This window comes from Streptomyces luteoverticillatus, from assembly GCF_003970715.1.
In the GTDB taxonomy this organism is placed as follows: Bacteria; Actinomycetota; Actinomycetes; order Streptomycetales; family Streptomycetaceae; genus Streptomyces; species Streptomyces abikoensis.
Map to the genome: position 1 here is coordinate 1 of NZ_CP034587.1, position 57671 is coordinate 57671.

Sequence of the window (57671 nt, forward strand, 5' to 3'; positions counted from 1 at the left end):
GCGGCGCTGGCGGCGGAGAGCTCGTCAATGTAGGCGAAGGTCAGCTCGGCGAACTTGGCGACTTCGGCGGCGGGCAGACCTGCGGGTACGGCACCCGCTGCCAGGCATCGCCAGGCCACGCGGGCGCCGACGCGGTAGGCGCTGAGCAGGGCGTCCATCGAACGGCCGTCGCGCACCTCGCCGCGGCCCAGCTCGTAGGCCGCGTCACCGGCGTCGCCGCCTGTGGCGTTCCCGCTCGCGAGGTCCAGGTAGTGCCCCAGCGCGGTGCGGACGGCTCGGCGGATGGTGCCACCCATGCTGCCCGAAAGGGCATTGGCGTAGGGAGGGACCTCGTCGATGATCGCCTGGACGACCTCGTCGCGGTGGTCTTCAGCGCGGCCCGAAGTGCGGTGACCGTCGTCTCATCGAGGGCCAGTTCGCTGGCCCTCCGGATTGCATGGCTCACGTTTTTGTTCCCTGCGAACAATTCATCCGACCAGATTTACATCCTACGGTCAGGACTTTACGCCTTGAGGCGCAGCAAGCTGGGGTCATGACGAGTGCAGCCCTCCGTAGCAGGGCGTGGAAACTGCTGGAGATGGTCACGACGCCGCTGCTGCCGTCGGACTACCTCGACCTGGTCAGCCCGCTGCGGGCAGGCGCTGACCTGCGTGGACGCATCGAGGCCGTGCACCCCGAGACGGGTGACGCCGCGACCATCGTGATCAGGCCGGGACGGGGCTGGCGCGGCCACACAGCCGGTCAGTATGTGCGGATCGGGGTCGATGTCGACGGGAGGCGCCTGTGGCGTGCCTACTCCATCACCTCGCCGGCAAACCGCCAGGACGGCCGCGTCACGATCACCGTAAAGGCGATCCCGGACGGCAAGGTCAGCAACCACCTGGTCCGCAGGGTGACACCGGGCACGCTGATCCAGCTCGACCAGGCGTCCGGTGACTTCATGCTGCCGCAGGCCAAGCCCGCCAAGGTGCTCTATCTGACGGTCGGCAGCGGCATCACGCCCGTGATGGGCATGCTGCGCGACACGGAGTTCGACGACGTTGTCATGATCCACTGCGCGCCACAGCCGCAAGACGTGATCTTCCGCAACGAACTGCACGACCTGGTCGCGGACAAGAAGCTGCGCCTCACCGAGGTGCACACCGACACGGACGGCATGCTCGACATCGCCCGTCTCGGCGAACTCGTGCCCGACTGGGCCGAGCGCGAGACCTGGGCTTGCGGGCCCGCGGGCCTGCTCGACGCCGCCGAAGAGCACTGGACCGAGCACGGCGTACAGGAACGCCTGCACATCGAACGCTTCCGCCCCGGCATCGTCGTCGCAGGCGACGGCGGCGAGGTCACGTTCAGCGCCACCGGCAAGACCGTCGACGCGGACGGCGCCACGCCGCTGCTGGACATCGGCGAGGAGGCCGGCGTGCTCATGCCCTCCGGGTGCCGCATGGGCATCTGCTTCGGCTGCGTCACACCGCTCAAGGCGGGTGCCGTCCGCGATCTGCGCACCGGCGATATCACCGAGGCCGAGCCGGGCGTCCTCATCCAGACCTGCGTGTCCGCCGCGGCGGGCCCCTGCGACATCGAACGGTAGGAGCACCTTGACCGCCATCGACCCCACCGCCCACCTGAGCGCGGAGCAGATCGAGGAGCTTGGCCGCGAGCTGGACGCGATCCGCGACGAGGTGCTCGCCGACCGCGGCGAGAAGGACGCCGCCTACATCCGTAAGGTCATCTCGGCGCAGCGCAAGCTCGAGCTGTTCAGCAGGGGCGTGCTGTTGTTCTCGATCTTCCCGCCCGCGTGGCTGCTCGGTACCGCCGGTCTGTCCGTGGCGAAGATCATGGACAATATGGAGATCGGCCACAACGTCCTGCACGGTCAGTGGGACTGGATGCGGGACCCGAAGATCCACTCCACCACCTGGGAGTGGGATCACGTCTCGCCGTCCGACCAGTGGAAGCACTCGCACAACGAGCTGCACCACACGTACACCAATGTGATCGGCAAGGACAACGACCTCGGCTACGGCATCATGCGCGTCGACGAGGACCAGAGGTGGCACCCGTTCCACCTCGGCCAGCCGCTGTGGAACTTCATCAACGCCTGCTTCTTCGAGTACGGCATCGCAGCGTACGACCTGGAGCTCGGCAAGAACCTGCACAAGCGCCGCCGCAAGGACCCGGAGTTCCGCGCGCGGGCCAAGGCCGTGGGCCGCAAGATCCGCAAGCAGGTGCTCAAGGACTATGTGATCCACCCGCTGCTGTCGGGCCCGTCGTTTCTCACCACGCTCGCCGCCACGTTCACCGCGAACCTGGTCCGCAACATCTGGTCCCACTCGGTGATCATGTGCGGGCACTTCCCCGAGGGCGTACAGGTCTTCGAGCGCCGGTCGATCAAGGACGAGACGCGCGGCCAGTGGTACCTGCGCCAGATGATGGGCTCGGCGAACATCAGCGGCGGCAGGGCCATGCACTTCATGACCGGCAACCTCTCGCACCAGATCGAGCACCACCTGTTCCCGGACCTGCCGAGCAACCGGTACGCCGAGGTCGCGGTGAAGGTGCGCGCGCTGTTCGAAAAGTACGAGCTGGAGTACGTCACCGGGCCGCTGCCCAAGCAGGTGTTCTCCGCCTGGCACAAGGTCTTCCGGCTCTCGCTGCCGAACAAGAAGCCTAAGGTCAAGACGCCGGGCCGCGAGCAGGAGCTCGTCGCGGCCTGATCCCCGGTATTGGTCCAGATCCAGCCTCGGGCCATACCGGGCGTCCTCCCGTGACCTTCTCGAAGGAGCCCTCCAGCTCGGCGTGACCGCACTGGACACGGCATACGACTACGACCACTTCGCCTCCCACCGGACACTCAGAGGCGTAGTGGGCGACCTGCTGCCCCAGTTCTCTATCTCCACCAAGATCGGGTACTTCCCCGACGGCCATGACCTGGACCCCGTGCGGCTGCGCCGGGCGGCCGAGCGGGCAGCCGAAGATCTCGGCCGTGTCCCGAACACCCTGCTGCTGCACAACCCGGAGGCGTCAGGGACATACCCCCTGATACTGGGCAAGGTGGAGATATAGTCCGAGTGGGACGGAGAGGACTGGATCGGCCGCGACCACGACGGCGAGGTCACATGCCTGATCGCCGACATGCTGACGGTGGACAGCAGGCGCCCCCTGCCGCCCACGGAAAAGTCCACGGCTGTGGTCCTCACTTCGCCAGCACCGCCGGCCAAGGCTCCTCCGCTGGCCGCCGCGCCGCCTGCGGAAACAGCCCTGCTCTTCGCCGAATTGCTCGCCCAGACCGTGGCGATGGCGCGACGGACACCGCCCCGCCAAGACTAAGGAGTGCCCGGCAGCCGGATCGCGACAAGGGCGACCGCGCCCCAAAAGGCATACGCCCCGGCTCAGGCCGACACCGGCAGCTCGTCCCGTACGGGAACCGTTGCCGGGAAGAGGAGCGTCCGGATGAAGTGGATCAATCATCTCAAGATCGGAATCTTGTGACTTCTCGGGACCACCTCTCTGCTTCTCCCCCCGCTCGCCAGCAATGGCCCGGCTGGCCTCCCCCGCGGCCCCAGAACCGGTTGCGGCGGCTGGTTCCGTTCGTGGCCGCTGTGGGAGGCGTCGCCGCTGGTGCGGGCCTGGTCTGGCCCTTCATCTTCTCGATGTTCATTCCCCATGCGGCCTCGTGCGGCGAGGTGATGGAATTCGCCGGCGGCCACATGCCCCAGCAGGCCACCGACAAGAAGTGCGTCAACGAGGGCGCGTGGCTGGACCGCACCTACTCGGCCGAGTTCACGATGCCCCGCGAAGGCGTCGCTGCCCGCCTGAGGGAGGCTTTCCCCCGGGTCGACGACGGCGACTGCGCGGGGGACCTCTGCTTGTGGAGCCTCCGCCAGAGCGACAAGCCCGCCGGCCAGGCCGCGATCGTAGAACTCAGTGTCAACTACCAGAGCCAGAACACAGCCCGGGTCAAACTGAGCGCGTTCAACACGTAAGAAACCTCCATTTCGCCGACCAGCTCGACAGGCGGCTTCCACACCGGCGAGGGCCGGGGTGCCCGCACCACAGTCCCGCCCCGCCCGACTGCTCTCGCCCGAGGGGTATCCGTGGTGCGGGCGGGCTCGAGGTGGGCTACTCACACCGGTTTGAGTACGAACACCGATCCCCAGGTGTGGCGGGAGGGCGTTCGATGGTGCCCATGAGCCAAACCGCTACTTCCGAGGACTCCAGCCTCCTTCAGGACCGCGCCCGACAGCGGTGCGCGCGCATCGCCCTCGCCCTGCTGATCCCCACCGTCCTCGCCTGTGGGTTCCTCTATCTGGCTTCGGATTACGGCGGGCGCTGCATCACCTACGGCGAGCACTGCTCACAGGTGCCCGACGAATGGACGTACGCGGCCTTCGCCACCTCGGCCGTCTGCGGGTCCCTGGCCGCCGGCGTGCCGAGCCACCGGCGCTGGATACGAACAGCGCGGGCCGGGCTTCTGGCTGTACAGATCCTCGCCCACGTCGCCGTGGCCGCACTGGTCATCAGCTGAACAAGATCGCCGCGCCCCGCAAACGCACGGTAGCGGCTCGCGCAGGGCGGGCTGGGGCAGGTCCTCGCCCACGCCCGGAGCGGCGCTCTTAGAACCCCTAACAGAATGACGTCGGGCAATCTGGTTGTGCCTGAAGATCTGTGTCAGCACCATGAGCCCTGGCAGGGGTGGGCAAGCAAGGATGAGGGTGCACTGTGGAACTGATCAGCCTCTCGGATGGCGACAACAGCTTCCGGGTGCGCGTGTTGGGGCGCAGGTCGCCGGGCGTGCCGCACCTTCATGACCTGCTCGACGCGGAGGTCCTCATCACGAGCAGCTTCGTGAGCGGTCGGCTGGCCACGGCCCTGCGGCCATCCGACCTGGAGAGCTGGGCTCGCGCTCTGGACCGACTTTCCGCAGGTCAGGACATCTGCTGGAGGGACGACGACCACAGTCCCGAGATCAGGATCCAGCCCTACAACGAAGAACATGAGACGGTCGCTGTCCGTGTGGAGGACCTAGGCAGTTCGTGCGTCTCCGTGTTCATTCCGTTGTGCCTCGAAGAGGGCTGGATCGACGAACAGCGGAGGCTGCTCGCGCGGGTACGACAGGAGTGGCCGAGCGAGGTCCTCGAACGCTCATGGGGCGTCTATGAGTGGCGGCGCTGAGCTTCGGCCAGCCGGCGCCGGCAGACAAGTGCACATCCGAGGGTCAGGAAGGCTTCGTGGATGTCGTCGCGGACCTCCCATCGGATCCGAAGGCGGCGGAACCAGTGGAGGTGGGCGAAGGCGCGCTCGACCACCCAGCGTTGAGCTCCCGGACCAGAGCCGTGCGCGGTGCCCCGGCGGGCGATCATCTGCTTCACACCGAGGTCCCAAACCAGGCGACGGTACTTGTCATGGTCGTACCCGCGGTCGGCGAGCAGGACGTCCGGGCGGCGCCGGGGCCGACCGCGTTTGCCCCGCACCGGCGGCACCGCCTCCAGAAGTGGGAGCAGCTGGGTAACGTCGTTGCGGTTGCCGCCGGTCAGGGTTGCGGCGAGCGGGATACCGGTGGCATCAGTGATCAGATGGTGTTCGCTAACGGTTCTGCCCCGGTCGACAGGGCTTCGTCCCGTCTTATTGCTCCCCTTTAACGCACGGATGTGGGAGCCATCGACCGCCGCCCGAGAGAAGTCCAGGGCATTCGCTCCGCGGAGCAAGGCAAGGAGCACCTGGTGCAGCCGGGGCCACACGCCGGCCTCGGTCCACTCGGCCAGGCGACGCCAGCACGTCATCCCCGAACCGAAGCCGATCTCCTGCGGAAGGTGCTCCCAAGCGATCCCGGTATGCAGCACGAGCAGGATCCCCCTGGAACACCAACCGGTCCGGATGCCGCTTCCGCCCGGGATACCGAACCCGCCGCTCGACCTTGGGCAGCAGCGGCTCGATCACCGCCCACAACCCATCGTCAACTTCCCACGACGTCGGTCGAACCACGCCGCCCCCCACGCCCTCTCGATGTCGAGGCCCTCTTTCCGGAACTGGTTGCTTTTCGGGGGACGACCACCCGGCTCCACCCGCGGCCGGGCAGACCAGGGCCTTCGGCCAGCCCCTTGGGCGGTCCCATGTTGTGGCCGACGGACGAGCCGTGGCCGGTGTGCGGCGAGGCGCACGGCCGTGGGCGTGGTCGGCGCCCGGCCGACATCCGCCGCCATCGGCGAATCATGGCTTCCGCGTGGGCCCGCGAGCAGGCCCCGGGCCCGACGGACGAGGAGCGGGAGCTACTGGACGAGCTGCACCGGGAGCACCGCATGCCCGGGGCTTCCGAGACGGACCCGCTGCCGATGATCGGCCTCGCACAGCTGTACCGGCGGGATGTGCCCAACCTGTCGGCGGGGCGCCGCGGCAGCCGAGGCGGCCAGTCACGCCGGCCCAGCCCTCGGACCAGATCCAGCGGTCCGCCACCGGTAATTCGGCTCGGTGACTCCGTGGCCATGGAACGCCGCGCGCACCTCGAGCCAGGTGGAGGTGTTCAGGCCGGTGGGACGGCACCGGCCGTCCCACCCGTGCCCGTCATGCACCCGTCTGCCGCGCAGCGCTCGGCATCGCCTACCACTGGAGTGCAAAATCATTATAGATAGAACAGATTGCCTATATAGGTCTATATAGCACCTTTCTACAGGCAGAGCAGCCGCGCTGTGATCGTGACCGCCCCTCTCCCCCTCCCCGTCATCAGAGGGCGTCACGTTCGGAAAGAAGCAACGATGCACGATGCCGGGCAGTACGAACGCTACGCCGGTGGGTCCCCCGAGGCGGAGCGCATCCTCGTCGAGCGGCTCGTCCACGACCTGATGCGGGTGCAGATCAAGGTCAAGAAGCGCAGCGGGGCCACCGGCATCGCGCGGACCTTCCATGCGAAGGCGGTCCTCGGTGTCGAGAACGCCCGGCTGACGATCCGCGACGACCTCCCCGGCGATCTGCGGGCAGGCTTCGTACAGCCAGGAGCGGAATATCCCGTCACCCTCCGCCTGTCCAACGCGAGCGGGGCACGGCAACCCGACTACGCCCCGACCTGCGAGGGGCGGCGCTGCGGATCCGGACCGGGCCGGACAAGTCCCACGACCTCCTCATGACCAGTTTCCCGGTCTCCCACGCCCGCAACGCACACGAGTTCGTGGCGTTCGCGAAGGCTATGGCCGGGGCCGACTCGATGCCCCGCAAAGCATTCGCTCTGTTCGTCAAGCTGCCCCTGGCCGTGGGCAGGCCCACGGCCAGGCGCATGCGCCGCAACGTACGCGCCGGAACCCGGCACACAGTGCGCAGCCTCGCATTCGAGACGTACTGGAGCCGTGGAGCCGTCCTGTGGGGCGACGCCGGGCCCGTGCGCTATCAGCTCCGCCCCGCCCCGGACGCACCCTCGGCAGCCGCGCCTCCCCCTTCCCGTACCGACCCCGACCACCTGCAGCACGAGCTCGCCCATCGCCTGCGCACGGCGGACATCGTCTTCGAGTTGTGCGTGCAACGCTACGTGGACAGTGAGCGCACGCCCATCGAGGACGGCGCGGCCGAGTGGAAGGAGTCCGCCACGCCGGTGATTCCCGTGGCGACGCTGACCGTCCCGCGCCAGGACCTGGACGCCTCCCCGGCGCGTGCCACCGCCACCCGGGTCGAGCAGCTCGCCTTCAACCCGTGGAACACCACGGAGGACTTCCGCCCCTTGGGCAACCTCAACCGGGCCCGCAAAGCCGCCTACGAGGCCAGCAGCGCCCTGCGCCTGGGGTATCGCTTCGTCTCCGAGGAACCCTTGCACAACGCCGTACTCGGCGTTCCGCTGCGCGCGGGGTTCCGTGCTCTCAACCGGTTCGTCCCCTGGTACCGGTTGCCGACCCGGCTCGGCCTGCTCAACCTCGTCGCGCTCCGCCAGACCCTGCGCCGCGAGAACCTGATCGACACGGAGGTCCACCAGGCTCCGCCGAAGGCGCAGTCGGTGCCTCCGCCCGTCGAGGAACAGCTACGGGTGGAGCGCAGCTACGACGGTACGTACAACGACCTGTCCGCTCCGAAGATGGGCGCCGTCGGCGCCACGTTCGGCCGCAACCTCGCACCGGTCTACCGCCCCGACCTGTTCGACAGCCCCAATCCCGTCACCGTCAGCAGACAGCTGCTCCACCGTGACGCCTTCATCCCCGCCCGGTCGCTGAACGTCCTCGCCGCCGCGTGGATCCAGTTCCAAGTGCACGACTGGGTCAACCACCAGCGCTACCCCGTCGGCACGCGGAGCGTGGAAGTGCCGCTCCCGCCCGGCATGACCTGGCGCAACTCCCCCGGCGGACCGCCCGAGAACGTCATGCGGTTCACCGAGAACAAGGGTGTGCAGCCGCCCGGCGGCCTCGCGCCGCCGGCTCTCTTCGGCAATGTCGCGTCCCATTGGTGGGACGGTTCGGAGGTCTACGGCGGTGACCAGCAGGCTGCGATGTCGCTGCGCGAGCCGGGCGGTGGCGCGGCGCTGCGCCTGGAGGACGGGCACCTGCCGCTCGGCCCCGACGGCATCCCGCTGACCGGGTTCAGGGAGAGCTGGTGGCTCGGCCTCAGTTCCATGCACACCGTCTTCGCGCGCGAACACAACGCCGTCTGTGAAGCGCTGCGGCGGGAATACCCGCACATGGACCAGAACCGGGTGTATCACACGGCGCGCCTCATCGTCTCCGCCCTCATCGCCAAGATCCACACCGTGGAATGGACCCCCGCGATCCTGGCGACGGAGACGATCGAGATCTCCTTGCGGACCAACTGGCAGGGCCCTCCGAAGAACTGGCTCACCCAGCTGGGTCTGTGGATGTTCGAGGCGCATTCGCTCACCGGTATTCCCAAGACCCTGCCGGACCACCACGCCGCGCCCTACTCCCTCACCGAGGACTTCGTCACCGTCTACCGGATGCATCCGCTGATCCCGGACGACTTCGAGATCGTCGACCACAGGTTCGGGCACCGGATCGACACCTTGGACTTCAACGCCGTGCAGGGTGCCGCCGCGGAGCCCCTCATCCGCAAGACCGGACTGGCGAACGCGCTGTACTCACTCGGAATCGCCCACCCCGGGGCGATCACCCTGCACAACTTCCCTCGCGCGCTGCAGGCCTTCGAACGGGACGGTGAGGTGATCGACCTGTCCGTGGTCGATCTGGTACGCACCCGGCGCCGCGGCGTTCCTCGCTACAACGACTTCCGCAGCGGCCTGCACAAGCCGCGCATCAAGCGATTCGAGGAGCTGTCCACCGAGCCGGAGACCCTCGCACGGCTGAAGGACGTCTACCGCACCGTCGACGACATCGACACCATGGTCGGCCTCTTCGCCGAGAACCCACCCCAGGGCTTCGGTTTCAGCGACACGGCCTTCCGCATCTTCATCGTGATGGCCAGCAGGCGGCTGCAGAGCGACCGCTTCCTCACCGTCGACTTCCGTCCCGAGGTGTACACGCCCCTCGGCATGGACTGGATCGAGCGCAACGGCATGACGAGCGTCCTGTTGCGGCACTGTCCCGAGCTGGCGAGCTTCCTGCCGCGCTCGGCCAACGCGTTCGTGCCGTGGCGCCCGGTCGAGCCCGCCCGGAACAACTCCGGGCCCGGCAGCGACTGAGGAGGGCACGGGACCGGCCGCCGCCGGCGGCAGCGGTGCACGGCCTACCCGGTTGTGTGCCACCGCTGATCGTGCATTCGGTGGTCCTCGGTCAGCCCGTTGCGGAAGAAGTGCTCGTAGTAGTCGTTCTCGACGTGATGCGCCTGCAGCCAGACCCCTGGGGCGTGGATTGTGTCGCAGTGTGCGGGAAAGCGCCCATGGGTCTCGTAGATGTAGGTGCAGATGTCGCGTGTGCACGCGATGACGTCGGCGGAGTAGTTGCTGGCCTGGCGCAGGTACTGGGATCCGAACTCGCCTCGGTAGATGCGTGCGAACAGCCCTTCGTCGGAGTAGATGCCCTTCGGCCCGAACTTGTCCGCCACGACGGCGTCGACCGCGTCGGCCATCGAGGCGTAGTTCGGCGGGCACATCGACTTGATCAGGTGCTCTCCGTCGTGGCGCAGGCCCACGGTGGTCGCTCGCAGGTTGGAGAAGCGGGGCAGGGGCACGTGCCACCGCAGGAGGTCCGCCGGTTTCCAGCGAGGGGTGGCCCAGTCGAAGCCGAGCATCGCACCGTAGGTCTTACGGAACTTGGGGTCGCCCAGCATGACCGGCGGGGCGAGCGATGCGTGGATCCACGCGCCGAGGCCCATCGCGTCGGCGGTGAGCATGAGGTTCTGCAGCAGCAGGTCCGCCTCGATCTGTGTGCGCATCGCCCAGATGGTGCCGAGGGGAAGCTTGATGTCCTTGTTCAGGAATCCCGACTTCATCCACTTCTTCACACCCGCGGGGCGGTAGAAGTTGCGGTCGTCGACGATGGTGGGACGTGCTCCCTCGGGCTGGGTCAGCAGATACATCATCCCGTTGATGTACTGCCGGGAGAGGTCGACCACCGGGAACAGGACAGTGGTGCCCGGCAGGTTCGACAGGAACCGGTTGGAGTCGAGGTAGGCCGGGAAATCCCGGTTCCCGTGCGGCACGTCGATGCGGTGGTCGAGCAGTCGCACCTTCACCTCGGCCGCACGCGCGCACAGGGTCTCGGTGTCGAACACCGCCGGTGAGCCGTCGGCGGGAGGAGGGAGTTTGCGCAGGAAGTAGGTGCCGGTGTCGTTGATCAGGAAGAAGTGCGTGCCCTGGGCGTTGTCGGGGCTGCCCGCGGTCCGTCCGGCCATGTTGAGGTTCGGCTTGGCCATGATCGGCTTGCCGTCGCGAGGGTCGGCGAACGGGCGGTCCGGCATGGTGAGGCCGGTGCATCCCGTCATGGCGATCAGGACGGCCTCTTCGAGCTCTGTCAGGGGTGTGCGCGGCTGCGTGGAGGCCCAGCTCATCGAGCCGGCCTCGACCGAACTGCCGCGGCTGACCCGGTGGGTGCGGCGATGCCAGACCGAGGTGAGCAGCGGCCGGGTCATGAGGGCGTCGAGGCCGGCATGGCCGTATGTCTGCATGGGCCGGGTCCTCCCTGGTACGGGGCGCGGATCGCGGATCGTTGACGGACGGGAAACCGGGACGGTGACCGGGACGAAATCCGGGACCGGCCGGCCGGCTACGGGCTACGGGCTACGGGCTACGGGCTACGGAAGCGTGCTTCGACGGTCTCGACAAGACCGGCGATCACTCCGTCGGGCGAGGGGCTGTAGTGCGGGACCGCCCATCGCGTGATCCTGGCGTCGATGAGGGTGGGCCGGCCGGAGGACAGTGCCGCCCCGAAGGCGTCCTCGAACTCCTCGAGCGTCTCCACCCGGTAGCCGTCGGCGCCGCACGCCCGCGCGTAGGCGGCGAAGTCCGGGTTCTGGAACTCGACCAGCCCCGTCTCCCCGTACGTCGTGAGCTGGAAGAGCTTGATCAGCTTGAATTCCTGGTCGTCGAAGATGACCCAGATGACCGGGATCTCGTGCTCGACGGCGGTCATCAGCTCGAAACCGGACAGTGAGTAGCAGCCATCGCCGCAGCCGACGACGACCGTCCGGTCCGGGTGCGCCGTCTTCAGTCCGATGGCGCCGTTGACGTGTCCGGCCATCGGTCCGAACGAACCTGCCTTGCGGAAGTTCTGTCCCTCTTCCAGCTCCACGTAATACCCGAGCCATCCCAGGTGAGCGCCCGCATCGGCGAGCAGAACGCCGTTCGGCGGCAGTATCCGGCCGATCGTCTGCGCGAGCTGCCCGGGGTGGATCTGCCCGGTCAGGTGGGTGATGTGCCGGGCCTCGTAGTCCCGGCCGTCGACTTCGGCCGGCGGTACCTCGCCGACCTTCTTCTCCAGCGCTTCCACGAGGGCCGCCACCGCCGGGCGCGCGTCGGACAGGAGGGCGTAGTCGGGCTTGTACGTCTTGCGGAACTCAGTCTCGGAGATGTTCACGTGGATGAGCAATTTTTCCCGGAACAGGTCCTCGCGATAATTGAAGGTGGCGTGCTGGTTGAGGGAATTACCGACGCACAGCACGATCTCGGCCTCGCGGAACGCCTTCCAGGCGCTTGCGTGACCGCTGTCGGCGAAGACCCCCACCGCCAGCGGATGCCCCTCGGACACGATGCCCTTGCCGTCCAGCGTGGTGAGCAGCGGGATCTGGAACCGCTCGATCAAGCACTTGATCTCCGGCCCGGCACCGCTCCGCACGGCACCGAAGCCGACGAGCGCCACGACCTTCTTGCGCCTCGTCAGGGCGTCCGCCAGAACCGCTGCGATCTCCTCCACCTGCACCGGGTCGGGCAGGACGGGTGCGACGTCGAGCCGGATGTCCCGGAAATTCGTGACCTCGACGCCTCGGTGCGTCAGATCCTCGGGAACGTGGATGTGCACGGGCCCGGGCCTGCCCTCGAAGGCGATGTTGACCGCTTCCTCCAGCACGTCGCACGTGTCGGCGGCGGCGTCGAGCAGGAAGGACTTCTTCGTCGTGGCCGCGAACATGGCCCGGGAGTCGGGCGTACGGTTCAGACCCGAGGTCTCGTTGAGCGATCCCCATCCCTGCCATTGCCTCGACGCGTAGCCCGAAACGGCCAGGACCGGGTAGGAGTCGGACATCGCCACGGCCAGACCGGAGAACAGATTGAACGCACCTGGCCCCGCGGTGGCGAAACAGAAGCCCAGCCTGTTGGTGTACATCGCATAGCCACAGGCCATGAAGGACGCGGCCTGCTCGTGCCGCGTGATGACCGGCCGGATCCGCTTCGAGTGTTTGAGCGCCAGCATCAGGCCGGCGGCGTTCTCACCCGCACCGCCGAACGCAGCCTGTACGCCGATGCCTTCCAGCCCCCTGACGATGGCCTCGTAGACCCTCATCGGCGCTCCTCGTTCATGCCCTGGAGACCCTGCCGGTCGCGCATCGGGCCTTACCTCGACCCATGAGAGCGGTTTCTGTCATATGGGTGCATTTCACTCAGAAGCCTATGCGATAAGCAGAGTGATGTCGCCGGAACACGTCGGTCCGGTCGCATCCGACGCAAGGGGCACCCATACGGATGCCGTAAGCCACCCGCACGGCCCATAACTTATTGCTCTCCCCTCGGAGAAAACACTCCGCCACCATCCGGGGGACTCACCATCCGCATTTTGCATTACGGCGGACACGCAACGGGCAATGACGTGCCAGCCGTGCGGGCGAAGGGTCCGTCCTCCGCTCCGTCCCGTTTCCGTTCCATTCCGCCGACAGGAAGGTCACGCCATGAGCGGGACGCCTGCTGTCCCCGGGAATTCCCTGGAGACGCTCCCCGACTGTGCCACCGTTCCCGTCACGTCCCTGGCGGCCGAGCTCGGGGAGAAGCGGATGGGAGGCAGGATCGCCCAGGGGCAGGACCCAGTCCTGCGGCCGGACTTCAGCAAATCCACGGTGTCGCCCGCGGCGTACTCGCCGTCGACCCCGCACTCCCACCCGCCCTGAGCATCGGACTCCTCCCGGCCGCGAAGGAGCAGAAGGGCCTCGCGGCCTGGGTGCGCTTCTCCAGTGATGTCCTCCCGGACCGGCTGGACCTGCGCAGGACCGCTGGTGTGGGCATCAAACCCTTCGGGGTGCCCGGCCCGAAGCTGACGGAGCAGGAGAGCCGGGCGGACCCCCAGGACCTGGTCCTGCAGAACCAAGACAACTTCTTCGTCGACACCGCCCGGGACATGTGCGAGTTCCAGCAGGACCCCCTGGCCTACCGGCGCGACCATCCGGTCACCCACCGGATCCTGCGGGAAATACGCAAGCCCGAGGAGAGCGTACTGACCGCCTCGTACTGGGGTGTGCTCCCGTACGCCTTCGGCACGGACCGGCACGTGAAGTACAAGTTGGTACCGGCCGGCTGTGCGCAGGGCGACCCGCACGCGACCCCAGCGGCCGAGAACCCCTCCTTCCTCCGCGGTGATCTGCAGTACCGGCTGGCCGCCGACGAGGTCGCCTTCGATCTGCTGCTGCAGTTCCGTACGGATCCGGACAGCATGCCGCTGGACCGTGCGACCGTGCGCTGGGGGGAAATCGCTGAGCGCCCCGGTGAAGGTGGCGAGGCTGACCCTGCACCGGCAGGACGTCACGGCCCGCGGCCAGGAGGTCTACGGGGACAACTTCACCTGCAACCCCTGGCACAGCCTGCCCGAGCACCAACCGGTCGGCAGCCTCGGTGAGGCCCGCAAGATCGTCTACGCCGCCTCTGCCGCCAGCCGCCAGCCGCCAGCCGCCACGACGCGAACGGGGTTCCGGTGGTGGAGCCCGGCCCGGCACCGGCCGGCGTCCGCCGAAGCACCCGGCCGCCACACCCGCATCCGCCTGGCCTCCTTCGCCGCCGGGCTGATCATCGACCTCGAAGCCGTCGTCTTCGGTATGAGCACCGAATGGTCGTCCGGTCCCGTCGAAGGCCGCGTCAATGACCTGAAAGCCCTCAAGCGCAGCATGTTCGGCAGAGCGAAACTCCCGCTACTACGCAAACGGCTCCTGCTGACTGCCGTCAGCCGCCTACCACAGACCGTGACGGACCCTCAACGGAGCTGCTCCACTTCACGGGCCTCAGGCAAACCTGCACGATTCCGGCGCGCCCGTGCAAGCACCTCCCCCGAATCATATATAGATGGAACAAATGCCGACCAAGCGGCGTAGACGCCGCCTATTAGCCCAACCGAGGCAACGGAAGTAGGGGGTCATGGCCCGCAGTTTTCGAGTGTTCCATCCAAATCAGGCGCCTGGCGCTCAAGCTAAGAACTTCAACATCAACGGCTTCGATATCTCCAACGGTCACGCCGTGCTGGCCACTGCGGCGATCTTCCCGGGGGGCCCGGGCTCCTTCGGCCCTGACCTCGACCTCCGGCTCCAGGTCCATGGCCCAATCGTGTGGGTCTCCAACATCGTCCCGCACGGTGGACCGAACGAGGCCACGGGCATCGAGTACGTGGTGCACGTTGATAACACGAGCACTCCGGTCAATGTTGCCGTCACTCTGACTGTGTTCGATAGATGCGAGGGCTTCGGCGTCGTCTGAGCCGCACGGGCTTCCCATCGGCTACGAGGACAAGCCCGACCCTGACGAACGAAATCCAGAGCAACGATCCCGCCACCCCAACGTTGCCGGCGCTCTACAGCGCACGACAGCACGATCCAGTTCACGGAATCCGTGCCTGAACCCCTTCAACCTGCTAAAGAAACCCCGGTCGGCCCGCGCCTGCCCCTCCCTGCAAAGGCCCCCACACCCAGCGGGAATGTGGAGTGATCAGCCGGTCTGTGACTGCTATTGCAGGCCATCGCATCCCGTGGTGAGTCGAAGACCCCGGTGCAGTGCGGGGCCCTCAGGTTCTGTGCCTTCCGGGCCCGCGCCAGGCTGCGGATGACCGCTGACGTCCCCTCACCCCGGCCAGAGCTCGTCCGTAACACCATCGCCCGCACGTGCCCCCCCGAAGCCCCGCAACCGCCCCGCCCCACCACCGGGACATCTACCCAACGGAAGAGGAATCGAGCGCTAGCTGGAGCCTCAATTTCATCCACGAATTCATTCGCCGTACGGAGGGGCCGAGCTGGAGGGAGGCTGCCAGCCGCGGCCTGGCCCTGCGCGAGCAGGCCCTGGGACGGGCCGGGTCCCAGACCGTGCCGACCCTCGTGGTCGCAATGATCGCCACCGACATCGAGGCCCACTGCGGCCACCGCCGCCTGGCCATGGGCTGGGCCGTCGTCCAGGCCGTGGCCGCCGCCCACCAGATCGTCGCCGACAAGGGCCTGCCCAAGGCCGGACTGTCTGAACGCTCCTGGAAGGACTGGGAGCCGGCTTCCTGCTCAGCCCCGACTATCAGGACCTGCTCTGCCGTCTGTTCACCACCCGTCCGGTCGAGTTAGGCTTTGCCCGCGACTACTCACCCCCGTCCGCTGATCCACTTTGGAGCGGAACCGTAGGCGAGTGCGACACTCTCCCGCGGGGCAGGCACTTGCCGGGGGAACCAGGCCCCGCCGACACGCTCGGCTTCGGAACCGTCGGCGCCCGAAGCGTCCCGGTCCCCGAGCCGCGCGGCCATCGCCCGCATCGCCCTCGCCCTCGCCCATGCTCAGCTCGGCGACCCCGACGACGCCGTGGTCCTCGGCCACCAGGACCTCGACTCCGCCCGCGTCATCGACTCCGTCCGCCACCGGGCCGGAAACCTCACCACCTTCCTGACCCTCCGCTATCCCCACCAGAGCGCCGTCGAGGGCCTGCGAGAACGAGTCGCCACCGTGGACACCCCGGCAACAGGGGCGCACACCCTCAACATCCGCAAGCCCTACTTCGACCTGATCGCCAGCGGCGCCAAGACCATCGAGGTCCGCGTCGGCTATCCCAAGATCCGCAAGATCACCGCCGGGAACCTCCCGGGCATCCAGAATGCGTGCGCATATGGCCATATTGAATGGCCGGAGCGACCAGCCCGCCCGGCCGTCTGTCGATGTGCCAGGCCAGGTTGTGGACGGGGTTGTGGGCTGATCGTTGACGGCTCTCGGTGCTGTTGACCCTGGCCATGGCGTCTCCTAGCAGATCCAGCGGGTCTTGTCCGTCAACCGGGTGGCTCTGCTCAGTTCTAGGGACAGCGTTTGTCAGCGAGTTTGAGCAGCAGTTGTCGATCTACCAGCTCCGAGATGCTTGCGCGCGGTCTAGGGTGTGGAGCCATGCGACTGGCCGAGATGGAGATAGCCCGGCGGGACTGGAAGAGCATGCTGTGCGGGTGCGGCAGCTCGGCGGAGCATCTGGCCCGGGATCTGCTGAAGCTTGCGGGTAGCGGATACCGGCAGGAAGCGACCCATGTCAGCCTCGAACAGCATGTCTGGTCTCCAGCGGTCCTGTGGGAGCCTGCTCCCGCAGTGACATCCGTCGCTCTGGCAGCTCTCGCGGACGGTCTTGCACTGACTGCTCGCGAATGGTTTCTCGAACTCCTTCAGTGCTTGGTGGCAGGCGAGGGAACGGATCGGGAGTCCGCTCGACGAGGACTCGATCTTCCGGAGGTGTGCCGTGGCCTTGCAGGGCAAGGTCTCTGGCTGCTCTATGAAGAGGTCATATCGAATCGGTCCCTCGGGGCTGCTGGCACTGCCTTCGAGATCCTCACAGTGGTGGAGCCCGACAGGGCTCGCCTGCAAGGTGTTCGGGAGATCGCGGCCGACTGGTTGCCCATGTGCTGCCGGACCGGCCTGTGCGATGACGACCTTCGTGCCCTCGACCACTGAGTGTGCTTGGGTCGTGGTTGAGCTGCCGCACTCCGATGCGAGAGCGGCAGGCCGTCTGTGGCTTCAGGTCGGTGCCGTAGCGCCGGACCATCCGGTAGGAGACGTCCGCCACGTGTTCCTCGACCAGGCAGTGGAAGATCCGCGTTCGCCTCCGCACAGTCGGCATACCCGGGCTGAGGATGGTGCCGTGATCAAGGAACGAGCACCGCGCCCGGGCGAGTGGTGCTGCGGACGGTGGCGGCCGCTGTCAGGAGCGCGGAGCGCGTCGGCGTACCGGCCCTGCCCTGCGGCTGGGCGGCTTCGGCGTCGTGCTGGGCCCGGGCCCAGCCGAGGTCGCCGCTGGCGACGGCCGCGACGAGACGGGCGCCGAACAGCTCGGCACCGGGCCGCAGGGCGCCCCGTTTTGAGCGGCGAAGGGCTAGCCGCGGGTCGCACGGTACCGCCTGGCCCCGCCGACGGGAGCTCCGCTGGCCGCTTGGTCCTGGGATGTCCCGGTCGACTCCGGTTGAGCAAGTGCCTGGCCGGACGGGCCGTCTGTGGCGCTGATCGCAGGGACCAGTGCCGGAAGTTATCCGGGCGGGCAGCATGGCGCCTGAGGTGTGTGGGATAGCGTCCTTCTCGTTTGTCCGGAGTGAGGAGACGTCGTGCAGATCCAGAGTCAGGCAGCGCGTGGGCGCGATATCCCTCGGGGGCTCACGTTCACGATTCTCGCGGTCGGGGTGCTGTGCCTGGTCGTCGGGCTGGTCTTCGCGGGGGTATCGGTTTCCTTCTTGACGGATGCGAAGCGGGCCCGGGGCACGGTGGTGGCCCTGGACCGGCAGGTGGACGCGGCGTACCCGGTGGTCGAGTTCACGCCGGCGGGTGGCACGCCGAGGAAGTTCCGCGATTCTGCGGGTTCCGATCCCGCGTCGTACGAGGTGGGTGAGCGGGTCGAGGTCCTCTACCGCCCCGGCTCTCCCAAGGACGCACGGATCAACGGGTTCCTCTCACTGTGGCTGGGGCCGCTGATCCTTGGCGGGGTCGGGCTGGCGTTCACGGGGGCCGGCACCGTCATGGCACTGGTGTCCCGGCGGCGCCCCTAGTGCTCGATTCCTCTGTCGATGGATATGCCTCCTGGTGGTAGGTCGGGCTCGGGGATGGTGAGCCCGGGGCCACTGACGAGCTCGGGCCGGTGATCCCCCGGGCCTTCCCGCCCGGGCGGGCTGGTCGCCGGACAGCCACCGCATCAAATCCGAGGTCGCCTACAGCCGCGGTCCGGAGAAGACCTGGGGCTACGGCGGCCTGCGCGTGCTGGACGGGCAGGAGGTCACGAAGACCGCCTCCTCCCGCAGCAATGCCTTTACCAGCAGTTTCTCCAGCGGATCGAGGAAACCGTCCCCGCATCCTTGCCCGGTCTGTCGTACTGCACCACACCGAATCCGGCCGCGTCTCGAGATCGTCTACAGCGACGCGCTCTGGGCGAGGATCCACTCCCGCACGGTGGCGTCCAGGCCGGTCCGCCTGGCCATCGGTGTGGACATGGCCGGCCGCAAGGACGTGCTCGGCCTGTGGGCCAACGACGGGAGCGAAGACGCCACGGCCTGGATGATCGTGCTCTCCGAGCTCCGCAACTGCGGACACTTTCCGTCCGAGCATGCCACGCTGAAGGTGCTTTACCTCGCCGTTCGCGAGCTGACCACCACCAAGGCACGCGATGTCAACAACGTCGCGCCACATTGGAGGAAGCAACCGAACCAGTTCTCACTCGCCTAAACACGCCTGCGGAACACCGCTCAAGGGTGACCGAACGGGTAGTTCTGGGTGGGGACTGCGGTGCCATCCGTATTCCAGTACTCGCGTTCGCGCGCCCACGCGGTTTCGGGCGGACTCTGGTATTCGTCGTGGCCCGGCGGGACGTTGGCCTGGTAGCCCCACAGGCCGTCGTAGCGGGTTTGGGTGTCGGTGAACGGGTTGTAGGGGGTGCTCTCCGCGTATCCGTGCTTGTAGTTCGGGTTGTAGAGAGGTGACTCGATGTCGTGGGTCTGGACTCGTGCCCGCATGACGATGCTCGGGGGGATGGGGAGCTTGAGGTCGAACGGGCGGGTCGGGTCGAGGGGGAGGTCCACGATCAGGGTGATCTTCCGGGCCATCGTGATGGTCTCGCGGGAGATCTTCCGGGGGACGGCCCACTCCTTTTGTGTCTGGGCGTAGTACCAGGCGTCTCTGGTGGCGTACTCGGGCTTCTTGCGTGCCGGGTCGAGAAGGTTGTCCGCGACGCTCGCCACGTACTTGGTCGACTGCATGCGGTAGAGCCAGGTGTCGAAGCGTACGGACCCCTTCTCCGGAGGCGTGAGGGAGGCCTCGTACCTGAGGCTGCCCTTGAATATCTCCATCGCGGCGACGATGGAGGCTCCGGTGCTGATGAAGCCGGTCTGCGCCAGGTACTGGCCTCCGTGGACGTGCCGGGCGATGTCGTAGAGGTGTCCTCGCGCGGTGAAACCGGTTTCGAAGATCTCGTCCGGGTGGCGCCGGTCGAAGCGGATCAGGAACTTGGGCCGCTCTGTACGGCGGAGGTACGGGAAGACCTGGTCCGTCGCCTCACGGGAGGCCGTCCGGGGGGCGAGTGTCATGGCATGTCCTTCATGGCTCATGGCGTGGTCGCGAGCCGCCAGTCGACGGCGTGTGTCGGGTGTTCCAGGAGGGTTGAGGCACATGCGTGTCGCCGGCGCCTGGGCGGCTCGCCGGAGTCCGGCACGTTCTCGTCGAGATCGAGGAGGACGGTGTCCGTCGACGCCTGGGTGAGCTGCCAGGGCCAGGCCTGGCGGGCGTCGCCGGGATGACCGGTCAGGAGGGTGAGGTCGGCGGGCCCGGTCTTCTCGCAGAGCGTGGGGTGGTTCGCGCGGATGAACCTTCCGGTGGCAGCCGTCGCGTCTCCCCAGTGGATGACGTGGAGCGAGCCGTACGTGGTGAGCAGCACAAGGCTGTTAGTGGCGGTGTCGGGTGAGCGAACGTTTCCGGTGGCATTGGCGGCCAGGACGAAGACCTTGCCGAGCCCGTGACGGATCAGTGGGTTCGCGATGTCGGAGTGTGCCGCGGGGAAACCTCGTGCCGCGATGCCGTGGCCCTTGATCCAGTCGCGGATGTCCGGCGCGTACTGGTCGAGGTGTCCGCCGTACACCACATTGCCGACCGGGATGCCCTGCAGCGAGGGGAGGAGAAGGTTGTGGTGAGCCGGGTCGGGCTGTGTGAGCACGACGTAGTTGAGGGCCGCCCCGTCGGGCCGCACGCGGCGGAGCGCGTCGTGGACGAACGCTCGGGCCCGGCTCCTGACGGAGTTCACACCCAGGGCCGATCCGCAGTCGATGAGGATCGTCGTGGCGACCTTGCTGTCGGGAAGGACGAGGAGCGTGCAGGTCGACATGGAGTCGGTGAATTGGTGCACCTCGAGGTCCGAGGTGGGTGGGCTGGTCACAGGTGCTCCCTGGAGTCGAGTGTTCCTGGTGGAGCGCTCAGGCCCGCGGGGGCGGGTTGAGGAGCGAACCGAACTTCTGGATGAACGCCTGCTTCTCCTGCTCCGTCGGCTCGGCGGGAAGGACATCGCGGAGTGGGTCACCCGGGTAGCCGTGAGCGACGGCCGACAACGGGGTGCGCATCTCGATGAAGCGGACACTGAGGCCGTCGACGGCCGTGAGCGGGCCGGGGAGCTGGATCTCGGTGGCGTTGAAGAAGCCCACGGCCATCGTGGCCGGGACGCTGAATTTCGCCACCGCTCCCACGATGAAGCTGTCGTCGCTCCGGTCGTAGCCGTGGACGAACCTCAAATCATCGCGGGGCATGTTCATTCCGGATCTGGAGATCGCCGCGCCGGCCGCGATGGCCTCCACCGGGGAGAAGGGGATGAACCGGGTCTTGTACGTATCGAAGTCCGGTGCGTTCCCGGTACCCAGCGGTTGGACCCCTGGAGGGGTGCCGTAGCGAAGCGGTACCCACGCGGGATGCCAGCCGGCGATCCCCCGGTAGAGCACGAGCTCGCCTTTGAAGTACTGAAGCACGTACTTCTCCAGCTCCGGGTCGGAGATGGTCTTGTGCGCCTGACCGCGGGGCCCCAGGGATGTGGCGTCGAAGAAGACATCGCCCGCGCCGTTCCTGGAGTACCTGTAGAAGCCGGCCCCGGCCTCCGTGTCGCCGAGGGCGGTCAGGGGGTACGAGTGGCCCTGGATCGTCAGGGTGAGGCCGGTCGGGGGCTGTCGCGTCGTTGTGCTCGCCGAGAACGTGAATTTCTTGGTGAAGTTCCTCAGCATCGGGACCTTCTGTTCGTAGGAACGCCTGGATTCGTATGGACGCCTGGAACGCTGCGGGGCTCCCGCTCTCACCTGTCGGTCAAGGGAGGGGACGTGGAGGCGAGGACGAAGGAGAGGTGCTCGAACCCGGCGTTGAGCACCAGTGAGCGGCGGGTGCCATCCGTGTCGTGGACGAGGCCGACATCCGTGAGCACCGGGCTGAGCGCGGGCGGAAGCCGGGCGGGGTCCAGCCCGAAGATGCGGGCCAGGTCGGCCAGCGGGACACCCGGTGTGCCGGACCAGTGTGCGGTGAGCTCCGTCGCCGACGGGTTGGTGTCGAACGCGATCGTGAACCGCATGAGGTGGTGGGCGGTGGTGTCGGAGGGGACGTCGATGAGGAGCTCGCCCTGCCACTCCCAGCCTTGGGATGTCCTCGAGACGGTCAGGTCGACGTTGAGGAGGAGGTCCGTCACGGGCAGTGTGCCGGCGAGCCGGAGGGCGAATTCCGCATGCCCGTCCTGTGGCTTGGCACAGGTCACACTCAGCTCGTCGAGCGTGAACTCCGCCATGGACCGGGGAACGGTGATCTGGTGCTGCCGGGAGAGCCAGTCCGCTAGGCGTGCGAAGCGAATGTCGTATGCCGCTCCGGCGATGTTCCACGTTCCTTGTTCGTAGGACGCGCGCAGCTGAACGGGTGTGTCGTCCACGAGGAACGCGCCGTGGAGCGCGCCGGCCCAGGGCAGGCCTTGCGCACCGCTCATCGTGAGCTCCAGGTCCGTGAGCTCCAGGGTGTCGGGAATGATCGACCAGGGTGCGTCGACTCCGAAGGAGAGCGTGTAACTCTTGGCGCGCAAGTCCACGACCGCGCTGAGGTGGCTGCCCTGCCGCGGCATGTTCTCGCCCGCTGCCCGGAGGAACTGCTCGGCTGCGGGAAACAGGTTCACCGGCGTGGTGACCTGGGTGGTGAGGATGAGCTCGGGCACGGTGATCGACGCGGCCGCCGTGACGGTGTCGGCGATCTTCGCGCTCGCGGTCACGGTGACCGAGGCGTCCCGGGCGGGCTCAGTGGGCAGGGTGAGCGAGAAGCTCGCGCCGACGTCGGTCAGCTCCAGGACGCCGGGAACGACCGGCCAGGAGCCGGCGAGGTGGATATCGAGCCAGGCCGCCCGGATGCGGCGAGAGCTCAGGTCGAGGGTGAGCCGGAGGTCGGCCAGGGCCAGTGCCTCGAGGATGGAGGTGACCTCGGACGGCAGCGGGGGCAACTGTACGTCGCGTGCGAACGGAAGCCTGGTGAGGGCGTCCAGGTCGGACAAGGACAAGGGGGCGAACTCGCCGGCCAGTACGTGGGTCGACGGAATGGTCTCCGCACAGCTGGGCTCGTGCGCTGACACGAGGCGGAGCCGGCCGGCCCCCGGGAACACGGCGTCCATCGCGACACCCGCGAAGGGAACCAGGTTGCCGTCGTGGTTCTCACGAGTCGCCAGGCGCAGCGCGAGCGACTCGAACCCTTCCGGGAGGAAGGTGAGGTCGAGTTGGAGCCGTCCGGACTCCACTGCCCATCTCGGGTACGTGATCTCGGCTTCGACGCCGGTCACGTAGCGGTTCGTGTCGCATGGGAACCGCACGACAACGGGGAGTGGGGTGCTCTGTTCCGTCGCGCTCGGGAGGGTGGTGTGACCCGAGACGACGATGCCGCCACCGGTTTCCGTGTCGTCGGAGAGCGTGGCACCGGTGAGGGTGAGTGTGCCGTCCAGGTGCTCGGCGAACAGGGCGTCCACGGCGGGAATCGCGAGGGCGCTGCCCGGAAGGACGAAGGTTTCGTTCTGGAGCCGATTCTTGAGTTCATCGGTGGACATGGCCATCGCGGGCACCTCCATGCCGTGACGCGGTGCTGTCAACTTGTGGGTGTCGGTGGGCGGGTTGAGGGAGGCGCGTGGCCGCGGCAGCCTCCAGCGCTCTTGGGTCCGCGCGGGTAAGGAGCGCGGGCAAGGAGGCCGACGGGCAGGTCGGACGGGAAGCGCCGGTGGCACGCATCAGGGTTCCACCGAATCCCCGGTTGCCGTGGCGAGCGCCTGCGATCGGGGATTCACCCTCGTCGGAGGGGACGTATTGACGATAACTCAGAAATCCCGTCGGGAGAATTTCGGTGACACCGCAGTGATGGCCGCACGAGCCGCCGCACCGATCCCGGAGCGAGGCCGATGAGCGAATGTGAAGCACACCACACGCCATCAGTTGGCTTGCGGATCAAGCGTTCGCATAGATTTAAGGTGTTGGGTCATCACCCGCTTTGCGCACAGCAGGTCGCGGCAATTCGGTCAACCATTGAACAAGAAGATTCGGGTGAACTCTCAACTATGTTTGTTGATACGCGGAGTCGATGAGGCAGATTGAACTCGCCAGGGGCGAACTTGCCGAGCAAATCGGTCTGGTGTCGTACAACCCTGCCCCGAGACGGGAAACCTGCCGGGTTTCCCGAGCGCGAAGTGATCTCTCTTTCGACTCCCCTCCGATTTCCCGTTCCCGGCCCGAAAGGTGCCTCTTGTTCGCCCTGCTCGTCGATGCGCGAATCGCCGCCAAACTCAGCGACCTCCCCCTGATCGGCGACCGCATCTCCCCTGACCACGACCTCGGCATCACCGGCGTCAAAGCCGTCATCGCCTCCGACGCCCTCACCGCCGATCAGGTGAAAGCACTCAACGAACAGATCTCCCGCCTGGACGGCACCCACCCGACGTTTCCCGAGGAAACCCGCGGGCGCGCCCTGGTGGCCCTGGACTACGAGTGGGGAGGCGAAAAACGCACCCCTTTGCTGTTCCGCCTCGCCGACGCGAAGCCCGCCAAGGACCACGAGAACGAAGCCCCCGCCCCCAAGCTCCTCAACGCCCCGCCGATTGCGGGGACATGGGCGGCATCACCCGCGACGGACGTCCAGGCAGCGGCGGCTCCGCCGACCGCACCCGACGACCCGGCGGCTCCGGCCGCCGCGTGGGTCACCCTCGACCGTTCCTTCGGCCCGCTGTACTTGCGGCGCCTGGGTGCGAGCTACCAGGACGAGAAGGTCTGGGTCCTCTGCGACGCCACGGTGCACGCCGGCCCCTTGGAGCTGGGCGTGGACGGGCTGGGGCTGGGCATTGCCCTGGACGGCAAGGATTTCGCGCCCTCCGGCCGGCTCGACGGGCTGAGCCTGTCCTTCCGCAAGCCGCCGCTGGAGATATCCGGCGCGTTCGTGAACAAGCCGGTCGCCGCCGACTCGCCCTACGACCGGCTGATCGAGGGCAGTGCCCTGATCAAAACTCCGAGCGCCAGCTTCGGGGCGATCGGCGCCTACGGACACCTCAAGAGCGGAGCCCAGTCGCTTTTCCTGTACGCGGAGTTGGGGGCCGCGTTCGGAGGTCCTCCCGCCTTCAGGGTCACCGCGGTGAAGGCGGGTTTCGGTTACAACAGCAGCCTGCGCGTGCCCGCCATCGACCAGGTCGCCGGCTTCCCCCTGCTGCGAGGGCTCGCCGGAGCAGGTGAGGGTACGCCGCCCGAGCCCCTGGACGTGCTCAAGGAACTGACCGAGGGGACTGACGGCGCTGCCGCCTGGGTCACCCCGCACGAGGGCAGCACCTGGCTGGCCCTCGGCCTGAACGCGGACGTCTTCGAGATCGTCCACTGCAAGGCCCTGGCGTTCGCCGAGTTCGGCCCGGACGACCTGGTGGTGGGGCTGCTCGGCTCGGCCAAGGCCCAGTTCCCCGACCCGGAGAAGAAGCTGGGCGAGCCGTACGCCAGCGTCGAGCTGGACGTCTCCGCGGTCTACCGGCGCTCCGCCGACATGCTCGCCGTCGACGCCCGTCTCGCCCCGGACAGCTTCCTGCTCGACCGGTCCGTACACCTGACCGGCGGGGCGGCACTGCGTCTGTGGTTCGGCGGCAGCGCGCAGCCCGGCGACTTCGTCTTCACCATCGGTGGCTACCACCCGCGCTACGCGCCGCCCGCCCATTACCCGAAGGCGGACCCGGTCGGCGTCGACTGGACCTCCGGCTCCGAGCTGACGGTGAAGGGAACCAGCTACTTCGCGCTGACCCCCTCCGCCGTCATGGCCGGAGGCCGCCTGGACCTGCGGTACGACGGATCGTGGGCCAAGGCCCGGATCGACGTCGGCTTCGACGCCCTGGTCGAGTGGGCGCCGTTCCACTACGAGGTGGACGTGTGGGCGGAGATCACCGCCCAGGTGTGGCTGCTGTTCGGCTGGAGCGGCGAGGCGTCGCTGGGCGCGCGGCTGTCGGTGTGGGGCCCGTCGTTCGGCGGCACCGCACACGTGAAGGTGCTCGGCATCTCCATCCCGATCGACTTCGGCGAGCCCAAGGCCGGGCCGCCGCCCATCGGCTGGGAACAGTTCCGCACGCTGCTGCCGCAGCGCCCGCTGACGCTCACGCCCGTCGACGGACTCCACCCCGACCACCCCACCGCGGCGCGGCAGACCGAACCGGCCGACAGCGGCTCCGGCGCGTGGACCGCCACCGCCGACGGCTTCGCCTTCACCGTCGGCAGCGCGTTCCCCGCCTCCGCGCTGGAGGTCAACGGCGTGGACGAGACGCGGAGCGGACCCGCCGAGACCGGGGACAGCCCCGCCAAGGTGCATATCCGTCCGATGGCCAAGACCGACCTCGACGTCACGCTCGCGGTCACGGTCGAGGAGGAGACCGAGGACGGCCACTGGCGGCAACTGCCCGCCGACCACTGGCGGGACTGGACGGTCACCACGCAGCGCGCGCCGCAGCCGACCGCGCTGTGGGGCGCCGGAAAGGCCGACGACGCGCTCGGCGCGGACCCCTTCGTCCACGGCCTGATCAGCGGGGCACGCATCGCCGTACCGGCCCCGCGCCTGCCCGAAGCGGCCGCGTCGAGCCGGAGCGGCCGCCTCGACCACGCCCCGCTGCCCGAGGGGACCCTGCCGCTCGACCCGGGCGCGGCGCCCGCCGGGGTCCGCGGGGAACCGGAGGAGGCCCCCGGCACCGGCGCGCTGCGGGTCGACACGCCCGAGCAGACCGCGCTGCGAAAGGGCGCGCTCGCCGCCCTGGCCGCCGCCGGTTATCCGCTCGACGCCGCCCCGGAGCTCAACCGCTACGCCCGCGAAGCGGCCTTCTCCTCCCCGCCCCTGCGACTCGTCCACTCGTGAGGACCTCATGACCACGCACCCGACCGAGCAGTCCGCACCGGCGGACGACACCCCCGTCGCCTTCTACGACCACCTGCTGCCGGGCATCGAGGCGGGCCGCTACCGGATCACCGTCGAGCAGCAATTGCCCGCCGAGCAGTTGCCGGGAGCCCGGCTCGACCCGGTGGAACAGATCGTCGACGTACGGGCCGCGCAATTCCGTCTCGACCCGGCGTGGGTGCATGCCGTGTATCCGGCCGCGCACAGCCAGGGCCCGTTCAACGGCCTGCTCCCGCACATCACGCTCAACCCGACGGCCCTGCCCTGGGAGCGCGAGTCCTTCACCGCCGGCGTCCAGAACCCCGGCCGGGCCCCTTGGCTGGCGCTGCTGCTGTTCGGCGAGGGCGAGCTGCCCGGCGACCCCAACGCCCTGGGCACCACCGCATCGGTGACCATACGCGCACTCCTCGACGGCGACGCCGCGGTGTCCGGGCCCGTCCTGGACCGGGACGCCGTCGACCCCACCCTGCTCGACACTCCCTGTCAGGTCGTCGACGTGCCGGGGGAACTGCTGGCACAGCTGCTCCCGCAGCCGTCCGACCTCGCCTTCCTCGCCCACGTCCGCACGGGTGGCGAGGACGCCGCGCCCGTCGAAGGCCAAGACAGCCGGCCTGGCCAGGACGCGCACGCGGTCATCACCACCGCCCGGTTCCCCGGCGCGGGCCGGGGCCGGTACGTGGCCCACCTGGTCTCGCTGGAGGGCCACACGCCGCCCGGGCCGCAGGCCGACGGCAAGCCCGTGCGTCTGGTGTCCCTGCACAGCTGGACGTTCACCTCCTGCCCCCAATCCGGCGACGGCTTCGGCCGACTGGCCGGACGCTTCACCCCGGGGAACGGCGAGCACAGCGCCGCCCCGCTGTGCCCGGCACCCGCCGCGGGGCTGACGGAGGAACTGGGCACCCTGATGGAGCAGGGCATGGTGCCGATGACCCACATCACCGAGTCCGGCGAACGCGCCCTCGCGTGGTACAGCGGCCCGTTCCTCCCCCGCGTCGCACCCGAGCTGCCCCGGCCGGCGGACGGCCACTTCCCCGACGCCGACGGTCTGCTGCTCCACGAGCCGCACACCGGCACCTTCGCCACCGGCTACGCCTGCGCCTGGAACGTGGGCCGCGCCCTGGCCCTGGCCGACCCCGGCTTCTCCACGACCCTGGTCCGCCTGCGCCACCAGGGCCGGCTGCGCCGGGCGACCGACCGCCAGTACGCGACGTACCGTCGGCAGCTCTTCCTCAGCGCGCCGTCCGCCGGACCGGCCCCCCGCATGGCCGCCCGCGCGGCCGCCTTGACGCCGCGCGAGCAGTTCGAGGAGCTGCTGCGCGGCGACGCCCTCGACGCGCTGGCCCCGACCCTCGGTATCCCCGAGGACGACGAGCCGCGCCCCCGGACCGTACGCGCCGCTCCCGCCGCCTACCGTCTCGACGCACCGAAGCGTTCCTCCGCCCCGCCGCAGGCGTCGCCGGACGCGCGGGAGGCGGCGGCGTGGCTGGCGAAGCTGCGCACGCTCAGCGGAGTGCCGTTCGACTGCCTCGTGCCGGACCAGCGGATGCTCCCGCCCGAGAGCCTGCGCCTGTTCCACGTCGACCGCGGCTGGCTCGACGCCCTGCTCGACGGCGCGCGCAGCCTGGACCGGCACCCCGGCGCCGACGCCACGACCGATGCCGAGCTGGACGACCTGCTCGACGGCCAGGGGCCCGTGCCCGCCGCCGGTCTGCTGCTGCGCTCGGCGCTCGTCCCGGGCTGGCCGACGCTGCGCGTCGAGGCCCGCACCGCGTCCGGGACCACGCCGGTCGAGGTGATCCGCCGCGAGGCCCTGGGCGCCGACGTCCTGCTGATGCTCTTCGAGAAGATGCCCGACCGCCTGACGATCAGCGAACCGCACCAGGGGCTGCACTTCGGCGTGGACGACCAGGGGAACGTCGCCCTGCGCAGCCTGGCCCCCGGCGAGGTCGGCCGGCCGCTGGGGCGCTCGGTGCCCGTGGGCGCCGACCCGGCCCTGACCGTCACCACTCCCGCCGGGGCGCGGGTGCTGGACATCGGCAGGCTCGCGGCCCGTCTCGCCGAGGACGTCAAGCCCGGATCCCCGCTCTCCCCCGCCGAGTTCGCCGTGCAACTGGTGCGCGCCCCCGAGCAGCTGACCCTCACCTTCGAAGGAACCACCCGATGAACACCGACCTCCTGGTCCCCGTCAGGCTCCGGGCCCTGGTCGTCAACGACCAGGTGCGCGGCCGGGACTCCTTCCTCCGTTGGCTGCCCAACTACCACTTGCTCGGCGTCCACCGCTCTCCGGAGCCGTCGCCCTACGCGAGCACGAACACGGAGTTCTCCCAGGAGGCGGGCAACGACGGCGTGTACCTGCACTGGGAGCTTCCGGCGGCGCTGCGCCGGGCGACCACGCCAGGTGGCGAGGTCACACTGCCGCCCGCGCCGAACCGCTGGCTGGTCGTCCGGCACGCCTACACGGCCGCGGGTGAGTACGCCACCGCCGCGTGGGTCGTCGAGAGCGACTTCCTGGACAAGCGCACGGGCACTGTTCCCTATCTGCGCCCCGGCCGGGGCCATGTCACCCCGACCAGGATCGGGCGCCACACCGAGGCCGCGCAGTGGGCGGAATCCGCGGCGGACCGGCCCACCTTCCTGACCGCGACCGGCCCGGGAACCCTGTCCTTCGCCGCGTTCCAGCCGCACTGCCAGGACGTCTTCTCCTTCCACGACCCCCTGACGCAGCTGCCCCGGCAGTTCGACCGCCTGGGCTACCAGGTCATCGGCTGGCACGCGGCGGGCTCCGACGACCCGCTCGCCGACCCGCGGGTGCGCGAGGCACTGGAAGGCTCCCTGGGCTGGCAGGTGGACGGCACCCCGCCCCCGGGCACCCGTACCGTCTACACCGGCCGCGTCCACAGTGTGTCGCCCCAGTACGACCCCTCCGGCGAGCAGCGGCCCGACCCGACGGTGGCCGTCGCCGACAGCGCCCGTTCCGCCCTCACCGCCCTGACCACCAGCAAGGCGGCCACCGACCCGACCCTCACCCTCGCGCCCGCGCTCCTCGACCAGCTCCAGAGCAACACCCTCGCCCGGGCGGACGAGCCCGACAACACGCACCACCTCGCCGACATCCTGCTCGGCGCCGGCTTCGGCGAGGGCACGGCCTCGTACGCCTGGCACACGGTACCGCCCAGCACCGCGGAGAAGCCCGCCTCCCCCGAGGACGAGCGCCGGGCCCGGTCCGTCGAGGCCGCCCTGAACGCCGCGCAGCACGCCTACGACCGGGCGGAGCGCGAGCTGGCCGGGCTGCGCCGGAGGCTGTACGGCATGTGGCGCCTCCAGGGCCTGCCCGTACTGCCACGCGGCTACCACCACCAGCAGCTGACGCAGGAGCTCGACCCGGCGCGCGAGGGCAGCCTCGCGGCGCGCGTACGCGCCGACCGGCAGGAGGTCGACCGCCTCCGGGCCGCCCTCCCCAACGGGGATACGCCCGCCCAGCTGACGGAGGCCGTACGCCAGTACGGCCAGGCGCACGGCCTGCCCACCGGCTGGGACCTCAAGCGTGTGGCCCTGGCCCCCTTCCACCGGGCCCTGGACCCCGCCGTCGTCCTGCAGGGCGCCGGCTCCATGCCCGTCTCGGACGACACGACGCTGCGCTGCCGGTTCGGCGACCAGACCGTGACGGCCGTACGCCTCGCCGACAGTTCCGTCGAGGTCACCGCCGACCGGGCCGATCTCGCGTGCAACACGCTCGACCTCGGCACCGGCGAGCACACGGCCATGCCGGACTCCACCCGCGCCCTGCTGCGCGAGGCGTTCCTGCTCGACCCGAACAGCCCGACCGCGCAGCCGCGCCCGACGGACAGCCGGACGGACGCGGGCGCAGTGTCGACTCCGCGCACCGGCATCGCCCCGGCCTTCGGGAACGATCCCTGGGAGCAGCCGTGGCACCCTCTCCATCTGCTCTGGGAGATCGAGTACCACCCCCTCCCCCACGACCAGTGGGAGTTCGACGGCAACCGCTACTCCTGCCCGCAGCCCCGCCCCGAGGCCGCGCGCACCTACACCGGCAGGACGCTGCTCAGTGACCACCTGCCGCGGAGCCTGGCCGACCAGCTCCGGCAGTACGCACCCGACGACCCCGGGCTCTCCTCGCACTGCGACGCGCTGGCGGAGCGGGTGGTGCGCGGGGACGTGCTGTCCAGCTCGCTGGCGGGGCTGCGCGACATGCTCATCGGCCAGGACCCCGGCCAGGGCGTCCCGCCGCTGGGCGCACCGCTGGAGCTGGTGGAGCTGATCGGTGATGCCTACCGCACCAGCCCCGACCCGGGCCCCCTGCCCGTGCCCTTCGAGGGCTGGCCGGACTCCGGCTTCCAGCAGCTGCGCGCGGGCCAGTTCCGCTTCCTCAGACTGACCCTGGTGGACTCCTTCGGGCGCGCCCTGGACGTCATCACCCCGGCGGGCACCGGCGAGGCGAGCGGGCTGCGGCACCCCGTGGTGGCCGACGCGCTGCGCCCACAGCACGTCCCCGAGGCCCTGGGGACGACCCCGGAGCACGTCGTCCAGCTGCCGCCGCGCCTGCCGCAGGCCGCGCGCCTCGGTCTGGACCTCATGGACGCCGCCCGAGACACGCACCAGGCCACGCACGTGGACGACGGGAATCCGCTCGCCGGATGGATCGTCCCCAACCTGGTCGACGGCTCCCTCACGACGTACGCGCCCGACGGCACCGCCCTCGGCCTGCTGCGCTGGGCGTACCGCATCGGCCGGCCGTCCCGGGAAGCAGTGTGGACGCCGCTGCCCGGTGCCGCTCCCGCCGACCTCGACGCGCTGCGCACCGCTTTTCCCCACCTGCACGCGCTCGTCACCTGGTTCCAGGGCACCGGCACGGATGGCAGCCCGCTGCCCGCCGCCATGGATCTCCTGGAGACCTCCCTGGTGGACATCGTGCCCACCGCGGGCGCCGCCACGGCCGCGCTCGCCGGGCGTCCGCTGGCCCTCGTCCGCTGCCGCCTCCACCTGGACCTGGACGGACCGCCGCCCACCGACCCGGGGTGGCAGCACATCTTCGACCACGAGCCGCCGAGCCCGGAGTTCACCGGCTACTCCTGGCCGGTGCGCCTGGGCGAGCAGTTGCGCATGGGCGACGGACTGGTGGGCTACTTCGCCGACACCGACCCCGACGTGCTGCGCAGCGTGGTCGCACCGGCCGACGCTCATCCGCGCATCGCCGCCATCGGCGACGGAACCCACCTGCGTGTCACGGCCGGAGCGCCCCGGCACCTGACCCTGCTGGTCGACCCGCACGCCCCCGTGCACGCCACCACCAACCTGCTGCCCACCACGGCGCTGGAGATCCCCCACCGATTCACCGACGGACCGCTGAACCGCATGCGCACCGTCCTGCGCACCGGGCCGCTGCTCACCTCGGCGGCAGCGTTCTCGGAGGGCACCGTCGCACTGCCGGTGCGCACCGTCGACGACCAGACGTGGACCTGGGCGGAGCGCGCCGCCGACGGCACCTGGGCCCACTTCGCCACCTCGGCCGCGAGCACCACTCCGCGCTGGAACGACCGGGCCCCGGTGCTCCGCTCCGGTCTGCTCACCTCCGGCAGCCCGCTCCCGCCGGCCGACGCCGCCGACACCGGCGCCACGTCCGAGTAACTCCCGCAAGCATCCAAGGAAACGCCACCATGAGCACCCACTTCGGCGGCACCAGCCGCCTGACCTACGGCCTGGCCACCGTCCCGGCCCCCTTGGCCACCGACCGGTCGGCCCACATCGACATCGTCGTGTCGAACTCGGGCACCGAGGCCGTCCTGTGCAAGCAGATTCTCGTCGTGCTCCCCACCGGCGACCTCGCCCAGGACCTCGTGCCCGCGGGCCACCGCGTCGTCCCCACCGTCGAACCGGTCGACCAGTGGACCGTCGACGAGATCGAGAGCGGGGTCCTCCTCACCCTGCCCCAGGACGACATGGCGGCCTTCACCGCCGGCGGCACGCCGCTCACCGTCCGACCCGCCAGCGGCGAGTCCGTCTCCCTCACCACGCACGGGCTTCTCCTGCGCCTGAAGGACTTCAAGGCCAACGGTCTCGCGGGCACCGCCCTGCTGCGCGTCCGGGAGACGGTGAGCGTCGACAACGGCCAGACCTGGGAGACCAACCAGGTCGTCCTCCCGGTCGCCAAGTACCCCGCGGTCGAGGCCCTCACGGCCGACGTGGTGGGCGACCTCGTCCTCCGCGAGGCGGACATCAACGGCAACCCGGGCTCCGTCCCTGTCACCCTGCTCGCGCCGGGCCAGAAGGCCATCCTCACCTGGGCGGCACCGTCCGACGCCATCTGCGACGTCTACTTCGACGGCCGCCACGCAGGTCCGCTCACCGGCCAGGAGAAGTGGCAGTTCCCTGTCACCGGCCTCACCCGCGACACCCACTTCCACGTGCAGGTGACGCTCAAGCGCTCCGGCGACACGATCACGCAGCACCTCTCGACGGCCGTCGCTGTCGCGAAGCCCGTCCTCGAGCAGCTGACCGTCACCCAACTGACAGCCGTCAAGATCACCTCAGGCGGCCGGACGAACAACGACGGTCACCAGCTCCTCACCATCGAAGGAGCCGTGGAAGTCGACAAGGAGAGCCATTTCCACGGAAACGTGTACGGCGGAAACGGCACGCTCATCGTGGGTGATGCCGTGGTCGCGAAGAAGAGCCTCTCCGCCGAGGAGCAGGTCACTGTAACCGGCTCGCTCACCGCGCAGACGGTCAAGGCACGGGACGAGGTTCTGGGCAAGAAGCTTGCCGTGACCGAAAAAGCGCTCGTCGGCTCAACGAACTTCAGCGGCATGGACAACGGCGACCTCTGGATCAGCGGCAAATTCTCAGCCAACCGCGCCGACCTCAACACCCTCCTCGGCACCCCGGACAAGCTGACCGGCGCCTTCAACGGCACGGAACGCACGGCGCCGTCCCACGGCCTGCTGCTCCTGTGGATCAAGACCGTCGGGCATCACGCCACCAGGACCGTCTACGTCGACATCAACACCGGCGGCGAGAACTTCGAGACCGTGGCCGCCGCATCGATCGACTACGGCAACGCCCCGGACGTCTGGGGTGCCTCGGCTACCGTCCCCCTGCGCAAGGGACAGCGATACAAGATCTGGCAAGAGGGCGAAGGCGGCACCACCGACGCGTACTTCTTCCCCGTCCTCTCCGGATGACACCGGTCACCGACTGACCACGCCCCACCTGACATAGGCCCCGCACGACTCGGCGGCTCGCAGAGTTCCCCCTCATTGACCACAGGTTCGCCCGCGGCGGATGGGGTGGCACGGGCGGCCGGGGCAGCGGGCAAGACGGTCGCAGCGGAGGCGGCTCCGGCAACGACTGCGGGGCGTAGAAGCCGTTTCCCGGCCGCCTCGGAATCCGCGAGGGGCGGACGGCGCCACAGGGATCGCCGGCTGGAAATCGATTGAGGATCGAACATCACAAGGAATCCACCGGGCCCGGCATACGCGATCGCAGCGCCCGCCCACAGCTCCCAGCCTCCGTCCGTCGAGTGGACGGCCGTAGGCGACCGCAGAATATCGAGGACGGGATTCGGCAATGCCATTGTCCGTTGAGGAAATCGCCGAGAGGGCGCGGAACGGAAGCCTGTGGCTTGCGGCCGAGGAGTTCACCGACCCCGCAGTCCGTGGCGCGTTTTCCACCTATCTCGGCTCCCCCGAGCTGAACTTCTCGGACGCGGAATTCACCGCGGAGAGCATGATGGCGCGAGGGCGCTGCGTCGTGCCCGCCCTCGGGCCGGAGCCGTGCCCGGCCGTGGCGGAGTTCCTGGCCGACGCCTCGGGCAGGGTGGTCGTGGGATTCGTCCTGGTCGTGGACGCCCCGAAGTGGCGGCTGCCCGAGCCCTTCCCCGCGTACGACCTGAGCCCGCTTCAGGCCCTGGGGGCGCAATCGCCCGTCGTCGTGCTCGACGCCACTCCCCGTACGGGCAAGACGGCGGAGCAGGAGCGGACGTACATCGTCGCGGGAGCCCGCTGGGAGCTGCCCGGACTCGACGAGCCGGTGTTGTTCCTCGCCTCCGAGCACGAGGGCGTGTTCACGGTGTCCGCCCGCTTCCCCGACGGGCTCACCCTGCCGTCCCTGCGGTACGTGGCGGACCTGCCGGGTTGCACGGGCGCGGACGCCGTCACCGACCACTTCCCCACGGAGTGGCGGGGGCTCCTCGCCTCGGCGTTGCCCGCGCTCCGCGAAGTCACCGTCTCGTACACGCCCGGGGACGGGCGGGTGACCGGAGAGCTCGACGTCGGCCTGGCAGACGAATGGCCACTGCTGGCGGGGGTGACGCTCAGCCAGGTCCGTGCGCGGATAGCTCTGGACTCCGCCGCCCGGCAGAACGGGTGGGGAGGACTTTCGGTCGAGCTGAGCGCGCACCTGTCCGTGGGTGGACTGGAGAGTGCCGTCACGGTCGACCTGCCCGCCTTGACGGCGCACGGCGAACTCGCCGACGGCAGCGGCCTCTTCGAGCAGGCCGCCCCCGACCTCGGCAAGAACGGCCTGGGGCGACTCTCCTTCCTGTGCGACCTCCGGGAAGGCGCCTTCGTCGTCGCGGGAGAGCTCCTGAGCCCCCTGGAGATCGCTGGCGTAAGGATCGAGGACCAGACGGTCCTGGTGTCCGGCGGCGGGGACCGGGAGCTCGAGGTCGCCCTGGCGGGCACGCTCGTCGTGGGCGGAACCCGGATCGGGGTGAAGGCCGCCAGGAGCGCCCAGGGCTGGGGTCTCACCGTGGAGGCGGATCGCATCGCCTTCCGCGACATCAGCGCCTGGACCGAGCAAGCCATGGGCAGCGGCCTGCCCGCCTCCTTGGCAGAGCTGACGTTGCGGGAGCTGTGCTTCGAGATCGTCCCCACACCCTCCGGCAGACTGTTCGCGGCAGCCGGATCCGCCGAGTTCCCGCTGCCCGCAGGACTGCGGGCCCGCGCCCATCTCACGGCGCGGATCAGTACCGGGGACGGGCCGGCCGACGTCGAGGCCACCGGCTCCCTCCTCCTCGCCGGCCCGGAGTCGTCGCTGATGGAGCTGGACCTCGTGGCGGACAAAGATCCGGACGCCACGAGCTGGACCGCGACCTGGGCCGCCCAGGAAGGCATCACGCTCGGGGAGGCGCTCGCTCCCCTGCTGCCCGCGACGGGCTCGCCGACGGCGGGGCTGCCGAACCTGCTGCCCGCCGTCGAGAAGGTCTCGCTGCGGTACACCGCGCCGACGGCGGCCGGCGCCGCCGCCTCCCTGGTCCTGACCACCGACACCCGTCAGCAGGCGCGGGCCGTTCTGGTCGTCACGGACTGAGTCGTCACGGCTGAGTCCGTGACGGCTGAGTCCGTGACGGCTGAGTCGTCACGGACTGAAATCCCCGCGGACTCGCCGAAAACCCCGAAAGCTCAGAAATCCCAGAAAGCCCCGAAAGGAAACACCCCCGCCATGCGTCGCCTCACAGGGATCGACCCTGCCCGTCTGACACCACCGCAGCCGGTCCGGGCGGCCGCGGAGTCGCCCATCGAGATCGCCTGGCTCGGTGGCAAGCCTCTCCGCCTTACCGTGATACGGCCCGGCATCGCCGTGTGCCCCGACCCGGACGTGCTCGACATACGTGACGACACCTCCAACCCCGAGCCCGGCCTCGAGCTGGACGCCGAGGACTACCGAGGGGAGATCGACTTCCTGCTCCGGCGGATCGAGTCCTCCGAGGCGGGCAAGCGCCTCGTCGAGTTCCTGGGCCACGCCCGGCCGCTGCCCGACCCGGACGGCACGTACGGCGGGCCGGAGGACTGGGACGCGGGCATCAGCACGCGGGTCCTGTGCCGCCACGACGGCTCCCGGAAGAGCGGCCGGACGCCGAAGCAGCGGGACCTCGCGGGGATCAACGTCATCATCACTCAGGCCACGGACGGCAAGCCCGCCCAGTGGTCGCTGAACTCCAGGCTCAAGGGACCGCTCTACAACGGCCGGGGCGTGTACTCCGTCGTGTCCTTCCACCCCCGGGTACTGCTGCTCTCCGACGACGTCGCCACGGCCCCCGAGGTGACCCTCGCCCACGAGCTGATCCACGCCGCACACGCCCTGGCCGGGACCATGGACGACACGGGTCACGACGCCGACGAACGCGCCAGGGTCCGGCAAGCCGCGCTGGCCGAGACCGAGCGGCTGTTCCGCGAGAGGTACGGCGCCGGCTCCGCGGTCAGCATGAAGGACCCGGGCCCGGTGAACGTACGCGAAACCGGCAAGCCCGAGACACGCCAGGAGCGCGAGACGTTCTACAAGGCGACGCTCAGCGAGCTGTCCCTGCGATACCTCAACCCGCTCCCGGTCGCGGAGACGGAGCAGGGGCTGGTCGTGCTGCGCGGCATGAACTGGGAGGAGATCCGCACCCACGGCAGCGACGTGGCCCTGGAGTGGATCGACGGCGTGGTGGAGCGGCACAAGGGCCGGCGGATCTCGCCCGCCCCGGCCGAAGTACGAGCGGAGCGCGTGGCCTTCGACCACCACGCCCGCGCGGTCGTGCGCGCCGGCCGACGGGACGCCGACGGCCTCGCCGCCCTGCGCGACGCCGCCGCCACCTGGCAGCAGCGCACGCGCGTGCGCGGGGTCACCGAGGTCGCCATCGCCCGCGACCTGGGATTCCGGCACCGCATCGCGTACGTCGCGCTGACGAGGGTGGAGCACGTGCACCACTTGGCCGTGTCCCGCAGACGGATCCCCCACCACCTCTTCGCCGGCGCGAGCAGCTTCGTGTACAAGCGCGACGTCTCCTCCCTGAACGCGCTGGCAACCTTCCTGAGCACTGTCGACCGGGCCGCCGCGTTCCAGGTGTGGGACCACCGGGACAAGATCGGCGCCGCCCGCCTGGAGCAGGGCTACCTGGTCGAGCAGCGCGCGTGCCATCGCAGCCCGGGGAACCCGGTCGAGACCTCCCGGCCCCAGTGGACGAGCTCCGACAGCCTGCCCGAGGAGCAGCGGAAGCAGGCCGGGGTGATCGTCAACCGGGCGCGGCCCAAAACACCGGCCACCGGCAGGACGCCCTGGGAGCCGATCACCGACGTGTACGCGGGACAGGCCGTCAGCAGTCCCCGCCCCTCAAGGAGGGCGTGGGCTTCGTCGCCCTGGTCCCGGCCAAGGTCGACGACCACGGGAAGCTGCTCACCCTGGCGCGTCGCTACCGCGAAGAGGCCACCGCGACCCGGCAGGGGTGCGCGCTCGTCATCGGGCTCAACGAGGGCTACCCCTACGGCGAGAGCGACGCCGATCGGGCGAAACGCGTCGCGCGGCAGCGGCGGGTCATCGACGACTTCACCAAGGCCTGGCGGCAGGAGAAACCCGATTTTCCGGTCGCCGTCCTTTCCTTCCTCTGGTGCGCGCCCAAGGGCAAGACGGCTCTCGGCGATCAGAAGACCATCCCTTACGGAGCCATACGCCAGACCATCGCCGGGAGCGACCGGGCGCAGGAGTTCGTGAAGGCGCTGTACGCCGACGGCAAGGGATACGAGCGGGTCTACTTCCACACCGGCGACGCCGATGTGATCTCGCTCAGGACTCCCGAGGCCAAGCCGCTGTTCGACGCGGCGGCGGACCGACTGCGGGAGGAGAACTGGCCCGACCTCTTCAGCGGGGGCTACCGCCTCCCCGCGGGGGGCGATCCGCGTATGGACATCGCCACCGCGATGGACCGGGACGTCCGCGTCGCGATGGCGAAGGCCGACCCCAGGACCGTCTACTTCCCGGAGCCCAACACGTTCATCAAGCTCCTGGACGGCCTCACCCACTTGGAGGACGGCGTCACCTTCGGCACAGGCGCCCAGGAAGGAGACGCCCTGGCGAAGTCCCTCGGGATGGCCCGCGGCGAGGACAAGGACAACAAGGTAAGGGTGTTCGCCCCCGACTGCTCCGTCGTCACCGACGGCGAAAGGCTCGTCAAGGCCATCCTGGACACTCCCGGAACAGGCGCCGTCCGCGACCGTGTCATCGCACTCCGCCAGTCCTACACGCAGAGCCATGCCCGCCGTGAGGAGTGGCGCAAGCGTGTTCTCGACTTCTACGAGGTGGAGCCTGCTGCGGCGCTGGGCCTGTCGGATCTCGTCTTCGCCGTTCCGGACGACACCAGGCTGGCAGAACTCGCCGGAATGGAGCCGGCGTCGTTCGAGCAGTACGTCTCCAAGGACAGAAGGGCGGAGCTCTTGACGAGCATCAAGGATCAGAACCTCGGTGCCCCTCTCCGGGCCCAGCCCTTGCTCGGCGCAATCATCAACGGCACCCACCAGGCCCTGCTGCGCAACTACGTGGAGGCGTATCGTCGGCTCCCACGCTGAGCACGGAACGGCTGCCTGAGGTTTCGAGCGGGGACGCTCTCATTCCAAGATCGCGGGGCCGGTGGGGAGCCATCCCGAGAGCGTGCGGCGGTGGAAACACCTGTGGGAGCAGGGCGGGGCCCAGGCGTTGCGGTGGCGTCCGGCCGGCGGGCGGCCTCCAGGCCCCTCGGCAAGAAGGCAGGCGGAACCCGTAGGGGGTGGCCACCCCCTACGCACGCATCCCGGCGACGTTAGAACCTGACGCATACGTCAAGTGCAAGTTCCCACCCGGACCTGGCCCTGGGACGCCGATCCGGGTTGCGGCGCACAGGCCATATCACCAGTGGCGTCCCGTCAGCGGCGTTGCCAGGTGATCACGGCACGCTGGCGTGCTCCACGTCGCGGGCCTTTGTGCCGCTGCTGTGAGACTGCCCGGCCAGGGCTTTCCCCCCTGCCGCCAAGCGTCTCACCGGCCCAGGTGAGCGGCCTTGATCGCGCGTTGCGCGAAGACCTCCTCGCGCTGGTCTTCCATCTGTCGCAGCGCGTCCTTGCGGTCTCGCTTGGAGAGGCGGTCGAGATAGGTGTGGCCGGCGAGGTGGTCGGTCTCGTGCTGCAGGCACCGGGCGAAGTAGCCCGTCCCTTCGATGACGAGGGGGTTACCGTCCTTGTCGAACCCGCGAGCGACAGCATGGTCGGTGCGGGGAACCGTCATGGTGGCGCCGGGCACGGACAGGCAGCCTTCGGAGTCGTCGACGAGTCGCCGGTTGCTGCCCGGCCCGGGCAGGTCCAGAACCGGGTTGACGATGTGGCCGACATGCCGGATCCCGTGGTCGTCCGGGCAGTCGTACACGAACAGCCGCAGGCCGATGCCTACCTGGTTGGCGGCCAGGCCGGCTCCGTCGGCCACATGCATGGTCAGGAACATGTCGTCTATCAGCGCCGACAACTCCGGAGTCCCGAACTCGGTCACCTCCCGGCACGGGCGCCTGAGCACCTCCTCGCCGACCACCGTGACCCTGCGAACCGATCCCCGATCCGCTTCCGGCGGCAGAGCCGGATAGGCATCGACAGGGTGGCCTTGCACGCGGACTCGCTGATCGATGGAACGGGACCGCTCGTGACGAACAGGCATGGCTGTCTCCCCTTTTTTGCACACCACCGCTTGCGAAGATCTTTGCAAAGTAGCAGACTTTGCAAAGTGACTGAAGACGACCTCAACGCCCTGGACGACCAGACAGCCTGCACAGGCGAGAAGTTGCGCGAGCACGAAGTCCGCACAGCCCTGCTGGACCTGCTCGCCGAAGTCGGCACCGTCACAGCGTCCGAAGCCGCCTCACGGCTCGGCTACAGCTCTGGCCTCTGCTCGTTCCACCTACGGCAGCTCGCACGTCACGGCTACATCGAAGAGGCCCCCCACCACGGAGGCCGCGCACGCCCCTGGCGCCTGAGGCAGAACGCCGCCGCTGCCGGCGGGACTACAGAGGAGCCGTTCAGCGACTTGGCCCGAGGGCTGGAGGACGAGAGCTGGCAGCGATGGCTGGCCCAGCGAGATGAGGCGCCGCTCGAGTGGCGCCACGACGAAGCCTTCAGTGCCGTCGCCTATCTGACACCCGAAGAGATGAGCCGGGTCGCAGACGTGCTCCGACGGGCGCTGGCGCCTTACCAAGACCGTGAACAACGCCCCCTGGCCCGGCCCGAAGGCGCTCGACCGGTGGCCCTCATCACCCGGCTGTTCCCCTGCTCCCCCACCCGGCAGACAGCGCGGATCAGAGCTGAGGCATCGTTGGCCCTTGCGCGCTCGCTTGAGGAAATGGCACGAAGCTGAGGCAGCAGTCATAGCCAATCGGCAGGTGGCCATGACGATGACCCGTCTCACCTTCTCGGATCGACAAGCCCGAAACGTCGTAGCCGTTCGGCTCAGGTGTCGAGGAGTTCCGGCACGAAGATGTCCTCGCACCTCAGCTTTTGCTTCGACAGGCCCTGCTCGTGGTGGTAACGCAAGAAGGTGTCGATGGCCTTGCGGTTCGCGGCGACGCCGTAGGGCCACCAGTCGTCGCCGAGCAGTCGGCGGTTCCCCTCGAACAGCGTGCTGAACCACGGCGTGATGACGCTCATGTGCTGCTTCGCGGCGTCGTCGAGGTACTTGCGCTGGGCGAGTTCCTTGGCTTGCGTGAAGGCGTCGTAGACGGCCCGTGCGAGGACCGACCGATGTGCCAGTTCCCTGCGGATCGCGATGATGTGCATAGGGGGGAAGATCCCGGTGCGGCGGTAGTAGTCGCGCTCCACGGCCTCGTAGTCGGGGAACAGGCGGGCGACCTTCGGGGAGCCGTCCAGCACCGCCTGCGGTACGTCGACGGAGATCAGTGCGTCGATCTCGCCGGATTCGAGCATGGCGCCCAGGGTCTGGCCGTTCTCCGCGTGGCGCACGTCGACGCCGTCCGGGACGGGCTGCGGGACCCAGCCGAAGGCGGGGAGGGGGTGATTGGTGCCGCCGATCACCCAGCGGCACTGGTCGGGGGTCACGCCGTACTCGTCGGCCAGGATGCCCTTCGACCAGATCCCGGCGTCGTGCCCGTAGAGCGCGAACTCGCCGACGGTCCTGCCGGCCAGGCCCTGCGGTGTCACGATCCCGCTGGCGGTGTTCACGAAGATTGCCGAATGGCGGAAGTTGCGGTTCGGCAGGATCGGCAGCGCCAGGAACGGCGCGTCGTCGAGGTCGAGGGTGCGCAGGAAGTAGGTGAGACCGAACTCGGCGAGGTCGTAGTGTCCCTCGACGGCGCGGCGGAAGATGTCCGACACGAGCGGTGCCGTCTCGAACGTCGCGTCCACCCCGCCGACCGCGACCCGGCCGTCGAACAGTGCCTCGGTGTGCTCGTAGGCGTAGACGCCGATGCTCAGCTTGGTGCTCATCAGTGGATCTCCTCTCCGGGAGTCCGTGGAGCGGCCGCTTCCGTAAATGACTGTTCACTTTTAGGGTGTTCCCGGAACGGTAGAGCTGTCAAGATGAATGTTCATTCACGATGAAGGGGGCGACCATGCCGCGCATCACAGCCGAGCGCCGCGAGGCGAAGCGTGCGGAGATCGTCGCCGCGGCCCGTCGTTGCTTCGCCCGCGACGGGTTCCACCAGACCTCCATGCCGGACATCGCCGCGGAGGCAGGCGTCTCGGCCGGCGCGCCCTACCGCTACTTCACCAGCAAGGAGGAGATCATCCTCGCCATCGCGGGCGACGCGTTCCGGCTGATCTTCGAACCGGTTGAGCGGCTGGCCGAGAGCGCGGACGCCCCGTCCGTCACGGAACTGGTGGCCGCCGCGCTCGGCACGATCAGCGGCGAGACAGTGCAGGACGCGGCGGGGCGCGAAGTCGCAGTGGAGGAACTGCTGCGCTGCGTCGTGCAGACATGGGCGGAAGTGCTGCGCAACAACGAGGTACGCGGCCCGGCCGCGGAGGGCTTCGAAAAGGTCCGCGCCACTGTCGCCGATGCTCTGCGCCGCGGCCGGGCCGCGGGCACGGTGCCCGCCGCCATGGACCCGGACCGCGCAGCCCGCGTGGTGATGGGGCTGCTGCACGGATTCCTGCTCCAGCGCGTGGCCTTCGGTCTCACGGACACGGCCGACTTCGCAGACGACCTGCACGCCGGGCTGATCTTGTGATGGGCCATGACTGCGCCAAGGCGGCGCGACACCGGCATCACGACGGACCGACACTGACGCATTGATCCCCGCGCCGCGCGCGTCGCGGTAGCTCACTGGGAAGTACAGGAGTGCTGGTCATAGCCACTCGTTGTTGGTTGCGACCAGCGCGGTCGCGTAGTAGCGGACGGCGAGTTTGTCGTACCGTGCGGCGACCGCGCGATGGCGCTTGAGCCGGTTGATCCCGCACTCCACCGCGTGCCGCTCCTTGTAATCGTCCTTGTCGAACTTCGGCGGGCGACCGCCTCGGGAGCCGAGCTTCTGGCGGTTGCGGATCTGATCAGCCTTCTCCGGGACCCGTAGGCCCGGTCGGCGCGGACCTTGTCCGGGCTGGCGCGCCGGCGCCGCCGAACTGCGCTGGGCCGCCGACTTCCTCGGGCCTTGGATCACCCGCTGCCTACGGGGCCGCTCCTCGGGCGACGGCCGCACGGCCAAGCGCGCACACCTCACACCCCCAGGTGCAGGGCCCGCCCAGGAGGCGTGACCAAGCGCCTCCCGTACTCCCCGGCGCGTGTGCCCGCAGATCCTCGGCTCAGGGTAAGGCGCCAATGGCAGCTTGACGGCGTAGGCGTCGAGGTCGCCCTTGCGGGGCGGTTGGGGGGCGAACCCGTCGCCGCCGGTGAGCCGTGAACGCCTGCCGTGCTCAGGATGGCCAGGCTCCCGAAGACGGCCAGGTGCCGATCCTGAGCGGTGCTCCAGTGCGGCAGAAGAATTGGCGACAGGCCTGCCGCCAGCGCCACCAACACCGTCATCTGCTGGCACACCGAACACCCCGGCCTCGCCGCTGGGGCAGTTCTCTGCCGTTACCTGGGGAATACCGCACGGTCGAAACACTGCCTCTTCACCAGTCGAGCAGGCGTTGCGGTGGTGCTGGGCGGTGGGGGCGGTTGGCGGTATGTCCCCTCGGTGAATGCACGAGGGGACCATTACGGCTGGCGCTCACTTCCACGGTCGGCTCAGGGGTGATTGGTCAGTCATCAACCAGCGCCACTCCCGCTTCACCACAGTCGTGGCCAGAGTCATCAGCCATCACCTCCTCCTGCACACAGCCAGCCGTCGACATAGCTCCCCGGACCAGCGGTCATCCCCCGTAGATCACCGCCATCACCCAGCCAGGCTCGAGGCTGGTCAAGATGCGACTCAACTCGTCATCAACACGATCTCTGTCTCCCATCACTTCGGCAACGGCCCCTTCTCGTCAGAAGCCGCGACCAGCGCCCAATGCGGACCCACGTTTGTCATGGCCGACTCCGAGTTGAAACACTCACCCCCTGCGGGCCAGGAGCCTTTGCACAAGACCGCGATACCAGCCGTCAACTCTGCATGCGACTGAGTAGCTCATCGACTCCCAAGCTGCCCACGGGCCCACCCGAAACCTCGCCACCGACGCAAACGGCTGACCGGGCCACTCACCAAGCGCGCCGCAACCCGGCAATCTGCATGGAATGGGGGTAAACGACGAACCATCCGACGGGTACATCGACGAACTCCAGGCCTTCGAGGAAGGCATCACAGCCTGCGCACCAGACACACCGGACTGCCCTGACTGCGGCCACGCGCAAGACCTCCGCCAAACGACAGACGGACGCTGGCTCCTCCTCGATCCCGATCCTTGGCCAACCGACGTTGTCCCTGCCGGCCGCCGATGGTTCTCCACGCCGGATGGCCTCGTCCTCAACGGCCATGGAATCGACCCGCCAAGCAACGAATGCCAGCTCGCCCATCAGCTCGTGTGCAGCCGGCAGGAGCCCTCCGGCCACTGGTCGGATATCCGCGTCGTACTCTGGGCCCGTAACCGAGCCCGCGACTAACTGCCTTACGAATGACTTGTCCGAAACCGGGCGTCCAACAATGCCCGGTCTCTCCTCAGCTCAGCTCCAAACAGGCCACGTCTCTACCGCCACCGATGCACACGCACACCGGAAAGGTGGTCAAGCTGGGTTCAGTTGGCGAGTGGTACGCGGCGTTCGGCCGCTTACGAGCGTCCCCTAGCGCGTGAGCACCGGCAGGGATTCCAGCCCCCGCATGAGTCGTGTTCGCCGCCATCGAAGTTCTTCGGGTGTTACTGCGAGGCGGAGTCCTGGGAACCGGGCCAGGAGTCCGCCGAGGGCGATCTCCGCCTCGGCCAGGGCGAGAGGCGCGCCCAGGCAACGGTGGATTCCATGGCCGAAGGCCAGGTGTCCCCTAGCGTCACGGTCGGCGTCAGGGCGATCGGGAGTCGGGTAATGAGCGGGATCCCGGTTGGCCGCTCCCGGCGAGATGAGCACGGGCACGCCGGCGGGGATTTCGGTCTCGCCGAGAGTGATCGCTTGGGCGCTGTAGTGGAAGGTGGCGATGCCGACCGGTGAGTCGTAGCGCAGCAGTTCGTCCAGCAGGCTACTGAGTTCGCGGGGTTCGGTTCGTACGCGGTCGAGGAGTCCGGGGTGCTGGAGGAGCGCCAGGATGGCGTTGCCGATGAAGTTAGTGGTGGTCTCGTGGCCGGCGACGAGGAGGAGGACAGCCAGGGAAACGAGCTCGTCCTCGCTGAGCTTTTCGCCTTCGTCCCGGACAGCGATCAGGTGGTGCAGGAGGCTGTCGTCCGGGGACCGGCGCTTGGCCTCGATGAGGTCAGTCATGTAGCCGGCCACGGCGTGGGAGGCTTCGTCGATCCGCTGGGGCTGTCCGGCTGCGAAGAGGTCGTTTGACCAGGTGCGTACCTGGGCTCGGTCGGCCTCGGGGACGCCGAGCAGCTGGCAGATCACCGTGACAGGCAGTGGCACGGCGAGACCGGCGACAAGGTCGGCTTTCCCGTCTTTCGGGAGGCTGTCGAGAAGGTGGTCGGCTGTGTGCCGGATGTACGGGCGCAAGCGAGTGACGGCGCCGGTGGTAAAGGCTTTGGTTACCAGGCGGCGCAGGCGGGTGTGCTCGGGCGGGTCGGTGGCGAGCATGGTGTGGGCGACCGCGGGGTGGAGGTTGCGGCCGGAGGGACGGTCGGCGAAGAACCGGGTGGTGTCCTTGGACAGTCCCGGATCGGTGAAAGCCGCCTTCGCTTCGGCGTAGCCGGTCACGAGGTAGCTGGGCCTGCCTCCGGATCCGGTGGTCACCTGTTTGACAGGGGCTGCCGACCGGAGCTCGTCGTAGAAGGGATAGGGATTCTGGAAGAACTCCGGGCACGACATCGGGTCGCTCATGGTTGTGGTGACTGCTTCCTTCTCCGGGCCGTCTCGGTAGTGGTCGGGCGTACGACGCCGCTGTTGGCAAATGCCTGGGCGACGAGCAGCACCCGCTCGGTCTCGGCTCTAAGCTTGCCCTCTCGCTTACCGGTCCCGGGTGCGGGCCGGGCGATATCGCCGTGCGGTCTCAGGCTGCGGCGCTTGGCCCTGACGACATCTTGGAGGACCGCCGCTTCCATGGTGGCTTGCCCGCGAAGCGTGTCAGCCTTGCGAGCCGGGCCAGGACGTGCGCATCACCTTGGATCCTGAGGAGCGAACTCCACGTTCGAGCTGCGGTCCATGACCGACTGGGCGAGCGTGATGGACAGGCCGGCGTGACAGCGGCTGGCAGCTGTTCCCCAAGACCGCAAGGGTGGGCAGCGCGTGTACCAGGCAATCAGGCCGACGACCCAAGCTGGCCGATTCCTTGTCCGGGCCGATCGCAAGCGCTCGCAGCGTGGGGGCGCGCTACGCCTGCGGGAAGCTAGCCGCAGTCGCCGCCGCCCCAGACACCGGCAGGTCTGTGGGCCATCAGGAGGACCAGCAGCTCGAACGGGATGGCCGCGATGTTGAGCCACACACTCACGTACGCGAGCAGGCCCGGTTTCGTCGCCCACAGGCCTGTCGCACAGCGCCGGCGAATGCTGCACGCTGCCAGGACGCATGCCGCAATGGCTGCCACGCCGAGAGTCGGACCCGCCCACGCCGCGACATACTCGATCAGCGCAACGGGCGCCCGCACGGCTTTGCAGGGCACGGACTGGTCCATGCGATGCCCCTCCACCATCAGCGCGTACCCGGCGACGAGCACTCCCAGGACAGTGGAGACCGGAACCAACAGGGCCTGGCGCGTCACGCTGGGAGGGACGGGACGTGGCGAGGTATCCGCATCCCGCGCCGCGGTGTCGAAGGAAGGGGCGGTCGGATCACTCAGCGTCTTCGATCGCTTCGTGCAACAACGTTCGTGGCGGCCCCTGACGTCAATCTCCAGTCGCGGGCTCACAGATCGCCACGGGCGCTGAGGGCAACGGCTTGCCCGGGGTAAAACATCAGGTCATGACAAGGCTGTCACAGACTTCCGGGATTACTTGACCTTGCCTGGGAGTGAAGAGCAACAGTGTCTCCACCCAGCACGGGAGCGGCACCGGGTACTCGCGGCGGCGGCCGGCCGCACGCCCGGAACGAAGAGGTGGGTCCGTATGACTACGAACTGCATCATTTTCGATATCGGGGGCGTGCTGGAGATCACGCCCGAAACAGGGTGGGTGCAACGGTGGGAAGAGCGGCTGGAGCTCCCGCCAGGCACTGTGAACGAGCGGATGCGCGACGTGTGGCGAGCCGGAAGCGTCGGGAGCATCAGCGAAGCAGAGGTGTACAAGCAGGTGGCCGCACGCTTGGGTCTCGGCATGTCCCGGGTCGAGACCTTCATGGATGATCTGTGGGCGGAGTATCTGGGGATGCCGAACCAGGAGCTCATCGACTATGTGCGAGGGCTCCGGGGAAGCTGTCGGCTGGGCATCCTGAGCAACAGCTTTGTCGGTGCGCGGGAACGAGAGGCGGCGCTGTACCGATTCGACGAGTTGGTGGAGCAGGTTGTCTACTCACACGAGACCGGCATCGAGAAACCGGACCTGCGTGCCTTCGAAGCTGCTTGCGCCGGCTTGGAGGTGCGGCCGGAAAGCTGTCTCTTTATCGATGATGTGGCCGCCAACATCGAGGCTGCCCGGGCGGCGGGCATGCAAGCACATCTATTCGAAGACAACGACCGGGCGATCAAACGCATCATGGCCACCTGGGCACCGGGTCCCTGCCTCCAAGCCATGCCCCGCTCGGATGACCGGGGCGAGGTAGCAGGCCGAACCGACTGCCACTCCCCCACCAGTTGTGAATACGCTCCGAGTCCGCGCGGGCCTCGCGCCCATGCGCATTGCCAAGCCGGGGCTTCCCATCATCACCGCGTCGCCGCTACATCTGCGGGCGTTCCCCTCCCCTGGGCTGGAGTCGTGGCGTACCGGGCCAGGTCGCCCAGCGCAGACCGGCGGCTCCCTTCGGCAGCAGCCCGGCGCCGATGAGTACGGCTCGGCCCGCTTGTTCACCGGCGATAAGGGCAGGCTGATCAGCGCCGGCGCCGACAGTCATCCAGCCGTCGCGCTCTACGAACGCCTCGGCTTCTCCCGCATCGACACCATCGAACCAGCCCCCGGGCTGTGGCAGTGCCCTGGCTGTGGCAGTGCCCGGGGTCTCGTGCCGTGCTCTGGCCGCGCCCCTGACCAGGCCGGATCTTCGTCTGGCTTGGGAGCCGGGGTCGATTGTCAGTGGTGGGTGAGACGGTAGGAACATCGAGTCGGAACGAGGGGGAGCCATCATGGCCGGAAACCAGAACTACATCAATCACGTTGCTCTCGTGCTGGATGCCAGTTCGTCGATGTCGCACCTGAGCCGCAAGGTCGTCGAAGTCGCCGACCAGCAGATCGCCTACCTTGCCCGCCGGTCGGGGGAGCTGGACCAGGAAACCCGCGTCACGGTGTACGTCTTCGCCGACAAGGTGGAGTGCGTCATCTACGACAAGGACGTGCTCCGGATGCCGTCGCTGAAGGAGCTGTACCGGGTCGGTGGAATGACGGCTCTGCTGGCTGCCGCGCTGAAGTCGCAGCGGGAGCTGGCGCAGACGGCGCAGTTGTACGGCGACCACAGCTTCCTGACGTTCGTGCTCACCGACGGGCAGGAGAACGCGAGTCATCACTGCCCGGACGCCCCTGCCAGGGATCCGCGTGAGCTGGTTGAGGCCGTGGCGGGGATGATCGAAACGCAGCAGGACAACTGGACGCTGGCCGTCCTCGTGCCGGACCAGATGGGCAGGCGCGAGGCCATGCGGTGCGGTTTCCCGAAGGACAACATCGCCATCTGGGACGCCACTAGCACGCAGGGCCTGGAGGAGGCCGGGCAGGTCATCCAGCAGGCCACCGAGAAATTCATGGTGGGGCGTACCCGGGTATCCGGGGATCGCGGGCGGTTTTCTCGACGGGCGCGGAGGCGGTCAACAAGGACACCATCGAGGCGGCCGGCCTCACCCCCGTGGATCCGTCGGGGTACCAGCTGATTCCGGTGACCCGTGACGCCGCGATCCGGGAATGGGTCGTCGAATCCGGACACACCTACCGTACCGGTGGTGCGTTCTACCAGCTGAGCAAGTCGGAGAAGATCCAGGCGCGGAAGCAGATCGCGGTGCTGGAGAAGACGACGGACCGGGTGTACACGGGACCCGAGGCCCGAGCCCTGCTCGGCCTGCCGGACATGGAAGTCCGCGTCAAGCCTGACCACAACGACGACTTCACGATCTTCGTGCAGAGCACCAGCGTGAACCGCAAGCTCGTGGGCAACACTCGGCTGCTGCTGATGCTCTGACGCCTCGGAAAACCGTGGGCCCTTGGCGGCCGCCGACCCGGGTATCGGGCGGTGAGTGGAGCGGGTCGGGTTCTGTATGTCAGCGCGGGCCGGCTCACCGTGGCCGAAGAGGACAGAGGCTGTTACTCAGGTCGGTCTGCGGTATGGAAGGACTCGCAGACCAGAGCGTCCTCCCCGGACCACGTCCGGCGCCGCGCTTCGGTACCTACCGCGTCGAAGCCGTCGAGAATGTAAGGCGCAACCTGCGGGGCCACGGGTTCGGCTACGGCCCTGGCCGTCAACGGCCGGTGGGCAAGGGCGCATACGGGGAAACAGCATGCGGAGCACCTTAAAGACGGCGCTATCGCTGCCCGGGCGGTGGACGGTGGCCATCGCGGCGACAGCTATCTCGACGACAACCGCACCGTCATGGCCACCGGTGTACCCGTTGCGGGTTACTTCTTCGCGGCCTTGGCCGCCTCGTCCCCCGCTGTGGCTGTGGCGCGCTTGCCGTCCTGGACCTGCTGCAGGCGCTTGAGCGTCGCGGCCAGCATGTCCTGGACGCCGGTGGTGTCGCCGCCGGTGCCCTGGATCTTCACCCGGATGTTGACGGTGCCGGAGCGGGTGAAACCGTTCACCGAGTTCTCGCTCAGGCCCGGGTTCACGACGAACACCGTCTCGTCCCCCACCGGCTTCTTGGGAGCCTTTTCCTTGCTCTGCTCTGTGCCCTTCCATTCGGTGTAGGCGCTCTTGGCGTTCTCAGGTGTGTCGAACAGGCAGATGTCTACATCCATCATGTTGTCGGTGGAGCCGTTGTACATGAACCACGCGCTGCCGCCCCGCACCCAGCCCTTGGGCGAGGCGTCCTTCTTCACCTCCGTGCAGTACTGCCCCTCCGAGGTCACGCGCTTGTCCTTGTAGGGCTCCCAGCCGGGAAGCACCTCGCCGGGGCCGGGGAGAGCCTGGGTTATCTCGCCCTGTTCGAGCTGCTTGGTGAGGGGTTTGCCCGGCTCGTCCCCGGACTCCGAGGAGCAGCCGGTAATGGCGGCCAGGCTGAGAAACGCTGTGAGGGTGGTGACGGTGATGCGCGTGCGTGACATGGACATATCTTACGGACGGTGGCCGGTGAGAAGATCAACCGGATCCGGAGCCGGGCGCCCTGTCGTAGCTGTCGCGTCCGTGGGCGGTCGACGACGGGTGCCCGGGGGAAGGCGGTCACTTCGCGGTTGCTTCGGCTACTTCAGCGATCTCGACTCGGGGCCGACGAAGAACCTCAGAATGGACAGCACCGCGACCACCTGAACCAGTACGTAGGCGATCTGCGCGGAGAAGCTCTTTATCTGGTAGATCGACAGGAGCAGTTGGATGCGGCTGGGCCACAGGCGGCGTTCCGAGCGGAAGGTGTCCAGGTCCATGGCGAGGCCGGTGAGGGTGAGTACCAGGAGCATGAGGCAGACGCCGAAGGCCACGTTGCCGACGCCCTGGTTGGTGATGAGGTTGCCCAGGCTGCCGAGGCCGATCAGCAGGGCGTAGGCGATCACCAGGCTCAGGGCGCGGGCCGGGCCGCGGCGGCCGGGGAGCAGCCGCCACAGGGCTCCGAGTACCAGGCCCGCGCCCGCCCAGGTCAGTTCCCAGGAGATGAAGGCCCAGACCATCTCGGGGGCGCCGAAGAAGTACTGCTTCTGGCGCATCCACACCTGCTCCGGCGCGTAGGAGGCCCAGACGAGGATGACGCTGCCGGGCAGGCCGAAGACGGCGGCCAGGAGGGCGGCCCGCCGGGCGTTGTCCCACCATCTGGCGTACGGTCCCCAGCTCAGGGCGACGTCCACGACCGTGATCTCGCCGGGGAGCCACAGCCGCGGGGAGCCTCGGGTCCCGCCCTGGGGCCGCCAGTGGTGCAGGCGGCTCATTTCCTTCTCCACCGCGTGTCTGCCGCCGGGGGCGTCCGGGTGCTGGGCCTGGTCCATGCCGCGCAGGAGACCAATCAGTTCCCGGTAGCGGCGGGCACGTGCGATGAGGTCGTTGAGGCCGGTCTCGCTGATCGATTCGCCCAGTGCCGGGGCGCGAGGGCAGCCCTCGAAGTGCTGGGTGAGGACGGCTCGTCGCTGCCCGACCGCCAGCAGTCCGTACAGCGCGGCGAGGTCCAGCACCAGCCAGAGGCTGGCGAGCAGCTGGCTGCCGGCGTAGGAGCCCTGGCGCCAGGCCACCACGATGGCGAAGAAGACGGCCAGCAGGAGCCGGTCCAGTTTGGTGGGGCTCGCGTAGGGCATGCGTGGCGCGAGGTCCCGGGCCCTGAGGAGGGCCACGATGGCGATGCCGGTCAGCGCCCAGGTGTGGGAGTAGAACCAGGCGGGGAGCTCGGCGGTGAAGGCCACCAGGTCCTTGCTGAGGAAGGTGTGGTAGCGCGCCCGGTAGTCCGGGGCGTGCTGGTCGCTGAGCCAGCTGACCCGTTTCCAGTGACGTTCGCTCGCCCACACCGCCCAGCCCAGGAACAGCAGGGTGGTGACGGTGAGGCAGGTTCCTGTGCGGCCTAGCCGCCAGGGGGAGGTGTGGGGCCGGAGCAGTCCGCCGTCGTGGGCCAGCATGCGGGCCCACAGCACCAGTCCGGCGAGCCAGAGCCAGAGCATGGCCGCGGCCATCGCCAGGAGGGCGGGGATGTCCGTTGCGGTGGCTGGGCTTTGGGGGACGACGAGTGGCGGGGGCAGACCGAACAGGGACGGTGCGGCGGCCACCAGGCCTCCGGCCAGGGTCAGCGCGGTGGCGGCCGCCAGTACGGTATTCCTGGGGCGGGCGGTGGCGATGAGGGTCCAGGCGGCGAGGAAGCCGACGAGGACAGGCCAGCGGAGTTCGTACCCCAGCCAGGCCGGCGCGATCTTCAGTGCCCTGGCGCTGTCGAGGACCATCTTGTACAGGAGGAGGACCAGCACACCGAGCACGGCCTTGAGCAGGCCCCAGCGCAGCAGGGCGGTGCTGCTGCCGTCCTGGAGATCGGTGGTCCCGGGGCCGGCGGGCCAGCGGCGGGCCTGGAGGGCGGCGAAGACGATGATGCCCGCGGCGCCCAGCCACCAGGTGGTCATCCCGGCCGCGTTGGCCACCAGCCACGGTTCGCTGCTGGAGCTCGTCGCCACCCAGGCGCGTTGCCATGGGGGGACCAGCTGGACCGTCACCGTGGAACCTTGTGGCCCGGGTGGTCCGAGGTCGCGCCACAGCAGGTTCGCGCTGTCCGCCTGCGCCGGCCGGGGCGTCACCTGTGAGGTGGCCAGGCCGCCCAGCTCGATCCGTACGTCGTCCCAGTGCGCGCCCGCCAGCGCCGGGGGCGGCACGAGCGAGAGGGTCCACAGCTCGGGCCGCACGCCGATCGCCCATGGCCCGATCCGGGACTGCCCGCCCTTGTTGAACTGGAAGAGGGTGTCGTAGCGCACCTTGACCCAGGACGCCTCGGTGACCACCTGTGGGCTGTGCGGGCGGAACTCGTCGGGACGCATGACGTCCCTCGGGTCCCGCAGCAGGCAGCGCATCGCTTGCTGGTGGGCGGCGGAATTCTCGCTCAGCAGCAGGTCGTTGGCGTGCGCCCAGGAGGTGGGGGCCCGGATGGTCATCGTCGCGATGGCCGCGGCCACGGACTGGGCGCGGTTGTCGATGCGCAGCGTGGCCTGTGTGCGGGCGGTTGCCAGCTGGTCGGCGTGGCATTCGGCGGCGGGGGTGGGAGTAGGGGCGGCGGGGGCTTCCCCATGGGGGGTGGTGGGGGCCTGGGTGCGGGGGGCCGCAGGGGTTTCGGCGCGAGCTTCCGGACGGGCTTCGGCGCGGGCTTCCGTACGGCCCTTGGTGGGGGCCTCCGTGCGGACCTCCGTCCGGGCCTCGGCGGGGCCCTCCGCGCGGGCGGGAGGGACGCCTGACCACACCAGGCAGGCCAGCAGCAGCGCCGTACACCGCCCCGCCCGGCGGGCCACGGCGGTCATCGCCGCCGACGGCCGTCCGGGCACCGGCCCGGGCGGCCGGCAGGAGCGGTGGGTGGCCTCACCGCTGCGCGCTCTTCTTCCCCGGACATCCACTGATCGGGCTGCACTGCAGCACCACCTGGCAGACGTGGCTCTCGACGTCGGCGCCACCGGCGTTCCGGGATGCCTTCGCCTTTCCCGGTGCCTTCGCGAAGCGCCACTGGGAAGGCCTGGTGTGCGTGGTCGTGGCGGCCTTCTCCACCTTGACCTGCAGGGTACGAGCGTCGAGGTCGTGGGTCTCGACCAGCACTTCGTCGGGGGCGAGGCGGAAGTGGTCGTGCAGCAGGCACAGGCCGAACCGGTCGAGATTGCCATGCTTGTCCAGCACCGCCACGAGGTCGCGCACGAAGGCGCCATCCTGCGGTCCCAGCCCTTCGGCCTCCTCGAACGAGGGAAGCACTCGACGCGCGACTTCGGCCTGTCTACCCATGATTAGCCTCCTTGGCGACGCTTTGTTCTTGATGGATGTAATGCGCGGAATTAGCGTAATCATGCATATGTATGCCTGCAATCCAGAGGGTGCCTGGGGTTGGTCCGGCGACCGCTGCGCCGGTGTTCCACGGGCCGTGGGCTCGACGGCCATAGCCCTTATGGCCGTCATCCTGATGGGCGGGCAGGGCGACCGCCCCCGGCCACCTGAACGCCGCTCTGCGCAGAACGTGTACTTCCCGAGGCCATGCCCACGGGCATCGCTGACCTCAAGAGCCGCAAAAGGACAGGCGGACACCCGCTCATCCGCGTCATTAGACTGCGACCCGCTCCCTGCCACATATCTGATGCGTGAAGGGCGATACGCCCTGCCCCGAGGAGGCACCGGAATTGATACGAGAGCCCGAGCACAACCAGCGGCCGATCCCACCCGCGGTGCAGGAGGCCTACGGAGCGGACGACCTCGGCACCAAGCCCATATTCGCCGGAGGATTCATCAACTTCGGCCACTGGCAGGCCATCGACATCAGCTCCGGCCTCTCCCACGAGGACCGCGTCCGCAGCCAGCAGGACATGTACCGGCACATTCTGAACGCCCTGCCGCCCACTGAGCAGCGGCGGGCGCTGGAGGTCGGCTCCGGCACCGGGGCCGGTACCGCGCTGGCGCTCCAGGAGTACGGCTTCGCGCAGATCACCGGCATGGACATCCACCCCCGACAGATCGAGCGAGCGCAGCAGTCCAACTCCCGTCTCCTGGCGGAACGGCCGGAGCACCTCGGCTTCGTCCAGGGCGCGGCCGAGAGCATGCCCTTCGACGACGAGGAGTTCGACTTCCTCTACAGCGTCGAAGCCGCCCAGCACTTCAGCGACCTGACCGCCTTCGGGCGCGAAACGGCCCGTGTGCTGCGGCCCGGCGGACACGCCGTGATCGCCAGCTTCTTCACCACCGACGACACACCCGGTCACGCCGAACGCCTCGCCGCGCTCCTCGATTGCTACGCCAACGGCCTCGACCTCGCCCACCCCGTCCCCCACGTCGTCGACGCCCTCGCCCAGGCCGGACTGACACACACCCGGGCCACATCGATCGGACCAGCCGTATGGCAGGGCTGGGACCGCTGGATCAACCACGTCTCAGGACCCGACGCGTGGCCCCGCAACTTCCTCCGCGTCCACGAAGAAGGCATCCTCGACTACTACGTCATCACAGCCACCCGGCCCGCGGACTGAACAACCGCCGCACCACTCCCCCGCCCCCGGGCGGCGTCCGGCAGCCCCCGGCTCGCGCGGCCCGTGTCTTCTAGTGCTCCTGTGTCCGGCGGACCTCGCCCGTACCCAGCCTGATCACGGCACGCGGCTGCATCGGCCCCTCACCTCGCCTGGAGAGCAAGGCCACCTCCTCGACCACCGCGGACAACCCACCGAGCCGGACGGCGCACTCGGCGGCCAGCCGCTGCGGGTCCCGGGTGCGGCCGAGCGACAGATGCGGGGTGAAGCGGCCACCACGACCGCGACACAGCGGGAATCGCAGCTCCAGCGCCCGGTGGAGCCGGGCCCACGCTGCCGGGTCCGCGGCGGCCGGGTCGAGCCACACCGTCGCGTAGGACCGGTGCCGGAAATACCGCACACCCGCCAGACGCGCCGTGAACGCCGCGCTCTCCGCCACTGCGGCGGACAGCAGCGGCACAGCCCGTACGAACTCCTCCTCCGGCACGAACCCGAACAGCAGATTCACGTGCGGTGGCCACCGCCGGACCTGCGGATCGTGCTCCCAACGGATGTCCTGGATCGGCGGCCAGAGCTCCTGCGGTGGCAGCCAGGCCACCGCCGTCCGGGCCGTCGGCGCCACCTCGAGCACGTCCGAGGGCTCAGCCCCACCACCGGTATCCGGGTGTCCGTCCACAGTGTCATGATCCGTGCTCCGCTCAACCCGGTGGCGGCCTGGGTGGGCCAGCCGGGTCAACGGTTCGCAAAGGGAGCCGGGTGACGGCCGGCCGATCGCGGCTTCCGCCGCCAGGGCACCGGGGTGAGGGCGACAACTCCGTGGGGGCAGGTGATCCTGGAGCCGTGCACCCTCACCCTGCGGAGGAGCCACCCACGATCGGAGTGGAAGAGGAGTTCTTCCTCGTCCATCCCGGCAGCCGCCGCCTGGTGGCGGCCGGCGCGCGGGTGGTCGCGCGTGCCTCGGCAGAGTTGCGGGGAGGTGTCTCCGGAGAGTTCACGGAGTTCCAGGTCGAGGGCAGGACACCACCCTGCTCCGGCCCGCAGGAGCTGCGCGGGGAGCTGCGTCGTGCCCGGGCGGCCCTGGCGGCCGCGGCGCGAGCCGAAGGCCTGCGCCTGTGCGCGTCCGGCACACCGGTCCTCGCTGACGACAGCGGTACCGGCACGACGGGTGCGGACATCGGTGACCACCCCCGCTACCGCGCCGGACTCCTGCAGTACCGCAGGCTGCTCGACCAATTCGTTCTGTGCGCCTTCCATGCACACGTACACCTGCCCGACCGGGAGACGGCCGTCCTGGTGAGCAACCACCTGCGGCCCTGGCTGCCACTCCTGGTGGCCATGAGCGCCAACTCGCCCTACCACCACGGCCAGGACACCGGCTACGCCAGCTGGCGCGCGGTGATCCGCAGTTGCTTCCCCTGCCTGGGCCCGCCACCGTACGCCGCGTCGCTCGACGAATACGGACACCTCGCCACCGCGATGGCCGCCACCGAGGCGATGCTCGAGCCCGGCATGCCCTTCTGGGACGTACGGCCCAACCCGCACCTGCCCACCCTGGAGGTACGGACCATGGACGTACTGCCCGACACCGACGACACCGTGGCCATGACCCTGATCATCCGCGCCCTCGTCACCACCGCGGCATCCCGCGTGGCAGACGGCGATCCTGGCCCCCGCGTCGGCGCGGAACTGCTGCGCGCGGCCTACTGGCGCGCCGCGCGGGACGGCTGGCCGGGCCAGGGCCTGGACACACTCACCGGCCACGTACTGCCCTCCTCGGAACAGGCACAAAGGCTCGTCGACGACATACGCCCCGCATTGCACGCCTACGGCGACGAGGACGAAGTCACAGCATTCCTGCACCGGCTGCGGCAGCGCGGCTCGGGAGCCGAGCGGCAGCGAGCCCGGATGACCCACGAGCCGCACCTGAGCGCGGTGGTGGATGGTTGCCTGGTGCAGGAGACGTGCGCGGACGGCTGCGGCTGACCGGCCGGCGGTCTGATGGGCTCCGTGGTGGGATGGGCTCCGTGGTGGTCAGCGCGGCAAGAGCGTCGTCACCAGGACGTCACGACGTGCCCGCTGCGCCGGGTCCAGCGGTCGGATCGGCGAGACCTCATGCAGGGTGCGCCGGTCGTCACCGAGCAAAAGACTGCCCGGCTCGCTCAGCGTCGTCGCCAGCACCGGCGCACCAGCCATGTCGTACACCGAGCTCTCACCACCTGTGGCGTTCTCACGGCCGATCAACAGCGACGAAACCAGCGTGACACCGTCACGATGCCGCCCTTCGGGAGTGGCCTGCCCGTCCTGACCGGCCGAGGCGAGCACCCGGAACGGGTGCACCTGAACCACCCACTCCTCGCAGTCCTCCAGACCTGCGGCCACCTGCCCCAGCAACCGGATCAGGGACACCAGCAGAGGATCAGCGGTACAGGCATCGGTCAACGGCTCGAAACGCCGGTCGACCCCGACATACATCGGGTTGCTCGCCTCCGGCTGCACGAACGCGTCGTTCGGCCGGGCGATCAGACGCCCCTCCCGCGTCAGGGAGAAGATCCCGTAGCGGCGCAGGCGACGCGTGCCGTTCTCCGCCGCGTACGGGTCGGTCACCAGGTCGTCCCAGTGGGCAGCGAATCCCGCCCAGCTCGCCGTGTCCGCACCCAGACACGCCCACACCTCGGCAGACAGCATCGAACACACCCCCGCCGAAGACAGGGACCGCCCAGCCGCAGC

Annotated in this window: 42 protein-coding genes and 9 pseudogenes; 34 read left to right on the plus strand and 17 right to left on the minus strand. The window is 69.0% G+C overall.

Features of this window, described 5'->3' with window-relative positions; translation table 11 throughout:
* A pseudogene (locus tag EKH77_RS00005) lies at positions 1 to 445 on the minus strand (PucR family transcriptional regulator); the annotation flags it as partial.
* An 87-nt stretch (positions 446 to 532) separates the two neighbouring features.
* On the opposite strand from EKH77_RS00005, the gene EKH77_RS00010 reads away from it, so the two are divergent.
* The 6 genes from EKH77_RS00010 (at position 533) to EKH77_RS00040 (ending at position 5172) form a co-directional block, all read left to right on the plus strand.
* On the plus strand, positions 533 to 1588 hold the full coding sequence (locus EKH77_RS00010; protein ID WP_126912388.1) for a ferredoxin reductase: 1056 nt from the start codon (positions 533 to 535) through the stop codon (positions 1586 to 1588).
* A gap of 7 nt (positions 1589 to 1595) precedes the next feature.
* Positions 1596 to 2714, plus strand: coding sequence for a fatty acid desaturase family protein (locus EKH77_RS00015; RefSeq protein ID WP_126912389.1), 1119 nt, complete (start codon positions 1596 to 1598; stop codon positions 2712 to 2714).
* 82 nt (positions 2715 to 2796) lie between these two features.
* Positions 2797 to 3063, plus strand: coding sequence for a hypothetical protein (locus EKH77_RS00020; protein WP_126912390.1), 267 nt, complete (start codon positions 2797 to 2799; stop codon positions 3061 to 3063).
* 527 nt (positions 3064 to 3590) lie between these two features.
* Entirely contained in the window at positions 3591 to 3983 is a 393-nt protein-coding gene (locus EKH77_RS00030; RefSeq protein ID WP_126912391.1) for a hypothetical protein, read from the plus strand.
* 203 nt (positions 3984 to 4186) lie between these two features.
* Entirely contained in the window at positions 4187 to 4525 is a 339-nt protein-coding gene (locus EKH77_RS00035) for a hypothetical protein (RefSeq protein WP_126912392.1), read from the plus strand.
* A 194-nt stretch (positions 4526 to 4719) separates the two neighbouring features.
* Entirely contained in the window at positions 4720 to 5172 is a 453-nt protein-coding gene (locus EKH77_RS00040) for a DUF5959 family protein (protein ID WP_126912393.1), read from the plus strand.
* On the opposite strand, the gene EKH77_RS00045 is transcribed toward EKH77_RS00040, so the two are convergent.
* Positions 5154 to 5982 (minus strand): IS5 family transposase gene (locus EKH77_RS00045; protein ID WP_240667138.1). Its coding sequence is split into 2 segments (ribosomal slippage): positions 5154 to 5855 and positions 5857 to 5982, totalling 828 coding nucleotides; the frame shifts between segments, so codons are not numbered across the junction. The genes EKH77_RS00040 and EKH77_RS00045 overlap by 19 nt on opposite strands.
* A gap of 116 nt (positions 5983 to 6098) precedes the next feature.
* Between EKH77_RS00045 and EKH77_RS33515 the strand changes: the two are divergent.
* The 3 genes and pseudogenes from EKH77_RS33515 to EKH77_RS00055 form a co-directional block, all read left to right on the plus strand.
* Positions 6099 to 6383 (plus strand): annotated as a pseudogene (locus tag EKH77_RS33515) (hypothetical protein); the annotation flags it as partial.
* 366 nt (positions 6384 to 6749) lie between these two features.
* Positions 6750 to 7118, plus strand: a complete 369-nt coding sequence (locus EKH77_RS34505; protein ID WP_346429040.1) for a hypothetical protein — start codon at positions 6750 to 6752, stop codon at positions 7116 to 7118.
* Positions 7115 to 9622: a peroxidase family protein gene (locus EKH77_RS00055; protein ID WP_346429041.1), complete on the plus strand. Its 2508-nt coding sequence runs from the start codon at positions 7115 to 7117 to the stop codon at positions 9620 to 9622. The genes EKH77_RS34505 and EKH77_RS00055 overlap by 4 nt, the downstream gene beginning before the upstream one ends.
* 44 nt (positions 9623 to 9666) lie before the next feature.
* On the opposite strand, the gene EKH77_RS00060 is transcribed toward EKH77_RS00055, so the two are convergent.
* Both EKH77_RS00060 and EKH77_RS00065 read right to left on the minus strand, forming a co-directional pair.
* A complete protein-coding gene (locus tag EKH77_RS00060; protein WP_126912395.1) occupies positions 9667 to 11046 on the minus strand; it encodes a hypothetical protein in 1380 nt (459 codons plus the stop codon).
* Positions 11047 to 11165: 119 nt separating this feature from the next.
* Positions 11166 to 12875 (minus strand): thiamine pyrophosphate-binding protein, encoded by a 1710-nt coding sequence (locus tag EKH77_RS00065; protein ID WP_126912396.1) that lies wholly within the window; start codon positions 12873 to 12875, stop codon positions 11166 to 11168.
* Between the two features lie 382 nt (positions 12876 to 13257).
* On the opposite strand from EKH77_RS00065, the gene EKH77_RS00070 reads away from it, so the two are divergent.
* From EKH77_RS00070 to EKH77_RS00115, 9 genes and pseudogenes are all read left to right on the plus strand, one after another.
* Complete coding sequence (locus EKH77_RS00070) at positions 13258 to 13473, plus strand: hypothetical protein (RefSeq protein WP_126912397.1); 216 nt, start codon at positions 13258 to 13260, stop codon at positions 13471 to 13473.
* 107 nt (positions 13474 to 13580) lie between these two features.
* A complete protein-coding gene (locus EKH77_RS00075) occupies positions 13581 to 14195 on the plus strand; it encodes a hypothetical protein (protein WP_126912398.1) in 615 nt (204 codons plus the stop codon).
* Positions 14196 to 14343: 148 nt separating this feature from the next.
* Positions 14344 to 14514, plus strand: a pseudogene (locus tag EKH77_RS34675) (ISL3 family transposase); the annotation flags it as partial.
* Positions 14515 to 14707: 193 nt separating this feature from the next.
* Positions 14708 to 15043 carry a hypothetical protein gene (locus EKH77_RS00085; protein WP_126912400.1) on the plus strand — a complete coding sequence of 112 codons (336 nt, stop codon included), beginning with the start codon at positions 14708 to 14710 and terminating at the stop codon, positions 15041 to 15043.
* Positions 15044 to 15663: 620 nt separating this feature from the next.
* Positions 15664 to 15888, plus strand: coding sequence for a hypothetical protein (locus EKH77_RS00090; protein ID WP_126912401.1), 225 nt, complete (start codon positions 15664 to 15666; stop codon positions 15886 to 15888).
* A gap of 372 nt (positions 15889 to 16260) precedes the next feature.
* Positions 16261 to 16368, plus strand: a pseudogene (locus tag EKH77_RS34680) (ASCH domain-containing protein); the annotation flags it as partial.
* A 321-nt stretch (positions 16369 to 16689) separates the two neighbouring features.
* Positions 16690 to 17241 (plus strand): hypothetical protein, encoded by a 552-nt coding sequence (locus tag EKH77_RS32805; RefSeq protein ID WP_164737674.1) that lies wholly within the window; start codon positions 16690 to 16692, stop codon positions 17239 to 17241.
* Between the two features lie 644 nt (positions 17242 to 17885).
* The gene (locus EKH77_RS00105; RefSeq protein ID WP_240667140.1) at positions 17886 to 18323 is read left to right on the plus strand and encodes a DUF3592 domain-containing protein; all 438 of its coding nucleotides are present in this window, start codon (positions 17886 to 17888) and stop codon (positions 18321 to 18323) included.
* 352 nt (positions 18324 to 18675) lie between these two features.
* A pseudogene (locus EKH77_RS00115) lies at positions 18676 to 18993 on the plus strand (transposase); the annotation flags it as partial.
* A 20-nt stretch (positions 18994 to 19013) separates the two neighbouring features.
* Here the strand turns inward: EKH77_RS00115 and EKH77_RS00120 are convergent.
* From EKH77_RS00120 to EKH77_RS00135, 4 genes are all read right to left on the minus strand, one after another.
* Positions 19014 to 19850 carry a hypothetical protein gene (locus EKH77_RS00120; protein ID WP_164737675.1) on the minus strand — a complete coding sequence of 279 codons (837 nt, stop codon included), beginning with the start codon at positions 19848 to 19850 and terminating at the stop codon, positions 19014 to 19016.
* 17 nt (positions 19851 to 19867) lie between these two features.
* Positions 19868 to 20692, minus strand: coding sequence for a hypothetical protein (locus EKH77_RS00125; RefSeq protein WP_126912404.1), 825 nt, complete (start codon positions 20690 to 20692; stop codon positions 19868 to 19870).
* A gap of 37 nt (positions 20693 to 20729) precedes the next feature.
* A complete protein-coding gene (locus EKH77_RS00130) occupies positions 20730 to 21521 on the minus strand; it encodes a hypothetical protein (RefSeq protein ID WP_126912405.1) in 792 nt (263 codons plus the stop codon).
* Between the two features lie 68 nt (positions 21522 to 21589).
* A complete protein-coding gene (locus tag EKH77_RS00135) occupies positions 21590 to 23356 on the minus strand; it encodes a hypothetical protein (protein WP_126912406.1) in 1767 nt (588 codons plus the stop codon).
* Positions 23357 to 24042: 686 nt separating this feature from the next.
* On the opposite strand from EKH77_RS00135, the gene EKH77_RS00140 reads away from it, so the two are divergent.
* The 8 genes and pseudogenes from EKH77_RS00140 to EKH77_RS34685 form a co-directional block, all read left to right on the plus strand.
* On the plus strand, positions 24043 to 26664 hold the full coding sequence (locus EKH77_RS00140; protein WP_126912407.1) for a DUF6603 domain-containing protein: 2622 nt from the start codon (positions 24043 to 24045) through the stop codon (positions 26662 to 26664).
* A gap of 7 nt (positions 26665 to 26671) precedes the next feature.
* Positions 26672 to 28867 (plus strand): hypothetical protein, encoded by a 2196-nt coding sequence (locus tag EKH77_RS00145; protein WP_126912408.1) that lies wholly within the window; start codon positions 26672 to 26674, stop codon positions 28865 to 28867.
* Positions 28864 to 32349: a hypothetical protein gene (locus tag EKH77_RS00150; protein WP_126912409.1), complete on the plus strand. Its 3486-nt coding sequence runs from the start codon at positions 28864 to 28866 to the stop codon at positions 32347 to 32349. The genes EKH77_RS00145 and EKH77_RS00150 overlap by 4 nt, the downstream gene beginning before the upstream one ends.
* Positions 32350 to 32378: 29 nt before the next feature.
* A complete protein-coding gene (locus EKH77_RS00155) occupies positions 32379 to 33902 on the plus strand; it encodes a hypothetical protein (protein ID WP_126912410.1) in 1524 nt (507 codons plus the stop codon).
* A gap of 385 nt (positions 33903 to 34287) precedes the next feature.
* Positions 34288 to 36030 carry a hypothetical protein gene (locus tag EKH77_RS00160; protein WP_126912411.1) on the plus strand — a complete coding sequence of 581 codons (1743 nt, stop codon included), beginning with the start codon at positions 34288 to 34290 and terminating at the stop codon, positions 36028 to 36030.
* A 132-nt stretch (positions 36031 to 36162) separates the two neighbouring features.
* A complete protein-coding gene (locus tag EKH77_RS00165) occupies positions 36163 to 38193 on the plus strand; it encodes a M91 family zinc metallopeptidase (RefSeq protein ID WP_126912412.1) in 2031 nt (676 codons plus the stop codon).
* Positions 38190 to 39044 (plus strand): hypothetical protein, encoded by an 855-nt coding sequence (locus tag EKH77_RS00170; protein ID WP_126912413.1) that lies wholly within the window; start codon positions 38190 to 38192, stop codon positions 39042 to 39044. The genes EKH77_RS00165 and EKH77_RS00170 overlap by 4 nt, the downstream gene beginning before the upstream one ends.
* Positions 39045 to 39084: 40 nt before the next feature.
* Positions 39085 to 39285, plus strand: a pseudogene (locus tag EKH77_RS34685) (helix-turn-helix domain-containing protein); the annotation flags it as partial.
* A 204-nt stretch (positions 39286 to 39489) separates the two neighbouring features.
* On the opposite strand, the gene def reads toward EKH77_RS34685, so the two are convergent.
* Positions 39490 to 40155: a peptide deformylase gene (def, locus tag EKH77_RS00180; protein WP_126912414.1), complete on the minus strand. Its 666-nt coding sequence runs from the start codon at positions 40153 to 40155 to the stop codon at positions 39490 to 39492.
* A 66-nt stretch (positions 40156 to 40221) separates the two neighbouring features.
* On the opposite strand from def, the gene EKH77_RS00185 reads away from it, so the two are divergent.
* Complete coding sequence (locus EKH77_RS00185; protein ID WP_126912415.1) at positions 40222 to 40848, plus strand: winged helix-turn-helix domain-containing protein; 627 nt, start codon at positions 40222 to 40224, stop codon at positions 40846 to 40848.
* 92 nt (positions 40849 to 40940) lie between these two features.
* Here EKH77_RS00185 and EKH77_RS00190 read toward each other — a convergent pair whose 3' ends face one another.
* The gene (locus tag EKH77_RS00190) at positions 40941 to 41933 is read right to left on the minus strand and encodes a 4,5-dihydroxyphthalate decarboxylase (protein ID WP_126912416.1); all 993 of its coding nucleotides are present in this window, start codon (positions 41931 to 41933) and stop codon (positions 40941 to 40943) included.
* A gap of 125 nt (positions 41934 to 42058) precedes the next feature.
* On the opposite strand from EKH77_RS00190, the gene EKH77_RS00195 reads away from it, so the two are divergent.
* From EKH77_RS00195 to EKH77_RS34690, 3 genes and pseudogenes are all read left to right on the plus strand, one after another.
* A complete protein-coding gene (locus EKH77_RS00195; RefSeq protein ID WP_126912417.1) occupies positions 42059 to 42676 on the plus strand; it encodes a TetR/AcrR family transcriptional regulator in 618 nt (205 codons plus the stop codon).
* Positions 42677 to 43043: 367 nt separating this feature from the next.
* A pseudogene (locus EKH77_RS33520) lies at positions 43044 to 43199 on the plus strand (SGNH/GDSL hydrolase family protein); the annotation flags it as partial.
* A 961-nt stretch (positions 43200 to 44160) separates the two neighbouring features.
* The gene (locus tag EKH77_RS34690) at positions 44161 to 44526 is read left to right on the plus strand and encodes a DUF6083 domain-containing protein (protein WP_430980966.1); all 366 of its coding nucleotides are present in this window, start codon (positions 44161 to 44163) and stop codon (positions 44524 to 44526) included.
* A gap of 177 nt (positions 44527 to 44703) precedes the next feature.
* On the opposite strand, the gene EKH77_RS00210 is transcribed toward EKH77_RS34690, so the two are convergent.
* A complete protein-coding gene (locus EKH77_RS00210) occupies positions 44704 to 45885 on the minus strand; it encodes a cytochrome P450 family protein (protein ID WP_126912418.1) in 1182 nt (393 codons plus the stop codon).
* 505 nt (positions 45886 to 46390) lie between these two features.
* Entirely contained in the window at positions 46391 to 46762 is a 372-nt protein-coding gene (locus EKH77_RS00215) for a hypothetical protein (RefSeq protein WP_126912419.1), read from the minus strand.
* A gap of 343 nt (positions 46763 to 47105) precedes the next feature.
* Between EKH77_RS00215 and EKH77_RS00220 the strand changes: the two are divergent.
* Positions 47106 to 47696: pseudogene (locus EKH77_RS00220) on the plus strand (HAD-IA family hydrolase); the annotation flags it as partial.
* A 575-nt stretch (positions 47697 to 48271) separates the two neighbouring features.
* Positions 48272 to 49311 (plus strand): annotated as a pseudogene (locus EKH77_RS00225) (vWA domain-containing protein).
* Between the two features lie 434 nt (positions 49312 to 49745).
* On the opposite strand, the gene EKH77_RS00230 reads toward EKH77_RS00225, so the two are convergent.
* The 3 genes from EKH77_RS00230 to EKH77_RS00245 all read right to left on the minus strand — a co-directional run bounded on the left by EKH77_RS00230 (position 49746) and on the right by EKH77_RS00245 (position 53718).
* Positions 49746 to 50390, minus strand: a complete 645-nt coding sequence (locus tag EKH77_RS00230) for a hypothetical protein (protein ID WP_126912421.1) — start codon at positions 50388 to 50390, stop codon at positions 49746 to 49748.
* Positions 50391 to 50525: 135 nt separating this feature from the next.
* Positions 50526 to 53249 (minus strand): DUF6185 family protein, encoded by a 2724-nt coding sequence (locus EKH77_RS00235; RefSeq protein WP_164737677.1) that lies wholly within the window; start codon positions 53247 to 53249, stop codon positions 50526 to 50528.
* A 58-nt stretch (positions 53250 to 53307) separates the two neighbouring features.
* On the minus strand, positions 53308 to 53718 hold the full coding sequence (locus tag EKH77_RS00245; protein WP_240667142.1) for a hypothetical protein: 411 nt from the start codon (positions 53716 to 53718) through the stop codon (positions 53308 to 53310).
* 389 nt (positions 53719 to 54107) lie between these two features.
* Between EKH77_RS00245 and EKH77_RS00250 the strand changes: the two genes are divergently transcribed.
* Entirely contained in the window at positions 54108 to 54947 is an 840-nt protein-coding gene (locus tag EKH77_RS00250) for a class I SAM-dependent methyltransferase (protein ID WP_240667143.1), read from the plus strand.
* A 70-nt stretch (positions 54948 to 55017) separates the two neighbouring features.
* Here the strand turns inward: EKH77_RS00250 and EKH77_RS00255 are convergent, their stop codons facing one another.
* The gene (locus EKH77_RS00255) at positions 55018 to 55620 is read right to left on the minus strand and encodes a 2'-5' RNA ligase family protein (RefSeq protein ID WP_126912423.1); all 603 of its coding nucleotides are present in this window, start codon (positions 55618 to 55620) and stop codon (positions 55018 to 55020) included.
* Positions 55621 to 55784: 164 nt separating this feature from the next.
* Here EKH77_RS00255 and EKH77_RS00260 point away from each other — a divergent pair, with 164 nt between their 5' ends.
* A complete protein-coding gene (locus EKH77_RS00260) occupies positions 55785 to 56927 on the plus strand; it encodes a carboxylate-amine ligase (RefSeq protein WP_126912424.1) in 1143 nt (380 codons plus the stop codon).
* Positions 56928 to 56975: 48 nt separating this feature from the next.
* Here the strand turns inward: EKH77_RS00260 and EKH77_RS00265 are convergent, their stop codons facing one another.
* Positions 56976 to 57629: a 2OG-Fe dioxygenase family protein gene (locus EKH77_RS00265; RefSeq protein ID WP_126912425.1), complete on the minus strand. Its 654-nt coding sequence runs from the start codon at positions 57627 to 57629 to the stop codon at positions 56976 to 56978.
* Between the last annotated feature and the right edge of the window lie 42 nt (positions 57630 to 57671).

Excerpts from the sequence above, each read along its gene's own strand:
- EKH77_RS00035 (WP_126912392.1), top strand. The coding sequence starts at position 4,187 with ATGAGCCAAACCGCTACTTCCGAGGACTCCAGCCTCCTTCAGGACCGC.
- EKH77_RS00230 (WP_126912421.1), bottom strand. The coding sequence starts at position 50,390 with ATGTCACGCACGCGCATCACCGTCACCACCCTCACAGCGTTTCTCAGC.
- EKH77_RS00055 (WP_346429041.1), top strand. The coding sequence starts at position 7,115 with ATGACCAGTTTCCCGGTCTCCCACGCCCGCAACGCACACGAGTTCGTG.
- EKH77_RS00060 (WP_126912395.1), bottom strand. The coding sequence starts at position 11,046 with ATGCAGACATACGGCCATGCCGGCCTCGACGCCCTCATGACCCGGCCG.
- EKH77_RS34505 (WP_346429040.1), top strand. The coding sequence starts at position 6,750 with ATGCACGATGCCGGGCAGTACGAACGCTACGCCGGTGGGTCCCCCGAG.
- EKH77_RS00150 (WP_126912409.1), top strand. The coding sequence starts at position 28,864 with ATGAACACCGACCTCCTGGTCCCCGTCAGGCTCCGGGCCCTGGTCGTC.
- EKH77_RS32805 (WP_164737674.1), top strand. The coding sequence starts at position 16,690 with ATGCGACTGGCCGAGATGGAGATAGCCCGGCGGGACTGGAAGAGCATG.
- EKH77_RS00135 (WP_126912406.1), bottom strand. The coding sequence starts at position 23,356 with ATGTCCACCGATGAACTCAAGAATCGGCTCCAGAACGAAACCTTCGTC.
- EKH77_RS34690 (WP_430980966.1), top strand. The coding sequence starts at position 44,161 with ATGGGGGTAAACGACGAACCATCCGACGGGTACATCGACGAACTCCAG.
- EKH77_RS00155 (WP_126912410.1), top strand. The coding sequence starts at position 32,379 with ATGAGCACCCACTTCGGCGGCACCAGCCGCCTGACCTACGGCCTGGCC.
- def (WP_126912414.1), bottom strand. The coding sequence starts at position 40,155 with ATGCCTGTTCGTCACGAGCGGTCCCGTTCCATCGATCAGCGAGTCCGC.
- EKH77_RS00190 (WP_126912416.1), bottom strand. The coding sequence starts at position 41,933 with ATGAGCACCAAGCTGAGCATCGGCGTCTACGCCTACGAGCACACCGAG.
- EKH77_RS00120 (WP_164737675.1), bottom strand. The coding sequence starts at position 19,850 with ATGACACTCGCCCCCCGGACGGCCTCCCGTGAGGCGACGGACCAGGTC.
- EKH77_RS00085 (WP_126912400.1), top strand. The coding sequence starts at position 14,708 with ATGGCCCGCAGTTTTCGAGTGTTCCATCCAAATCAGGCGCCTGGCGCT.
- EKH77_RS00235 (WP_164737677.1), bottom strand. The coding sequence starts at position 53,249 with ATGACCGCCGTGGCCCGCCGGGCGGGGCGGTGTACGGCGCTGCTGCTG.
- EKH77_RS00265 (WP_126912425.1), bottom strand. The coding sequence starts at position 57,629 with ATGCTGTCTGCCGAGGTGTGGGCGTGTCTGGGTGCGGACACGGCGAGC.
- EKH77_RS00070 (WP_126912397.1), top strand. The coding sequence starts at position 13,258 with ATGAGCGGGACGCCTGCTGTCCCCGGGAATTCCCTGGAGACGCTCCCC.
- EKH77_RS00245 (WP_240667142.1), bottom strand. The coding sequence starts at position 53,718 with ATGGGTAGACAGGCCGAAGTCGCGCGTCGAGTGCTTCCCTCGTTCGAG.
- EKH77_RS00130 (WP_126912405.1), bottom strand. The coding sequence starts at position 21,521 with ATGCTGAGGAACTTCACCAAGAAATTCACGTTCTCGGCGAGCACAACG.
- EKH77_RS00090 (WP_126912401.1), top strand. The coding sequence starts at position 15,664 with ATGATCGCCACCGACATCGAGGCCCACTGCGGCCACCGCCGCCTGGCC.
- EKH77_RS00195 (WP_126912417.1), top strand. The coding sequence starts at position 42,059 with ATGCCGCGCATCACAGCCGAGCGCCGCGAGGCGAAGCGTGCGGAGATC.
- EKH77_RS00165 (WP_126912412.1), top strand. The coding sequence starts at position 36,163 with ATGCGTCGCCTCACAGGGATCGACCCTGCCCGTCTGACACCACCGCAG.
- EKH77_RS00010 (WP_126912388.1), top strand. The coding sequence starts at position 533 with ATGACGAGTGCAGCCCTCCGTAGCAGGGCGTGGAAACTGCTGGAGATG.
- EKH77_RS00160 (WP_126912411.1), top strand. The coding sequence starts at position 34,288 with ATGCCATTGTCCGTTGAGGAAATCGCCGAGAGGGCGCGGAACGGAAGC.
- EKH77_RS00210 (WP_126912418.1), bottom strand. The coding sequence starts at position 45,885 with ATGAGCGACCCGATGTCGTGCCCGGAGTTCTTCCAGAATCCCTATCCC.
- EKH77_RS00145 (WP_126912408.1), top strand. The coding sequence starts at position 26,672 with ATGACCACGCACCCGACCGAGCAGTCCGCACCGGCGGACGACACCCCC.
- EKH77_RS00065 (WP_126912396.1), bottom strand. The coding sequence starts at position 12,875 with ATGAGGGTCTACGAGGCCATCGTCAGGGGGCTGGAAGGCATCGGCGTA.